The sequence below is a fragment of the Microbacterium sp. NPDC089696 genome (assembly GCF_044749125.1).
Classification (GTDB): Bacteria; Actinomycetota; Actinomycetes; order Actinomycetales; family Microbacteriaceae; genus Microbacterium.
Genome location: NZ_JBIVHF010000002.1, coordinates 782,964 through 839,321, shown reverse-complemented (window position 1 = coordinate 839,321; position 56,358 = coordinate 782,964). Strand labels below are relative to the sequence as shown.

At 63.8% G+C, this 56,358-nt stretch carries 56 protein-coding genes and 2 pseudogenes (2 of these 58 running past the window's edge); 30 read left to right on the top strand and 28 right to left on the bottom strand.

All coding sequences use genetic code 11. From position 1 onward, the window contains the following. The 3 genes from ACIPY8_RS14475 to ACIPY8_RS14465 all read left to right on the top strand — a co-directional run. Positions 1-897, top strand: partial view of a mandelate racemase/muconate lactonizing enzyme family protein gene (locus ACIPY8_RS14475; protein WP_400819480.1) — the 3' portion only. 237 nt of this gene lie to the left of the window's left edge; 897 of the gene's 1,134 nt are visible here — the last part of the coding sequence; the start codon falls outside the window, past its left edge; its stop codon occupies positions 895-897. After that, entirely contained in the window at positions 894-2,234 is a 1,341-nt protein-coding gene (locus ACIPY8_RS14470) for an MFS transporter (protein WP_400819477.1), read from the top strand. The genes ACIPY8_RS14475 and ACIPY8_RS14470 overlap by 4 nt, the downstream gene beginning before the upstream one ends. 1,637 nt (positions 2,235-3,871) lie before the next feature. Beyond that, positions 3,872-4,411, top strand: coding sequence for a hypothetical protein (locus ACIPY8_RS14465; RefSeq protein ID WP_400819475.1), 540 nt, complete (start codon positions 3,872-3,874; stop codon positions 4,409-4,411). A gap of 132 nt (positions 4,412-4,543) precedes the next feature. Here ACIPY8_RS14465 and ACIPY8_RS14460 read toward each other — a convergent pair whose 3' ends face one another. Further along, positions 4,544-4,834 carry a DUF1883 domain-containing protein gene (locus ACIPY8_RS14460; RefSeq protein ID WP_400819472.1) on the bottom strand — a complete coding sequence of 97 codons (291 nt, stop codon included), beginning with the start codon at positions 4,832-4,834 and terminating at the stop codon, positions 4,544-4,546. Positions 4,835-4,984: 150 nt separating this feature from the next. On the opposite strand from ACIPY8_RS14460, the gene ACIPY8_RS14455 reads away from it, so the two are divergent. The 4 genes from ACIPY8_RS14455 (at position 4,985) to ACIPY8_RS14440 (ending at position 7,852) form a co-directional block, all read left to right on the top strand. Beyond that, a complete protein-coding gene (locus tag ACIPY8_RS14455; RefSeq protein ID WP_400819470.1) occupies positions 4,985-5,662 on the top strand; it encodes a hypothetical protein in 678 nt (225 codons plus the stop codon). Further along, positions 5,659-6,519: a hypothetical protein gene (locus ACIPY8_RS14450; RefSeq protein ID WP_400819468.1), complete on the top strand. Its 861-nt coding sequence runs from the start codon at positions 5,659-5,661 to the stop codon at positions 6,517-6,519. Before ACIPY8_RS14455 ends, ACIPY8_RS14450 begins: the two co-directional genes overlap by 4 nt. Continuing rightward, positions 6,516-6,941: a hypothetical protein gene (locus ACIPY8_RS14445; RefSeq protein ID WP_400819466.1), complete on the top strand. Its 426-nt coding sequence runs from the start codon at positions 6,516-6,518 to the stop codon at positions 6,939-6,941. The genes ACIPY8_RS14450 and ACIPY8_RS14445 overlap by 4 nt, the downstream gene beginning before the upstream one ends. A 380-nt stretch (positions 6,942-7,321) precedes the next feature. Continuing rightward, entirely contained in the window at positions 7,322-7,852 is a 531-nt protein-coding gene (locus ACIPY8_RS14440) for a hypothetical protein (RefSeq protein WP_400819464.1), read from the top strand. Positions 7,853-7,980: 128 nt separating this feature from the next. Here the strand turns inward: ACIPY8_RS14440 and ACIPY8_RS14435 are convergent, their stop codons facing one another. The 6 genes and pseudogenes from ACIPY8_RS14435 to ACIPY8_RS14410 all read right to left on the bottom strand — a co-directional run bounded on the left by ACIPY8_RS14435 (position 7,981) and on the right by ACIPY8_RS14410 (position 13,920). Then, positions 7,981-8,982, bottom strand: a complete 1,002-nt coding sequence (locus tag ACIPY8_RS14435) for a hypothetical protein (RefSeq protein WP_400819461.1) — start codon at positions 8,980-8,982, stop codon at positions 7,981-7,983. Between the two features lie 125 nt (positions 8,983-9,107). After that, positions 9,108-9,272 (bottom strand): zinc-ribbon domain-containing protein, encoded by a 165-nt coding sequence (locus ACIPY8_RS14430; RefSeq protein WP_400820363.1) that lies wholly within the window; start codon positions 9,270-9,272, stop codon positions 9,108-9,110. 9 nt (positions 9,273-9,281) lie between these two features. Beyond that, complete coding sequence (locus tag ACIPY8_RS14425; protein WP_400819459.1) at positions 9,282-10,373, bottom strand: zinc-ribbon domain-containing protein; 1,092 nt, start codon at positions 10,371-10,373, stop codon at positions 9,282-9,284. A gap of 253 nt (positions 10,374-10,626) precedes the next feature. After that, positions 10,627-11,043: pseudogene (locus tag ACIPY8_RS14420) on the bottom strand (ATP-binding protein); the annotation flags it as partial. A 275-nt stretch (positions 11,044-11,318) separates the two neighbouring features. Next, the gene (locus ACIPY8_RS14415; protein ID WP_400819456.1) at positions 11,319-13,178 is read right to left on the bottom strand and encodes a Mu transposase C-terminal domain-containing protein; all 1,860 of its coding nucleotides are present in this window, start codon (positions 13,176-13,178) and stop codon (positions 11,319-11,321) included. After that, positions 13,165-13,920 carry a TnsA-like heteromeric transposase endonuclease subunit gene (locus ACIPY8_RS14410; RefSeq protein ID WP_400819455.1) on the bottom strand — a complete coding sequence of 252 codons (756 nt, stop codon included), beginning with the start codon at positions 13,918-13,920 and terminating at the stop codon, positions 13,165-13,167. Before ACIPY8_RS14410 ends, ACIPY8_RS14415 begins: the two co-directional genes overlap by 14 nt. A gap of 1,053 nt (positions 13,921-14,973) precedes the next feature. Here ACIPY8_RS14410 and ACIPY8_RS14405 point away from each other — a divergent pair. Beyond that, the gene (locus ACIPY8_RS14405; RefSeq protein ID WP_400819452.1) at positions 14,974-15,231 is read left to right on the top strand and encodes a helix-turn-helix domain-containing protein; all 258 of its coding nucleotides are present in this window, start codon (positions 14,974-14,976) and stop codon (positions 15,229-15,231) included. A 98-nt stretch (positions 15,232-15,329) separates the two neighbouring features. Here the strand turns inward: ACIPY8_RS14405 and ACIPY8_RS14400 are convergent, their stop codons facing one another. The 6 genes and pseudogenes from ACIPY8_RS14400 to ACIPY8_RS14375 form a co-directional block, all read right to left on the bottom strand. Next, positions 15,330-16,028 carry an ImmA/IrrE family metallo-endopeptidase gene (locus ACIPY8_RS14400; protein ID WP_400820361.1) on the bottom strand — a complete coding sequence of 233 codons (699 nt, stop codon included), beginning with the start codon at positions 16,026-16,028 and terminating at the stop codon, positions 15,330-15,332. Between the two features lie 99 nt (positions 16,029-16,127). Beyond that, positions 16,128-16,316, bottom strand: a pseudogene (locus ACIPY8_RS14395) (helix-turn-helix domain-containing protein); the annotation flags it as partial. Positions 16,317-17,247: 931 nt separating this feature from the next. After that, positions 17,248-18,255: a metallophosphoesterase gene (locus ACIPY8_RS14390; protein ID WP_400819449.1), complete on the bottom strand. Its 1,008-nt coding sequence runs from the start codon at positions 18,253-18,255 to the stop codon at positions 17,248-17,250. Positions 18,256-19,396: 1,141 nt separating this feature from the next. After that, positions 19,397-20,497 carry an MFS transporter gene (locus ACIPY8_RS14385; protein WP_400820359.1) on the bottom strand — a complete coding sequence of 367 codons (1,101 nt, stop codon included), beginning with the start codon at positions 20,495-20,497 and terminating at the stop codon, positions 19,397-19,399. A gap of 98 nt (positions 20,498-20,595) precedes the next feature. Further along, on the bottom strand, positions 20,596-21,636 hold the full coding sequence (locus ACIPY8_RS14380; protein ID WP_400819446.1) for an EamA family transporter: 1,041 nt from the start codon (positions 21,634-21,636) through the stop codon (positions 20,596-20,598). Further along, positions 21,608-22,897, bottom strand: coding sequence for a trans-sulfuration enzyme family protein (locus ACIPY8_RS14375; RefSeq protein WP_400820357.1), 1,290 nt, complete (start codon positions 22,895-22,897; stop codon positions 21,608-21,610). The genes ACIPY8_RS14380 and ACIPY8_RS14375 overlap by 29 nt, the downstream gene beginning before the upstream one ends. A 276-nt stretch (positions 22,898-23,173) precedes the next feature. Here ACIPY8_RS14375 and ACIPY8_RS14370 point away from each other — a divergent pair, with 276 nt between their 5' ends. The 4 genes from ACIPY8_RS14370 (at position 23,174) to ACIPY8_RS14355 (ending at position 26,567) form a co-directional block, all read left to right on the top strand. Next, positions 23,174-24,058, top strand: a complete 885-nt coding sequence (locus ACIPY8_RS14370; protein ID WP_400819444.1) for a transporter substrate-binding domain-containing protein — start codon at positions 23,174-23,176, stop codon at positions 24,056-24,058. 2 nt (positions 24,059-24,060) lie between these two features. Beyond that, positions 24,061-25,071: an amino acid ABC transporter permease gene (locus tag ACIPY8_RS14365; RefSeq protein WP_400819441.1), complete on the top strand. Its 1,011-nt coding sequence runs from the start codon at positions 24,061-24,063 to the stop codon at positions 25,069-25,071. A 62-nt stretch (positions 25,072-25,133) separates the two neighbouring features. After that, positions 25,134-25,886: an amino acid ABC transporter ATP-binding protein gene (locus ACIPY8_RS14360; RefSeq protein ID WP_400820355.1), complete on the top strand. Its 753-nt coding sequence runs from the start codon at positions 25,134-25,136 to the stop codon at positions 25,884-25,886. A 93-nt stretch (positions 25,887-25,979) separates the two neighbouring features. Continuing rightward, positions 25,980-26,567: a helix-turn-helix domain-containing protein gene (locus tag ACIPY8_RS14355; protein ID WP_400819438.1), complete on the top strand. Its 588-nt coding sequence runs from the start codon at positions 25,980-25,982 to the stop codon at positions 26,565-26,567. Positions 26,568-26,686: 119 nt separating this feature from the next. Here ACIPY8_RS14355 and ACIPY8_RS14350 read toward each other — a convergent pair whose 3' ends face one another. Both ACIPY8_RS14350 and ACIPY8_RS14345 read right to left on the bottom strand, forming a co-directional pair. Further along, positions 26,687-27,040 carry a DMT family transporter gene (locus ACIPY8_RS14350; RefSeq protein WP_400819435.1) on the bottom strand — a complete coding sequence of 118 codons (354 nt, stop codon included), beginning with the start codon at positions 27,038-27,040 and terminating at the stop codon, positions 26,687-26,689. Further along, the gene (locus ACIPY8_RS14345) at positions 27,040-27,354 is read right to left on the bottom strand and encodes a DMT family transporter (RefSeq protein ID WP_400819432.1); all 315 of its coding nucleotides are present in this window, start codon (positions 27,352-27,354) and stop codon (positions 27,040-27,042) included. Before ACIPY8_RS14345 ends, ACIPY8_RS14350 begins: the two co-directional genes overlap by 1 nt. 71 nt (positions 27,355-27,425) lie before the next feature. On the opposite strand from ACIPY8_RS14345, the gene ACIPY8_RS14340 reads away from it, so the two are divergent. The 10 genes from ACIPY8_RS14340 (at position 27,426) to ACIPY8_RS14295 (ending at position 36,840) form a co-directional block, all read left to right on the top strand. Next, positions 27,426-28,022, top strand: a complete 597-nt coding sequence (locus ACIPY8_RS14340) for a helix-turn-helix domain-containing protein (RefSeq protein WP_400819430.1) — start codon at positions 27,426-27,428, stop codon at positions 28,020-28,022. Beyond that, positions 28,022-28,747, top strand: a complete 726-nt coding sequence (locus ACIPY8_RS14335; protein ID WP_400819427.1) for a B3/4 domain-containing protein — start codon at positions 28,022-28,024, stop codon at positions 28,745-28,747. Before ACIPY8_RS14340 ends, ACIPY8_RS14335 begins: the two co-directional genes overlap by 1 nt. A 13-nt stretch (positions 28,748-28,760) precedes the next feature. Further along, complete coding sequence (locus tag ACIPY8_RS14330; RefSeq protein ID WP_400819425.1) at positions 28,761-29,993, top strand: trans-sulfuration enzyme family protein; 1,233 nt, start codon at positions 28,761-28,763, stop codon at positions 29,991-29,993. Positions 29,994-29,998: 5 nt separating this feature from the next. Then, a complete protein-coding gene (locus tag ACIPY8_RS14325; protein ID WP_400820353.1) occupies positions 29,999-30,898 on the top strand; it encodes a dihydrodipicolinate synthase family protein in 900 nt (299 codons plus the stop codon). Next, positions 30,898-32,097: an MFS transporter gene (locus tag ACIPY8_RS14320; RefSeq protein ID WP_400819422.1), complete on the top strand. Its 1,200-nt coding sequence runs from the start codon at positions 30,898-30,900 to the stop codon at positions 32,095-32,097. The genes ACIPY8_RS14325 and ACIPY8_RS14320 overlap by 1 nt, the downstream gene beginning before the upstream one ends. Further along, the gene (locus ACIPY8_RS14315) at positions 32,094-33,017 is read left to right on the top strand and encodes a LysR family transcriptional regulator (RefSeq protein ID WP_400819419.1); all 924 of its coding nucleotides are present in this window, start codon (positions 32,094-32,096) and stop codon (positions 33,015-33,017) included. Before ACIPY8_RS14320 ends, ACIPY8_RS14315 begins: the two co-directional genes overlap by 4 nt. Then, positions 33,004-33,447 carry an Lrp/AsnC family transcriptional regulator gene (locus tag ACIPY8_RS14310; RefSeq protein ID WP_400819416.1) on the top strand — a complete coding sequence of 148 codons (444 nt, stop codon included), beginning with the start codon at positions 33,004-33,006 and terminating at the stop codon, positions 33,445-33,447. The genes ACIPY8_RS14315 and ACIPY8_RS14310 overlap by 14 nt, the downstream gene beginning before the upstream one ends. A gap of 109 nt (positions 33,448-33,556) precedes the next feature. Beyond that, positions 33,557-34,435: an arginase family protein gene (locus ACIPY8_RS14305; protein WP_400819413.1), complete on the top strand. Its 879-nt coding sequence runs from the start codon at positions 33,557-33,559 to the stop codon at positions 34,433-34,435. A 43-nt stretch (positions 34,436-34,478) separates the two neighbouring features. After that, positions 34,479-35,903: an MFS transporter gene (locus tag ACIPY8_RS14300; protein ID WP_400819411.1), complete on the top strand. Its 1,425-nt coding sequence runs from the start codon at positions 34,479-34,481 to the stop codon at positions 35,901-35,903. A gap of 133 nt (positions 35,904-36,036) precedes the next feature. Beyond that, the gene (locus tag ACIPY8_RS14295) at positions 36,037-36,840 is read left to right on the top strand and encodes an aquaporin (protein ID WP_400819408.1); all 804 of its coding nucleotides are present in this window, start codon (positions 36,037-36,039) and stop codon (positions 36,838-36,840) included. Here the strand turns inward: ACIPY8_RS14295 and ACIPY8_RS14290 are convergent. From ACIPY8_RS14290 to ACIPY8_RS14260, 7 genes are all read right to left on the bottom strand, one after another. After that, positions 36,813-38,339 (bottom strand): PucR family transcriptional regulator, encoded by a 1,527-nt coding sequence (locus ACIPY8_RS14290; protein ID WP_400819405.1) that lies wholly within the window; start codon positions 38,337-38,339, stop codon positions 36,813-36,815. The genes ACIPY8_RS14295 and ACIPY8_RS14290 overlap by 28 nt on opposite strands. Positions 38,340-38,374: 35 nt before the next feature. After that, a complete protein-coding gene (locus tag ACIPY8_RS14285; protein ID WP_400819402.1) occupies positions 38,375-39,739 on the bottom strand; it encodes an aspartate ammonia-lyase in 1,365 nt (454 codons plus the stop codon). Beyond that, positions 39,736-41,139: an aldehyde dehydrogenase family protein gene (locus tag ACIPY8_RS14280; RefSeq protein ID WP_400819400.1), complete on the bottom strand. Its 1,404-nt coding sequence runs from the start codon at positions 41,137-41,139 to the stop codon at positions 39,736-39,738. The genes ACIPY8_RS14285 and ACIPY8_RS14280 overlap by 4 nt, the downstream gene beginning before the upstream one ends. Beyond that, entirely contained in the window at positions 41,132-42,178 is a 1,047-nt protein-coding gene (locus tag ACIPY8_RS14275; protein ID WP_400819398.1) for a homoserine dehydrogenase, read from the bottom strand. Before ACIPY8_RS14275 ends, ACIPY8_RS14280 begins: the two co-directional genes overlap by 8 nt. Before the next feature lie 212 nt (positions 42,179-42,390). Continuing rightward, positions 42,391-43,284: a universal stress protein gene (locus ACIPY8_RS14270; RefSeq protein ID WP_400819396.1), complete on the bottom strand. Its 894-nt coding sequence runs from the start codon at positions 43,282-43,284 to the stop codon at positions 42,391-42,393. Next, a complete protein-coding gene (locus ACIPY8_RS14265; protein WP_400819394.1) occupies positions 43,281-44,786 on the bottom strand; it encodes an amino acid permease in 1,506 nt (501 codons plus the stop codon). The genes ACIPY8_RS14270 and ACIPY8_RS14265 overlap by 4 nt, the downstream gene beginning before the upstream one ends. Positions 44,787-44,849: 63 nt before the next feature. Next, positions 44,850-45,167 (bottom strand): antibiotic biosynthesis monooxygenase family protein, encoded by a 318-nt coding sequence (locus ACIPY8_RS14260; protein ID WP_400819392.1) that lies wholly within the window; start codon positions 45,165-45,167, stop codon positions 44,850-44,852. Positions 45,168-45,274: 107 nt separating this feature from the next. Here ACIPY8_RS14260 and alr point away from each other — a divergent pair, with 107 nt between their 5' ends. Then, entirely contained in the window at positions 45,275-46,435 is a 1,161-nt protein-coding gene (gene alr / locus ACIPY8_RS14255) for an alanine racemase (protein ID WP_400819389.1), read from the top strand. 15 nt (positions 46,436-46,450) lie between these two features. Here the strand turns inward: alr and nrdF are convergent, their stop codons facing one another. The 3 genes from nrdF to ACIPY8_RS14240 are packed head-to-tail and all read right to left on the bottom strand — an operon-like array spanning position 46,451 to position 48,548. Next, positions 46,451-47,413 carry a class 1b ribonucleoside-diphosphate reductase subunit beta gene (gene nrdF, locus ACIPY8_RS14250; RefSeq protein WP_400819387.1) on the bottom strand — a complete coding sequence of 321 codons (963 nt, stop codon included), beginning with the start codon at positions 47,411-47,413 and terminating at the stop codon, positions 46,451-46,453. After that, a complete protein-coding gene (gene nrdI / locus ACIPY8_RS14245) occupies positions 47,410-47,904 on the bottom strand; it encodes a class Ib ribonucleoside-diphosphate reductase assembly flavoprotein NrdI (RefSeq protein ID WP_400819384.1) in 495 nt (164 codons plus the stop codon). The genes nrdF and nrdI overlap by 4 nt, the downstream gene beginning before the upstream one ends. Positions 47,905-47,912: 8 nt before the next feature. After that, positions 47,913-48,548 (bottom strand): flavin reductase family protein, encoded by a 636-nt coding sequence (locus tag ACIPY8_RS14240; protein WP_400819382.1) that lies wholly within the window; start codon positions 48,546-48,548, stop codon positions 47,913-47,915. A 256-nt stretch (positions 48,549-48,804) separates the two neighbouring features. On the opposite strand from ACIPY8_RS14240, the gene ACIPY8_RS14235 reads away from it, so the two are divergent. Beyond that, positions 48,805-49,029 (top strand): hypothetical protein, encoded by a 225-nt coding sequence (locus tag ACIPY8_RS14235; RefSeq protein WP_400819379.1) that lies wholly within the window; start codon positions 48,805-48,807, stop codon positions 49,027-49,029. 147 nt (positions 49,030-49,176) lie between these two features. Here the strand turns inward: ACIPY8_RS14235 and ACIPY8_RS14230 are convergent, their stop codons facing one another. Next, a complete protein-coding gene (locus ACIPY8_RS14230; protein ID WP_400819377.1) occupies positions 49,177-49,539 on the bottom strand; it encodes an antibiotic biosynthesis monooxygenase family protein in 363 nt (120 codons plus the stop codon). Positions 49,540-49,681: 142 nt separating this feature from the next. Here ACIPY8_RS14230 and ACIPY8_RS14225 point away from each other — a divergent pair, with 142 nt between their 5' ends. Continuing rightward, the gene (locus tag ACIPY8_RS14225; protein ID WP_400820350.1) at positions 49,682-49,942 is read left to right on the top strand and encodes a P1 family peptidase; all 261 of its coding nucleotides are present in this window, start codon (positions 49,682-49,684) and stop codon (positions 49,940-49,942) included. Positions 49,943-49,950: 8 nt separating this feature from the next. Here the strand turns inward: ACIPY8_RS14225 and ACIPY8_RS14220 are convergent, their stop codons facing one another. Both ACIPY8_RS14220 and ACIPY8_RS14215 read right to left on the bottom strand, forming a co-directional pair. Beyond that, positions 49,951-50,631 carry a TetR/AcrR family transcriptional regulator gene (locus ACIPY8_RS14220; protein ID WP_400819375.1) on the bottom strand — a complete coding sequence of 227 codons (681 nt, stop codon included), beginning with the start codon at positions 50,629-50,631 and terminating at the stop codon, positions 49,951-49,953. Positions 50,632-50,796: 165 nt separating this feature from the next. Continuing rightward, on the bottom strand, positions 50,797-51,309 hold the full coding sequence (locus ACIPY8_RS14215; protein WP_400819372.1) for a RidA family protein: 513 nt from the start codon (positions 51,307-51,309) through the stop codon (positions 50,797-50,799). 338 nt (positions 51,310-51,647) lie between these two features. Between ACIPY8_RS14215 and ACIPY8_RS14210 the strand changes: the two genes are divergently transcribed. The 5 genes from ACIPY8_RS14210 to ACIPY8_RS14190 form a co-directional block, all read left to right on the top strand. After that, entirely contained in the window at positions 51,648-52,580 is a 933-nt protein-coding gene (locus ACIPY8_RS14210) for a 3-keto-5-aminohexanoate cleavage protein (protein ID WP_400819369.1), read from the top strand. Between the two features lie 81 nt (positions 52,581-52,661). Next, positions 52,662-53,819 (top strand): M24 family metallopeptidase, encoded by a 1,158-nt coding sequence (locus ACIPY8_RS14205; protein WP_400819366.1) that lies wholly within the window; start codon positions 52,662-52,664, stop codon positions 53,817-53,819. An 88-nt stretch (positions 53,820-53,907) separates the two neighbouring features. Beyond that, positions 53,908-55,242, top strand: coding sequence for an MFS transporter (locus tag ACIPY8_RS14200; protein ID WP_400819364.1), 1,335 nt, complete (start codon positions 53,908-53,910; stop codon positions 55,240-55,242). Positions 55,243-55,312: 70 nt separating this feature from the next. Beyond that, positions 55,313-56,158 carry an IclR family transcriptional regulator gene (locus tag ACIPY8_RS14195; RefSeq protein ID WP_400819362.1) on the top strand — a complete coding sequence of 282 codons (846 nt, stop codon included), beginning with the start codon at positions 55,313-55,315 and terminating at the stop codon, positions 56,156-56,158. A gap of 90 nt (positions 56,159-56,248) precedes the next feature. Beyond that, positions 56,249-56,358, top strand: partial view of an Ldh family oxidoreductase gene (locus ACIPY8_RS14190; protein WP_400819360.1) — the 5' portion only. Its footprint extends 934 nt past the window's final position; only the first 110 of its 1,044 coding nucleotides appear in the window; it begins with the start codon at positions 56,249-56,251; the stop codon falls past the right edge of the window.

The window sequence follows — 56,358 nt, the reverse complement described above, 5'->3', positions numbered from 1 at the left end:
CGCATCTGGAAGACGCTCAACCGGCAGTCCCGGCGGCTCGGCCTCGGCATGAACTCCATGTGCGTCGCCGCCGTGGACATCGCCGTCTGGGACCTCATCGGCAAGATCCACGGACTCCCGCTCTACCGACTCCTTGGTGGCAGCCGTGACAGCATCTCCACCTACGTCAGCGAGATCAACCTCGCCGCCGATGACACCGTCGACGCCCTGGAGGCTCGGATCGAGGACTACGTCGCCCGCGGCTACGGCGCAGTGAAGATCAAGATCGGTCACGACGACCTGGAACTGGACGAGGAGCGGGTGTGCGCCGCCTACCGTCACCTCGCGCCCCGCAAGCTCCTGGTCGACCTCAACCAGAAATGGACGTCGGCGGAGGCCCGGAGGAACGCTGCGCGAATCGACGCGATGGGCCTCGGGTGGATCGAGGAGCCGCTGTCCGCGCATGACGTCGCCGGCCACGTCTCACTGCGACAGCGACTGGACACTCCTCTCGCCATCGGCGAGAGCCTGCACAGCCGCCAGCAGTTCGTGCCGTACCTGTCGGCGAACGCCGTCGACTACGTCCAGGCCGACGTCGCCTTCGTCGGCGGCATCACCGAGTGGTGGAAGATCGCGCACCTCGCCAACGGATTCGGCAAGCTCGTCGCACCGCACTTCATGATGGAACTGTCGCTGCAACTGCTGTGCGGCGTCGACAACGCGTTCCTCCTCGAGGATGTCGTCGGTGGCAGCCTGACGAGCATGGGTCTGCTGGCCGAGCCCATCGAGGTCCGCAACGGGATCGCCACGCCGCCGAGCCGACCCGGTCACGGGCTGGTCTTCGACGAGTCCGAGCTCGCGAAGCACGTCCTCGACCGCGCGAAGGTACGGGCGAGCTTCTCGGGAGGCAGCAAGTGAGCCATGCCGACCTCGGGACGGACATCGAGAAGAGCACGATCCGTCGCGTCACGCGGCGAATCATGCCCTTCCTCATCGCCGCCTACCTGATCAACTTCCTCGACCGCACGAACGTCGGCTTCGCCGCCGCCGGCATGGAAGAGGACCTCGGGATCGGGCCCGCGGCCTACGGTCTCGGCGCGGGCATCTTCTTCATCGCTTACTTCATCTTCGAGGTGCCCAGTAACGTCGCGCTCTACCGATTCGGCGCCCGCATCTGGATTGCCCGCATCATGATCACCTGGGGCATCATCGCGGGACTGCTCGCCTTCATCCAGACCGTCGAGCACTTCTACATCCTCCGATTCCTCCTCGGAGCCGCGGAAGCCGGGTTCTACCCCGGAGTCATTTTCTACCTGTCGCTCTGGTACCCCGTGCGATACCGCGCACGGATGACGAGCATCTTCTTCCTCGGCATCCCCATTGCGCAGGTCATCGGAGCGCCCCTGTCCGGTGGACTCATCATACTGGGCGACTCGATGGGCTTCGACGGCTGGCGCGTCATGTACCTCGTCGAAGCGATGCCCGCGTTGATCCTCGGTGTTGTGACGATCTTCTACCTGACGGATCGGCCTGAGAAGGCGAAGTGGCTGAGCGCTGCGCAACAGGAATGGTTGATCACCGAAATGGCACGTGACCAGGAGGCCGCGCGAAAGGTCACCGGAATCGACGAGCCCAGCAAGTGGTCGCAGGTGAAGGCCGTGATCCGGATGCCGATGGTGTGGGCGCTCGCCGGGATCCTGTTCTGTATGACCGCGGGCTCGAACGCGCTGAACTTCTTCTTCCCCAGCGTGGTGGAGACCTTCAAGACCTCGTTCGGCGTCGAGACCAACGTCCTCACCAACGGCTTCATCGTCGCGATCCCCTACGCGTTCGCGGCCGCCGCGATGATCCTCTGGGGGCGACGCTCCGACCGCACCATGGAGAGACGGTTCCACGGAGGAGGAGCAGCGATCCTCTCCGGGCTCGCCATCGTCTCGGCACTCCTCCTCGACAACCCCATCGCTATCGTCGTCGGGTTCATTGTCCTCGCGTCCGGCATCTACTCGGCGCAGGTCGTCTTCTGGAGCATCCCCGCGCGGCTGCTCACCGGCGTTGCGGCAGCGACGGGAATCGGCCTCATCAACTCGGTCGGCAACCTCAGTGGTTTCGTCGGCCCGTACCTGACGGGGTGGTTGTACGAGACGAGTGGGTCGTACCTGCTCGCCTTCGGCGTCATCGCGACGCTCGTCGTCATCGGCGGCATCGGGTTCATCGCCTTGCTCTCCCGTCGCCGTATCCGCGACGCAATCGGCTAGGGAGGGGAAGAGAAGCGCGAGTCGTGCTCCGCGGGGTGGGGAGCGGAGCATGACTCGCGGTGATGGGAAAGCCGCGAATAGTCCGGTTCGCAGCGGACTTCGGCAGACGAAGCGCGCGAGGGTCGAACGGAGGGAACGACGCCAGTGCACCACCTTGAGGACAACCAGCTCCACGGCACACCAGCGGGATACGACCGCGGTTGCCGTACACGGGCATCGTGCCCTTTCGATTCGAGCACTCCCACCCTCAGCTGCGTCGAGGCGACCATCGCTCGTGCCGGTGACCGACAGCTCCATAGGCTTGCCATGAATCTGCTGTTGCCGCGTGATCCCTGCGCACTCGAGGGCCTCCTGGTCAGCGTTGCTGCAATGGAACGCGCGAAACATGGAACGGTCTGGGGGTATCGGCGGGGATGCCGCAACGCCATCTCGTGCCCGCGTGCGGCGGCGGGGCAACCAACATGCACGGACGCTCGCAGAGAGTACTACCGCAACTACGGCCGACGACGCCGGGAGGGGCTGGGTAGACGGTTCGACCACGGCACGAACCGGGGTTACCTTCTCGGATGCACGGACGGTGACGCATGTCCACGAAACGAGCTCAGCACCTCCTGCGCGCAGGCTCGGCGGTCTCATGTTCTCGCCCTCGCTCGAGCAAGAGGTGTCCAACCTCGTGTGCTCGTGGAGGATCTCGACGAGGCGCGATCAATCGTTCGTCGACTTCAAGATCAGGGGCTTTCCCTCCGAGGAGTTGCCAGCGTGACCGGCATTGGACGCACGACGGTGGCCTCAATCGCCGCGCGACAGGAGCGAACCATCACGGAGCAAACGCTGAGGAAACTCCGAGCGGCCGCTTACAGCCCCGGGGCGCCTTTCGCCGTGTGAGTCCTGCGCCAAGCTCCTGTCGGCGGTGACTCGCGCACGCGGAAGCCGTCAAACCGCAGTGCATCTCCACAACCTGGGATCCCCGCTAGCGGCGGGCGAAATGACATCGTCCGCGCGGACTGAGCTCTTCTTTGGGTTCCTCGAGTAGAGCGCCGCCGGGCGCGACGTCATCGCCTCGTCAGAGGCTCCGCCACGTCGTTGACGACTCTGACTGCGATATAGGTGGGTGACGCGCCGCGGCCTGTGAGGAGTGCAACCAACTGCAAGTTCGGAACGCATCGACGGCTCTGCAGTCCTGTCAGCAGTCAGAGGAGTCGGCAAACGTCGGTGTTGGCAGGGCGCACGATCCTGAGGTTCGTGTCACTTCCAAAGCTAGTCCGGACGAATGACGTGCGCTGGCCCTACTTTCCGGACTGAAGTTTTCGCCTGTCATTGCAACGCAGTAAATCGCGCATTCCACAGCTACTCCAGACAAACGCTTTCAATAAAGACCAGATCAACATCATTTTCAGCAGACTTCCGGCGCGCCGGGTGCGTCAGAGATCCTTGCCCACCCAACTTGCACGACGGGGTTGTTGGTCGGCCGATGGACTAATGCTCATCGTCAGCAGAGGCGAGCGACCGCACCTCCAGTGAGGCAAGACAGACAACTAGGCGAAGGCTCACCGCTCGAGGCTGATGTTTCTGGGCGTGTGGGAAGGCGGCGGGCCGTTATAGTGAACCTCCTGATCCGGGATCGCTAGAGTGCGGTCATGACTCAGGACCTTGACGAGATCTCGTACTGGCTCGAGCAGATTGCGCAACCGGATGTGTGGAGGGACTACCTAATTCCCATTCTGGGCATTCTTGCCACGATGTTCCTGGGGTTGGCTGCGGTTCTCACTGCGCGCGCTTCCAATCGGATCGCCGGGCAAAACACTGAGCTGGCACTGCGCGCCGAACGGCGTCGATACGGTGATGCTGTTATCGCCTACTACGAGTCCCGTCACCCCGACGTACGCTCGGGGAAAAACCACAACATGCCGCACTGGACTGAAACTCCGCTGGCAATCGCAACCGAGCTCGGAGAGCCAAACGCAGCTCAACTGATGTCCTGGGTTACGGCGACGATTGACCATGCGACTAGTACCGGGCCGGAAGAAGACCGAGCCATCAACGCCGCCCACATCAAGGCCATCGTTCCAGTTGTCGTCGCGAAGTGGGTCAGCCACCCAACGATGTTCAATGAGCCAGCGTTCAAGCTCTGGCATGAGCGGAATGCAGCCGCGAGGCCGAGTCGCGAGGAGTCTTGACGTCCGCGGCTGATGGGGTGTCAATCCGCTCGGCGTTTCCAGCCAATACATCGTCGAACTCAGCTGAAGGTTCTAAAGCCAACCCTGGAGAGGGGGCGTCCGGTCGACGCGGAACCGGAAGCGCCAATCGGTCTAAGTGCTCAGCCCCGCGCGGCGGACCGTCACCTTGGTTGTGACGGAGCTCGCAGCAAGGCCCGCGAGATCCACTGCGAGGATCCATTCACCGGACCTCGGAACTGTGATGCGCGCGGGGGTTGTTCTGGCAAGCCCTCCGAAATATCGGTATGCGCGGCCGGTCTTATAGTTCGAGAAGTCGGCAGGAGTCATCAGTCGAACGTTCGCTCCAGTCGAGAGCTCGACGACGACGGAACACCCAGCAGGCAAGTTGCCAAGGGTGTATCGCTGGAATGCACGGCCGGCCATGTCTCCTCCGTTCCTGCCCGCAGTCTATGGTGTGCCCGTAGTCACAGACAGCGGCACGCGGGTCGGTGAGCGGTAGGGTGAACTTCGGAGGTTGCGATGTCGCTGGGGGCATGGGTTCAGGGAGGCCTGGAGTTCGCGGATGGGGTTCCGGTGAACTGGCAGAAGACTCTTCACTTGCGTTTGACCGCGCAGTATGACCGTTTGGCGAGACGGAAGAAGACGAAACAGACTGAGGACACTCTGGGCTGGAGTCACCACGCGTACTTCTTCGTGGGACGTCCACACCCTGATTACGGCACGTCCGTAACCCTCTTCGATCATCCCCTTGACGGAGCAGCACCTTGGGCTGTCGCCCCGTTTGATACTGGCGGGCTAGTGCACGGAAAGATCGCGACTCGGACCAATCTGAGTGAGGAGGAACGACGCGACCTCATCGAGCACTGGTCCCGTTCCGACACCACCTACACCATCGAGTTCGAAGGATGGGTGGAAGACGCGTTCGATGACGCGGATGGGTACGTAATCGGCATGGAACCATCCACGCACCTGGTTCCCCAGATCGACCCCACCGCGAATGACGATTACTCCTGGACATGGGAGGGGCGGCTCAGCGCGCTGGGATACGAGTCCCGTCCTATGGAGCCCACCGCCGTGATCCTCAGTGATGGGCGACAGAAGCAGTTCTACGAATGGCTTCGTGCTGAGCGCGTCATCCCGCTTGAAGAGTTGGCCGAGTACATGTCATGGGTAGGGGGCCTGATCACAGAAGAGGCCAACCCCGTCGCAGCTGCACAAGATATCCTTTGCGTAGGGAGGGCGAGCGAATGACCCTGATTCTCGTCGGCTTCGTAGCCGATCTTCATGGTTCGGCGGACCATCTGTTCGAGGCCGCTCCTGTCGTCATGCGCGACCGGGAGTTCTTCGTGGCACCCGGGCTTGACTGGGACGAAACCGCACTCATCCCCCTTGTCAGTGGTACTGGAGTTCCCGTCCACCTCATCAAGGCGGCGCACCAGATCGTCCCCGGTGACACGGTCTGGGTGGGCGGGCCCAGCTTCGTCGATGGGATCAAGACCTGCTCCTTTGCTGAAGAAGACTCCTACACAATCGGTGGATGGGAATCGAGCGCATTGGGATTTCGAGTCTCGCAAGGACACCGCCGAGACTTCGGGGACTTGGTTAGACGTCTTCGCTATCGGCTCGAGCATGGATTGCATGCTGCACTCTTCGACCAGCTGGAGCTGTTCAAGGGTGATGCCCCCGGACTCTACGCGTTGTATACCGGTCTGCCGGTCGATCCCGACCTCGACTACCAACTGACTCGGGCGCTGTACTTCCACGGGATGCGCGATGAGTACTCTAGGCAATTTATTCGCAGCGAATCAGTTTATGCACTGCGCCTTGCTGCGAGCATGGAGGAGTTCGACGACGCGTTCGACGCGAAAAGTTCACAACTCACCCAAATGCGACTCGGTGAGCAGACGGGAGTTCTCGCTCCACCGACCACTCTCTCCCCAAGGGATGTGTCGCTGACTCTGCGCGAACTGCGACGAGTGAGTTCCCAGCGTTGGGTTTACTCATTGAACACGTCGTCGGAGCTGTCGAGCACTACTGACCGGTGGCTCCGGATACTGAAGAGCGCGCACGATTCGCCGAGTAAACACGAAAGTGAGTTGCCTGCATGAGCGACGACATGGTCGATCAGTCTGAGGAGAATCAGCCGAAGACGCTGGTCGCGCCCAGTGCGCCGGACTTCTTGACGATCTTCCGCCAGGAAGAAGAAGCCGAACTCGCGAAATACAAGAGCTACGCAAACTCTGCGGTCTATGCAGACCACTTGCAACGGGCTTTGGCGTCGTTGCAGGATCCGTCCGAGTTCCAGGCTGGTGACCTAGTTCAGTGGAAGACATTCCTGCGAGGGGCTGCCTATCCTGCTTATGGTTCGCCTGCCATCGTCGTTGAGTTCATAGACCGCGCGGAGGGCGTCGATGCTGATGATGAGCGTGACGACGTCGTAATCGGGTATCTGAACGGTGACCAAGATCTTCGAATGATCACGACCGACTCTCGTCGCCTGACGCCCTGGGACGCCTCCGCGAGGAAGTAGCTCGGCGAGGTCTGCCCCCGGGCTTCTGGTTCGAAGGGCGCTTGGTCTGTTTGCTCGTCCGGAGGCGAGCTAGCGCTGTCGGGCGAGACGGTATCTGCGGTTTCTCGGGTCGCTCATGCCATGGGCGCCCTACGCAGCGGCCGCACAAGCGGCGGTTCGGGACGCCCTGGTGGGTGTCATGTATGTTCCGGCACCGAAAGTGAACTTGTCGTTCGACTCGCGCGTCGCACATGCTCATTCACCAGCAGCCGCTGTGGTCAGGCGTGAACCTGGGTGTTATGTCCGTATGTCGGACACTCGGTGCGCGCATATTCCGCCGGGCGACCACCTTGAGCGCCGATGCGCATGGGATCATGAAGTATTGACGTCCGGAGGATCAAGTGGCGAGTGGATTCAAGATCAACAAGCAGGCGATTCGGAAGATGACTCGTGAGATCGAGCGTGAGTTCGCGAAGAATCCCGTTCGAGTTCCTCTTCAGGCAGATGCTTCGGATGTTCGTCTTCCGGCCGCTACGACCATCAACAACTATCACGGCCCCGTCGTCACCGTTACGGGTGATGGGGCACAGCTTGCGTGGGACAACCACGACGTGGCACAGGGGCAGGCCCGCTTCCAGCAAGTCGCGACCGGCTATGAGGAACTCGCAGACCTCGTGACTCGTCTTCTCGCCGGCGTGGGGACGTTTAAGTTGGATCCGGCGGACCAGGCCGAACTGGTCGCAGCGGGCGAAGAGATCCTCCACGAAGCAGTGAAAGACGATCCCGACCGAGGACTGGTTCGCCGCGGAATCACGATGCTGAAGGGAGTCCTTGCCCCTATCGCCTCTGGAGTCGCCAAAGCAGTCTCGGATGAAACCGCAGAGATGGCTCGAGATCTGATCTCCTCGCTGGGTGAAGCGCTCCCTTCATAGCGCTCGAGGGGCGTGCAGTTCACGAATCTCGGTGGAGGGACGTCCCACTTCAATGCGGCAGAGCCCAAGGCGCGGCTAGCTCAACGTTGCCAAGTCGTGGCGACAGCGGATCCGCACTATCCGATGCTTTAATCCGGCCGTTCTCCGGCGGACTCGGCGTCGGGGAAAAAGATCTGGTCGGGGCGATAGCGCTCGCCGACTCCGAATACGCGCCAGCCTTGCTCGCCTCGATGGACGAGTGTGATGAAGTAACCATCAACGGCAACTGCTGTCCCCGCCTTAGATACCTGCCCGAGCGATGCGTCTGAGAAGATTCGGGCATACGCGACGCGCGGTGCGCCGTACCAAGCCAGGGCAGCGAGATTGCTGAAGTTGCTGAGTAGATCGCGTAGTTGCTGCACCCGGTTGGTGTCCCAAGTGCCTTGCCAACCACTGGCGAGTGGATCTAGGAGCGATACGAACACAGTCTGATCAAACTGGTCCTCTTCTGCCCAAAGCAGATCGGCGAACGCGTGCGCGACAATCATAGGATTGCGTGCCGGATCAACGGCTCCTATCTGGGCTGCGGCTGCGGCTGGGTCCTTCTGGGCGTAGTGGAACACGTCTGCGTCCGTGGTCTCTTGGAGCGTGCTGTCCTCGCGTCGCCACCTCTTCCCGTGGCTATCTGTGAATCCGAGCGCGACGCGCGGCTCGTTGGTGTCGTCGTAGGCGGCGATTCCGGTTGAGATGTCCCAAGTGAATTCGCGGCGAGCAGGAACAACCGGGATCGGAGACGGTGTTGCGAGCGGCCCGATGAGGCGCTGTCGATCTCCGAGGAAGACGTTGACGGTGGCGTTGGTGACAGGTTCGTTGGACTCGTTCGCCAGATGTAGAGTCACGGTCCTTTCGTAACTGGAAGCTGCGGGGCTATAGGTGTAGTCGTCCGTGATCCAGGACGTGACCAAACTCGCGACCGCCACCCGCTCGGCAGCTGCCTTGGCATGAGCGTCGGTCTCGGCCTGACGCCGGAGCGAGACTAGTTCCCGGCGGTCGCGGCGGGCTCGGACGCCTTCGACGATCCCGAACGTTACCGAGACTGCCACGGCGAACAGAGTCCCGATTGCGGCCAAAGCTTCCCAGAAGACTGACACCACTCATCCTCCAAACCTGACCACAGGGCTCGGCGCCCTTGACGACAGTCACTTCAGTATGTCCGCTGCGATGCAGTCCTGGTGAAGGGAGGAGCGCGGGCGAACGTGGGACGTATCGCGCACCGCTACTTCTGGCGGTTCCCCGGCCGCTCGTGCCACGGGCACTCCACGCATCCGCCCGACAGGCGGCGGTTCGGGATGCTCTGCTCCGTGTCGTGGCCGTCCCGGCACCGCCAGTGGAACTTGTCGTTCGACCCGTGCATCACCTCGTTCGGGTACTTGCGGTTCAGGTACGGGTGTCAATCGCCGACGAGTTCCGGGTCGGTGGTAGCGAAATCGTTGAAGCCCTCCAGGCGCAACCGACCGGCGCAGAACGGGCGGTCAGAGCCGCGGGTCCGTGCCTCCAGACGCATCGGGAAGGTGTGCGTGTGCCCGCTCTTGGTGCACAGCCAGATGACCTCGAGCTTCGACCCCTTCGTGTAGTCCGCGGGCTCGCGTCCTTCGTTGAGCTCGGGCAGCCAGCTCGACACGAGATGCGGGTGGGTGTCGACGATGCTGCGCCCGGAGGTGCGGGTGCGCTGCTTCTTGCACTCGTCGCAAGACTTGCCGCGGACGCGCGCGCGGACGGAAGCGCGGTATGGGTGGTCCTTCGGGCAGAGCCAGTCGCGCGTCTTCGGGTCAGCTGCGTTCAACTGCGTGGCGGACTTGGCGTAGCCGGTCTTCGGGTGGAGCTCGCGTGCGATGCGCGGGTGCGTGGTGGCGAGGTCGTTGATGCCCTGAATGGTGACGCGGTTGAGGCACACGGCGCATCCGGCGTCGTTGAGGGTGCGGTTGAAGGGCATGGCCCGGAACGGGTGCCCCTTCTCGGGGCATTCCCACCACACCCGGGTGTGGCTCCGTGCCGTGATGTCCGATGCGGTCAGCTCGCCGTTCAGGACGGGGTGGAGTTGGGCGGCGATGGACGGCGACACGGTCGCGAGGTCGTTCACGCCGGCGACGACATGCGCGCCGGTGCACGTGGGGCACGGAGTCGGTTCATCGTCAGTATCGGAGGTGCGGACTTCGATATACAGGTGGCCTCGCGTGCAGTGGATGGTGCGCAGTGACGGCGACGCTATGGTCGGGGCGTCGTCAGTCTCGCCGGCCAGGCGGGCGAGGGCGGACAGGTTGTCGTCGCCCGTGCACGCGAGGTACTCGCGGGTGCTCTGCTCCGCGGCGGGACGCGGGTACCAGGTGGTGATGTCGGCCGGGAGGGTGAAGTCGTGGTCGTTGCCGGCACGGTACCCGGTGTAGCCGCGGAACGCGGTCTTCAGCGCGAGGTGGGCCGGCCAGAGGTGCAGCCAGACCGCGCGGGCGGCCGCGGGGGTCGGGCGGGCAACGATGTTGGCCATCGCTTCCTGCAGCCAGGCGAACGTGGTGGCGTACGGGACGGCCGGGTCGAACAGCCGCCGCGTGGTCTCGGTCCGCTGGAGCCAGTCGACGATGCGGGTCGAGCGTCTTCACGGGGTGGTGGCGGAGCTGGAGCTCGGCCTCGAATCCTCGGATGAGGACTTTCCATTCCTTCCGGTGGTCGGCGTTGGCCCACTTGTACGACTCGAGCTCGACGACCGCGAACCGGCTCATCAGCTGCTGGCCTCGAGCACCATGCATGAGGGTCGTGTTGTTGACCACGTCGAGGCCACAGTAGAGGAACGTGGCGGAGACGTCGTTGTGGAGACCCTTGAGGAGGTCAACAGCCTCCCCGAGCCCGGCGGCGCGGCCGGAGAGGTTGTGGAGTTCGTCGACGACGATGAGCTGGGTGCGTGCACGGCGGATGGCGCCGACGACCTTGGTCCGCAGGTCGGCGGTCGTGTCGCGGGACAGGACGGAGAGGCCGTAGAAGTCGCAGAACTCGCGGAGCAGGTCCTTCGCGTTGCTACCCGAAGGCACCTCGACGTACATCACCGGGATGTGCTCGTCCCGCTCCCAGTGGGGGACCTGCTTGGTGTACTCCTCGAGCACCCAGCGCATCAGGCGCTTGGCGGTCGTGGTCTTGCCGAGCGCGGAATCCCCGGAGAGCATGACGCCGCTGTGGCCCGAGTTCCGCGACCGGTTCTCCTGGAACGCGCGGGTCAACAGGAGCTTCCCCTGCGCGACGGTCGAGGTCCGGAGCACGATGCCGCCGGAGAGGTAGTCCATCCGCTGCTGGTCGTGCTCGTAACGGTTGGCGGTCGACGTCGCGTCGAGCGGCGCCGGCGCGGTGAGGGGGTGCTGCAGGTAGCGGAGCAGGGACTCGCGGCGGTTGAGGGCGGTGTTGTCGGAGTTGTGGCTGGTGAAGGAGAGCATGGTGTTCCGTTTCAGAAGGTGGGGAGGATGTCGTCGTCGTCGAGGTCTTCGTCGTCGACCGTGTAGTCGGGGAGGGAGGCAGGCTGCTTGGCCTGAGGGAAGGGGGTTCCGACGAGTTCGGCATCGGCCTGGGCGGTGAGAACGCGGTAGTCGTCCTCAACAAGGGCGAAGTCGGGCTCGTAGCGGCGGAAGGTGGCGCCGCGCTCGAGGCACTGGATGAGTTCCCCGTTCTCGCCGATGACCCACACGGCTTCGGGGTTGTACGGGTCGACCTTGACCTCCCACTTGTTCTTGTGGCGGACGATGCTCGACAGCTTGCCTCGGAGCATGTTGAGTTCCGGGGAGTCGTACTCCCGGTTGTCGTACTTGACCCCCGTGGCGCCGATGACCCGGAACTTACTCGGGAGCATGAGGATGAAGTTGTCCTCGTTGAAGGGCAGGTGCAGCTGCGCGACCGTCAACGCCGCCTGACTGGCCTTCGCGTTCGGGGAGATGTGGCGTGTCTGGTGCAGACGGTCGCGGAGGCTGCTGTGCGGTTCGTTCTGCCACACGCTGATGACCCAGTCCTCGAACAACTCGCGGAGCGCCTCGAGGGTCAACAGCTTCTCGGTCGGGACCTCCTTGCCCCTGTGCTCGGAGCTACGTCCGACGTAGCCGTCAAGATGCTGGACGAACATCGTATTGATGGTGTGGAACTGACGCTCGATATGAGGCTTGCTCGTCGGCGTGTAGGGCGCGGACAAAAGGACGCTGCCGCCTCGCTGCTCCACCGCGTTCCGGAAGGTCGGGGTGATGTAGTCGGTGCCGCGGTCCACCGTGATGTTGGACGGGTAGATGTACGGGTGCTCCGCCGCGTGACGCTCATACTCCTCGTCTGAGAGGAAGGTGAGGTGCGGGTGCTTCCGTCGAAGGAGTTCGCGATACTCGGTCCGCGACGGGCGGTTCGCCCTCGGGGTCATGGCCTGGGCGAGCAGCAGCGTGTGGTCGACACCCTTCGTGCCCTCCAGGCGGAAGGTGAACGCCATGATGGTGCGCGAGTGCACATCCAGCATGAGCGACAGGCGAGCGCGCTTGCGCTTACCGTTCGGTGTTCGGACCTCCACGTCCATCGTGTTCGTGTCGACCTCGACCTGAGAACCCGGCAGGAGCGGTTCGCTCTTCGCCATCACGCGGTCCTTCGGCCGGTTGGCGTTCGACCGACGCGTCTTCGCGCTGCCGGTCACATGCTTGCCGTGACCGAGACGGTCGATGAGCTGGTACCACGCGGACCGGCTCGGCAGCGTGACGTTCGGGTACACGGCCTGCACGGCGGTCGTGGTCTGCTCGATGATGCGCTTCTTGGTGCCCGTGGACCATTTGACCTGCGCTTCGATGGTCGCGATGAGGTGGTTGATGACCGCGACCTCGACCTTCTCGTTCGGGATGTAGTTGCGGATGGCGTGTCCGTCGATGAGGCCGACGAGTCCGTCGCGCTGGTACTTCGAGAGCTTGTCGAAGAAGGTCGAGCGGGCCATGCCGCGGCCGGCCCGTTCCAGGTCGACGAGCTTGCGGGCGATGCGCTGTTCCTGGCTGGTCGTCTCCACGTCGTACTCCGGGTAGCACTTGCCTTTGCGGCCGACGCCGGTGAGGACCTCTTCGATGTCGGTGGCCAGGACCGTTGCGGCGTGCAGGACGTGGGACGGGACGTGGTCGAGCAGGCGGGGTGAGCGCTGTTCTTCGCTGGGGACGAGGTTGGCGAGCTCGGCATGGGTCACGGTGCGGCTGTCACCCGTGATGCGGTGGATGAGTGTCACGCCCTTGGTGGTGGCACCGTCGAGCTCGTAGGGCTCTCCGTCGATGACGACGGAAACGGGGATGTTAGGCGTGGGCATGCGGGAACTCCTGACGGTGGGAGGCGGGCGTGATGAGGGGCGTGCTGTTGGAGAGGAGCGCGTTCATGTCGATGGACAGCGCCCCCGTCCAGATGAGGTGGAACACGTGGCTGCGGGCGAGCGGTGTGCTCTTCGCGGTGATGAGGGTGATGGCGTCGCCCACGGTCGAGTCCGGCTGCAGATCAGCAAGCAAGCTCTCCTCGGCATCTGCGCCGGGGTGGTGACCGGGGCGGCGGAACTGGGCGAGCCAGGTGAGGTTGACGTGGTGCTGGTGCGGGAGCTCGGTGAGGATGCGGTAGTTCCAGCCGACGGTCTTGCAGACCTCCCGCGTCCACTCGAACTGCGCCAGTGCCTTCGCAGTGAGGCGACCGTACGGCTTCACGTCGTAGACGGTCTGGATGCCGTGGGCGTCGAGGGCGATGAAGTCCGGGTAGTGCCAGACGTCGTTGCCGTTGACCAGCAGCATGGGCTGGGAGGCGATGGCGACGATGTCGGAGGTGTGGTCGAGCCACATCAGCGAGCTGCGCTCGAGGAGCGACTCATGCCAGACGTGCTTGGCCACCGCGCTCATCCAGTAGTAGCCGTGGTAGTTCCGCTGGTGCGGGTAGGCGTTGCCGACTCGAATCGGGTCAGCGTTGTAGAGCTCATGGGTGATGAGCCCGGAGTCGAGCGGGGCGGACTGGTTGATGCCGTCGCGAACCCAGGTCGCGGTGCCCGGTGCGGGCTTGGTGTTTTCTGTCATATTCCAGCAGTGGGCGGTAGCAAGCGCCGCTTTGGCCCATTTTTTAGAAAGACCTGATCCAAACATGTATTTTCGTGAAGCGCGTTGAACAGCTCGTCCCATATAAGATCGTTTCTACGATGAATATTGGGGAACGAGAGCTCACCGCTGCGGAGGCGGCCGACATTCTCGCGGTCAGCGAGCGGCATGCGGAGGCGCTGCTCAAGGCGAGACTGGTCGCCGGTCGCCAGCTGCGCTCCGGCGCTTGGTTCACCAACATTGCGGCCGTGAGGCGGTATCAAGCGACCTCCCAGCGTGGGAGAGGCAGCGCGCTCCGCCCAGCGACGGCGTGGGGAATGCTCTGGGAGCTCTCAGGCCGGCGACCCTCGTGGCTAGCGACCAGTACGTTGGCGAGGGTGCGGCATCAGCTCGCGACGTCGTCGGCGGAGGAGATCGTGCGAGCAACCTCAGGTCGCACTCGCGCTCGTTACTATTCACTGCCCCGTTCGACCGAAGGGATCTCATGGGATGGACTTATCCGGACGGGGCGACCAGCGGCTCGCCATCTCGGGATGCGGAACAATCGCAAGTTCATCTACTTGTCGGGCTACCCCGAGATCGGGACAGTCGAGCATCTTGCTCGGCAGAATCGCTTGGTCGAAGACTACGAGGGCGATCAAGTGCTGTTCGAGAACACGCTCCCGATCCTCTACACAAGATCTGTCATGCCGGCCGCGGTCGTAGCGGTGGACCTGACGTTGACTGGCGGAGCGTTCGAGCGTGAACGAGGCATCTGGGGGATCGAACAACTCCAGAAGGCCTGGAGAGAGACACGACCAAGTGCCTGACCGCTCGGGTCCTGTTCGACACGCCTGCGGACGATCTGAGGTCATGACGTAGCACAATAATCCCGGTTTAGTGGGAATTCAAGGGAGTGTCGAGGAGATCCCGGTCTAACTGGATTTCAAGTGGCGCGCCAAGGCCTTCGATGCGCCGCTTGTAAGTTGGACATGTCCAACTTTTGGGGCGTCTCCGCACCTGCAGCCCTCGCCCCCCCGTAGATCGTGGTGGCCGATGTGGGGTCCTGAAGCAGCCGAGAGGTTCGGCGGCGTCGTCCGTGCGCTGCGGAAAGAGTCTGGGCTGACGCAGGAGATGCTCGCCGCTCGAGTCGGGATCACGAAGAACCAGCTTCAACTCATCGAGGCAGGCCGGTCGGCCAGCTCGAAGAACACCGAGGCAGGACCCTCGAACCCGCGAATGACGACGGTCGTGGGCATCGCCTCCGCGTTCGATCTATCCGTTGAACAGCTGATGGCGGAGTCGCGCCTGTAACGCGAGCGCTGGTCGTCGTCGCCGCGGGCAGCTCGCCAGAAGGGCATACTAGAGGCACGAGCCCTTCGCAAGCTTCGAGTCCTTCGGGTGGGGCAGCTTCAGGACTGCGACCGGGCGAGGTATCGCTGCCGCAGCTCATCCGCCGTGAGAAACGCCGGAAGTGCAGCTCGTCGGGATCCGCCGGCGTCCCGTACTCGGTCGGCGAGGGCCGAGGGCCGGCCGAGCAGCGCTGGGTTCGGCTGCTCATCTCCGATCCCCGCCGCTTCATGGATGACCTGGCGGAACTGCACGTGCGTGATCATCTTCAGGTCACGCAGGCGTTGGGCGAGCTGGCGCGGGCGGACCCCGCAACGCGAAGCCTCGCCGCCGAGGTTGATGCTCGAACCGGGCGAGTCATCGGCACGGAGATCTGACGCCGGCAGGAGGAACGCGGAGGCGAAGGCCTCGGCGCGAGCCTCTTGCTCTTTGGATGGCTCGCCGGCCAAGACAAGGTGACCAAGCTCGTGCGCGAGAGACCACACGAGATCGAGGCGCGTGGCCGCGGTGTCGATGAACATCAGCATGCGCCCGCTCGCGGCCGTTGAGGCGAGGGTCGCAGCGCCGAGGTCGGAGAGGTCCCGGTAGATGCAGACGATGCCGTGCTCTTCGAGTGTCGAGATCATCCCGGAGATCGGTCCGGAAGGTACCGCCCACCGATCTCGGAGCCCCTGGGCGAGATCGTCAGGGTTGTCGTCGGACCTGGGATCGAGGTCGGGCTGGGCCGGGTCCAGGAGGAGGTCCACGTGGGCGTGGGCCATGGTCACCTCGGCTAACGCCTTGTTCAGAGGCTTTCGAGGAAGTGATGGCCGCAGTCGATGACCGATGTGCGGCGCCGGGGACCGGCGGCGAAGGAGACCTTCGGGCATGTCCAGGGCGGAGGCGATCTTCGTGACGAGGGCGGCAGAGGCTCGCTGCGTTCCCGACTCGAGGTGCGAGACCTCCGACTGGGTGATGCCGAGGGCCGCAGCGAGGTCTGACTGGGTGAGGCCGCGGAGGATCCGAGTCGCTTCCAGGAGGGTGCGTGGAGGTTGCTGCACAGGCTCCATCCTCTCGCGTACACGGGATATCGAGAAATATTTCTCGATATCTCGTGTATGTGGCAAGTCTGGCAAGCGCTGGCAACCAAGTGCTTGGCTGGAGCGAGCCCTACTCTCCGCTGGGATCGGATAGCCCTGGCAAGGTTGGCAAGTAGTAGTAGTTGTATGTATGAAATCTCAAGAGAGAGATAGAGATATTGGGGGGAACTTCTCTCTCTACCTCTCTATAGGGGCACTGTATGCGCTTGCCATACTTGCCATATCGCTAGTTTTTGCCTTCTGAACTGGGAAAAGCGCGATTTCTGGACTTGCCAGAGTGCTTGCCCAAGCTTGCCGGGCTTGCCAATCCAGTACGAAACCGTCGAACAGCGGGTCCGGCGTGGGTGGCTCCCTAAGCCGGGTCTGCGCTGCTATCCATGCCCGAAGGTCGGCAGTGAAGCCGATGTTCGGGGAGATGCGGATCGATCTCAAGCGAGTTTGAGAAACTTTCTGAGATCCGCCGAGAACGGCCCTGATCTGCCGCAGGGTAATACGCGAGAGAGAGTCGCGGAGAACACATCCCCGGCCATGCAGTCTGTGAGCTGCTGGGCGGCCGCGACGAACGCAAGAGGGAAACCTCGCGCCGGGGCCCGTGTTCCCCCCTGACAACTCCACAGAGACTACAGCTGCTCCACGACCACGTGGTGCGCTGCGCCCACGTCCATCTGCTCGTGGTCCCAGTCGCGAGGACGCGGAGGACGTCTTGAAGCCCGTCGACGATCTTCCCTTCCTGTAGTTGAAACGTCGGGAGTGCGTCCACGCCTTCGCCGGTGGTCGGCACGAGGAGGCGTAGATCGCTCCCCGCCGCCTGGGCCTCCAACTACCCGAGAACGCCGGCGATGCTCGCCATCGTGTATCAGGGGCCGACGAGCTCAGCCCAGTGGGCACGGCTCCTCCTCCGTCATGACTTCTCCTCAGGGTTCCGGGTGTGACGACGGCGGACGTCCTCGATGAGCTCGTCGAGGGTACGGACGCCATCGACGTAGTCCTGCGCGTCCCGGAGCGCCCCAGGCGTGGGCTTCAGGCCGTCCAGGACTCCCGAGTGCAGCGCCTCGGCGACGCTGTTCGCTCGCTGCTCCCGGGTCCGACGAGAACCGTCGTCGTCGTTGGCGTATCCCCGGAGGATTGCCAGGCTCGGGGTCGCCATCCTCAGGTTGCTCATGTCGAGGATCGCGATGTTCCACTCGTGCCCCTCTCGTCCGAGGCTCGCCACGCGGCGGCCGTCCTCGGTCTTCCCGCCGGCACCGACGTGCATGTGGCCATGCGCCAACAGCTCGGGGCGCACCGCATCCCACACTTGACTGATCCGTGCGCGGGATGCCGCGGACGCCTCCAACGCCGCCTTCGTGAACCAGTGCGGGTTCGAGCGGAGGATCTCACGGACGGGGCGGACAGGGGTGCCTGCCGGGGACTCGTGGGTGAGCATCAGATCTACGGGACCGCCGGTGATGGCCTCGTCGACCATCGCGTCGGTGATCGCCTCATCCGGCCACCAGGTCAGCCCTTCCACCCGCGACTCGCGGTCCACGGATGAGGCGCCGCCGAGCGCGAGCACGGAGCGTCCGCCGATGGTCAGGCGTGCCGGCCGCGGAAGAATCCAGGTGAGCTCGGAGACCTGCACGGCTTCGCCCGGGTACTTGTCGAGGAGTGGGGTGATCTCATCCCACTGCTCATGGTTTCCTGCGACCAAGTAGAAGCGGGTGATGGCGGTCTCGGCGAAGATCTCGTCGACCGCGTCCGGCGGCATCCACCAGTCGCCAAGGTGCAACATCGTCGTCACGTCCGGCGCGAGATACGGCAGCGCCCGGGAGAGCATCCGAGCCCACCCCTGATTCCCATGCCAGTCTCCGCAGATCGCCACTCGCTGATCGGGCAGGACGATGTTCTTGGCGTGGCCGCGTACCTTCATGTTGCCTCCCTAGCAACATATACCGGGTTTTTTCTCCGAGTGACAGGGCCTTCAGTCATCGTCGGCTGCCGACACTGCATTACCCCACACCCAGCACCGGAACGTTTGCTCGCCGGCTCGGAACTCGATCCCCGCGGCGAGCGGCGTCGACCTGGCGAGCTTCGCGTCGACGCGGATCGCCTTCGCCCCGAAGTGCACCCAGGCGCGAACTGCCCGATACGGCTGCGGGTAGGTAGTCAGTGGTTGCACCCGGAGAGCCACTTCCCGCTCCGACAGTGACTGAAGGGGGCCTGACCGAGCTGCTCGAAGAATCGCCTGGTGGTGCGCGCGCATGTCGTAGTGAGCGGCCAGTCGCTTACTCGAACCCATGCCGGCGCCCCTCCTCCGACCTCAGGACAGGCTAGTAAAGGTCGAACCTATGTTCCATCCTCGAATAATGAGATCCGCGGCCGCCCATCTTCCTGCCACCATATGGATGGTCGATGACATCCCCGCCAGAATGATGTTCGCCGGACGCCGCTGGCGGGTCACGGACACGCCCGCGCGACTGTGCGACGCAGTGAGGGCCGTGCCGCTGGAGGCGAGTCAACTGACCCGTGGCCTCTACGGATGGCGATTCCAGGGCACCGATGACGACGGACGGTCAGTCCCTGATGTTCGACCTCTTCCAGGGCGAGGATGGCTGGCGCGTTCACCGGAGCTATGAGTGAAAGCTGATTCGCTTCCTGACAGGCTAAGGGCTGTCAATGGTCCAGCGGGGGCGTTGCGGGCGCCGCTCCGAGATTGCTGAGGGCGCTGCTCCTGGTCAGCGTGGGTGCGCGAGCCGTCGGCGCCCACGCTGTGGCGACCCACCTTGTGTCTTCGGCCAGCGCGTGAGCCTGACATCGCTCTGCTGCATCAGCGCGGCGAAGCGCTCAGCGACGTCACCTCGTGACCACGACGGCGGGCTTCGGCGACGACAGCAGAACCGGCGTAGCCGCTTCCGCCGAGGACAGTGATCTGGCCATGGGAGCTCCTTGTGTGCGTATCGAGCGTGAAGGTGACTCGGTGCCTTCGCACCAGATGGTGTAGTGCATTTCACTGCTCTTCGAGCGTACTGTGCTGCACGGAGGTGGGATCCGAAACTGCGTTGTTCGTGACCTTAGAGCCGTTGGGACCGTTGAAAGAAGACGATGACGGCCAGGGTGGCGACGACGATGAAAGACATGGCGGCGACGGATGCGACGTCCAGGCCCCCAATGGCGAGAACGCCGCTGACGCCGACGATACCTAACGCGTTGGAGGTTTTCATCAACGCAAACACCTCAGCGCGTCTCTCGGGTGGGGAGAGCTGGTCTAAGACGAGGGAGTAGTACGTACCGAGTGCGGGCAAGCAGAACCCGACGAGTACGGCCCCCGCGAGCAGGAGGGCGATGTTGACGCGCAACCCAACCAATACTGCACCGGCAGACGTCAACACAAGGAAGGTGACGACCTGGCGTCGCGTGAGAATGCGGTTGCGAATGCTCACCCACACCCCTCCCGCGACCGAACCAATGCATAAGGTCAGCGCGAAGATGAAGCCCCACTCCGGTGCAAGACCGAAGAGAACAGCGAACGGCACCGCGCCGACTTCCACAGCGGCCACAACACCGGATCCAGCTGCCGCGCAGACCAACCAGATGTAGATCGCCTTCGGTAGCGGTGTTCGCCGTGTCGTCTTTACGCGCACGGGAGCCTGCGCTTGCGGAACGGAGGGCATGAGGACGAGCGGACCGATGCCAAGAACGGTGAGCGCGAACATCGCGAACACAGGAGACACTGCTCCGAGTGCAGCGGCCAGCACGGGCGACACCGCGAACGTGACTTCGTTCAGTGTGGCGGCTATTCCCAGTGCACGGGGTAAACGCTCTGGTTCGACGAGGTAGTTCAAGAGTGACCGCTGGTAGCCGTAGGCGGCACCGTTGGTAAGACCTGCGGCGGCTGCTGCAGTGATGAGGACGGGCATGGGTGCTGCGGCGTAAGCCGCATAGGTCACGCCGAGGAGAGCCACGGTGCGCACGATGAGAAGGGCGCGTAGGTATGACACTGGATTGAACCGCGTGCCGAATCTCGACAACGGCGTCGCCGCGATCACTTGGGTGACGGTCATGGCGAACACCATGCCCGAGCCTGCTTCTGCAGAGCCGGTGAGGGGCAGCGCCAGGAGCGAGAAGGCAATCGGTGCTGCGGCTTGGGGGACACCGAATGTCCCGTACCCCACCTGCCACCGCACGAGCTTCCATCGACTTGTCGCCACAGATCGAGAGTATCGGCAGTGCAGTGGAATGCGCTCAGTCGTGTCTTCCGTTGCGCATGCTCCTACGAGTCAGGACGGGTGTGCAGCGATGACTGTTCTGCGGGGAGAGGCTCTGAGGACGTCAGCGCTTCGAGCTGAACAACAGCGGGTGTCGCCGACGGGTCAAGTCGAACGAGGATGATCCCGGCCAGGATCAACCCTGCGCCAATGAAAGCGGGAACGCTGATGCTCTCCCCGAGGAGCAACCACCCGGCCGCCGCGGCGAACACGACCTCCGTCAGCCCGAGGAACGACGACACCCGTGCACCGAGAAGCGTGATCGCCCAGATGCCCGCGGCGTACGCGTATGCCGTGGAGAACAGGCCGATGAAGAGCACGGGTGCCCACCACGGAGCACGCCCGCCGAAGAAGTCAACCGATTCGAAGGTCATGTGGATGGGCAGGATACCCACGCATCCACTAAGTGCGATGACCGATCCGCCGACCAGTAGCCCTAGCCACACGAACGCTATTGGCGAGATCCCGTCGTCCGGTCGCTCGCCGATGGCGTAGTAGACAGCGAGCCCGACCATGGCGACGATGGCAAAAACGATGCCAAGAGGGTCCAGGGAAGTTGAGCTTGTAGGACCGATGACAACGACGAGCCCACCGAGCGCGAGGACAGCGCCGATGAGGACTGTGCGGTGCGGGGTTCGTCGCGAGCGGACCCACACGAACAAAAGCAGTGCGACGGGCGCGAGGTACTGGACCAAGAGCGCCGTGCTGACGGGGATGCGTTCCAGCGCAGAGTAGAAGCCGACTTGGGTGCCGACGACAGCCAGCACGCCGTAGGCAAGCAGGGTCCACCGCCCCTTCCACACAATCGACCATCGACCGCTCAGGCTCCGCAACGCGAACGGTGCGAGGACAACGACCGCCAAGGCGATGCGCGCCAGCACGGCAGCAGGTGGCGTCCACCCTTCGTCGAACAAGGGCTTGGCGATGACGCCGCCCGTGCTGAAACCCACACCTGCGGTCAGAGCGACCACCACCCCGATAGCGCCGCGCATCTGCGGGTGCTGGCGCAGCATCCCCTCACGCATCGGTGAGCGGCCCCACTGCATGGTCCAGCGCCTGCTGAACATCGCGAATGAGATCGTCGATGTTCTCCAGGCCGACCGAGAGTCGGAGGTGACCCCACTCGTGAAACTCCGGAGGATAGGACTCGAAGCCGCGCCGAGATTCCCGCGCCGAGTTCACGATCAGGGACTCATCATGCCCGAGCGAGACTGCGGAGGTGATCAGTTTCAGGGCGCCGACGAAGGCTTCCTGGGCCGCAGCATCTCCACGCACGGCGAAGGCCATCATCGCCCCGTACCCGCGACCTTCGAACTGGCGGGTGGCGAGCGTGTGCTGACGATGCGACACGAGCCCGGGATAGGACACGAAAGCGACTCGGGGGTCGTTCTCGAGCGCCTCAGCGAGCTCCTGTGCATTGGTGAGGTGGCGCTCATAGCGAAGCTGCAGTGTGACCGACCCCCGCGTGATCAGCCATGCGTTGAACGGGGAGATCGCCCCGCCGACGTCCACGAGCGCATCGGCCTTGATCGTGTGGATGAGAGCCCGGGAACCGGCCACGCTTCCGCCGAGCGCATCGCCGTGCCCGTTGATGTACTTCGTCAGCGAGTGCACGACGAGATCCGCTCCATGTTCGAGTGGGCGGAAGAACACGGGTGGCGTGAATGTGGAATCGATGGACAGCAGTGCACCGTGCTCGTGGGCGATGGCAGCTAGTCCTGCCACGTCGACAACCTGAGTGGTGGGGTTCGCAATGGTTTCTGAGTGGACGAGCTTGGTGTTCGATTGCATCGCGGCACGAACCTCATCGAGATCGGCACTGTTCACGAACGTCACTTCTACGCCGTACTTCTTAGGGAGCAGATCCTCCAAGAGCCGCCAGACAGCGTCGTAGACGATGCTGGATACGACGACGTGATCGCCGGAGTTCAGGGTCGTGAAAAGAACCGCGTGAAGGGCTGCGACGCCCGTGCTGAAGACTGCTGCTTCCTCTGCGTTCTCGAGCGCTGCGAGCTTGCTCTGCAGGCCAAGCTGGTTCACACCCGCGTTGCGGGTGTAGACCAGCAGATCGGGGTCCGAGAGATCGACGCCCTCGGTGTCCTCGGGGAGGTAGTAGGAGTTGCCCATGACGATGGGCAGTCGCACCGCGCGGGACTCTTCACGGATCTCATTCCCACCGTGGACGAGCAGGCTTTCCACAGTCAGCGAATCGGGGGTTTTCCTCGAAGGGTGGTCTGTCTGAGGCACGGGATTCAACACCTTTGTGATCGACGTGAGCGCGGAACGCTTCGATGCGTTCGTCACCATGCTCACAGCGACGCCAGCTCGTTGAGCACCACCAAACTGCTCGCACGTCATGCCGAAATGACCATCTTCGCGACACGGTAGTTGCGATGTGCTCGAAGACATAGCGATCTCTTGACACCCCGATTGGCCTCGGAGGACTTTTGCCTCGAACATCGTCGGCACTTGCACCGCCGGCGACGTTCGTACCTCCCATCACACACAGCTCGCTACACCCGAAAGTTGCGCTTCAGCCGTTCAGGGAGCCAAGGGAAGCGACGTTCTCAAAGGAGAGAATCGATGAAGATTCGATACGCCGTGCCGGCCATCGCCGCCGCCACCGTCCTCGTTCTGGCTGGCTGCACCAACACCGAAGGCGAGGGAGCGAGCGCCGCCCCCGACCAGGACATCACCGTCGACGATGCGGCCGCAGCCCTGCTCCCCGACGACATCCGCGACGCAGGGGTGCTGCGAATCGGCAGTGACCTCACGGTCCCGCCGAACGAGTACAAGGACTCCAACGGCGATCCGGCCGGATGGGGGGTCCAGCTCGCGGAAGCGGTCGCTGCCAAGCTCGGTCTCGAGCCGGAGTGGGAAGTGCTCGGGTTCGACAGCATCCTCCCGCGCATCGAAGAGGGCGCGGTGAATGTGGGCGATGCGTCGTTCACTGACACGGTCGAGCGTCAGAAGACCGTGGACTTCGTGAACTACTACGTCGCGGGCAGCCAGTGGGCCGCCGCCATCGGGAACGACATCGACCCCGACGACGCATGTGGGCTGACGGTCGCGGTCGCCCAGGGCACGATCCAGCACACCGATGAGCTACCAGCCCGCAGCGACGAGTGCGTCGCCGCGGGCAACGATCCCATCGAGATCCTCGTTCTCGATGACCAGCCGGACCTCGTGGATGCTGTCGTCCAAGGGCGAGCGGACGCCTTCAGTGCAGACTCCCCGATGAGCGGTGACGCCGCCCTCAAGCGCGGCGAAGAGATCCATCTCGTCGGGGGCCTGTTCGCCACGGCACCATACGGCTTCGCGACCCAGAAGGACAGCGACGTGACCGCCGCTGTCCAGGCAGCCCTCCAGTCACTCATCGATGACGGCACCTACCTCGAGATCCTCACGGCAGCTGGCGTCGAAGCAGGCGCGGTGGAGAAGGCCGCTATCAACGCCGGCACGGAGTGACCATGGACACCGCAACCTCCCCGCGAACCAGCGCTGATCCTCCGGTGAGTGACCCGGAAGCCATCCAGGCGATCAAGCTGCGCCACCCATGGCGCACATTGGCCTCTGCGATTCTGCTCGTCATCGCAGCGCTCTTCGTGGTCGACGCCGCGTTCAACCGCCCCGTGTACTCATGGGCTGTGGTCGGCCAGTATGTCTTCGACGTGCGGGTGCTCCAAGCCCTCGGATACACGCTGCAGCTCACCATCTACTCGATGATCATCGCGGTTGTCCTCGGCATCGTCCTGGCCGTCATGAGGCAGTCGCCGAACCCGGTGATGCGCACTGTCTCGTGGGTCTACCTCTGGATCTTCCGGGGCACCCCGGTGTACGTGCAGCTGGTGTTCTGGGGCCTCATCACGGTCATCTACAAGAGCATCGACGTCGGTCTCCCGTTCGCTCAACCGTGGGTGTCGATCAGCACCAAGGAACTCTTCTCCTACTTCGTTCTCGCCATCATCGGCCTGGCGCTTAACGAAGCCGCGTACATGGCGGAGATCGTTCGCGCGGGACTCCTCGCTGTCGACAAGGGGCAGCGCGAGGCAGCGACTGCGCTCGGTCTGGGGTGGGGCCATACGATGAGCCGCATCATTCTGCCGCAGGCCATGCGGGTCATCATTCCGCCGACCGGCAATGAAGTCATCTCGATGTTGAAGACCACGTCGCTGGTGACGGCCGTGCCGTTCACCCTCGAGCTCTACACGCGCACACGGGACATCGCTCAGGTCAGCTACAAACCCGTGCCGATGCTCATCGTCGCGTCGATCTGGTATCTCGTGCTCACGTCGATTCTGATGATCGGGCAGTACTACGTCGAACGCCACTTCGCGAAGGGAGTCGGCGATAGACCCCAAGTGATGCGACCAACCCTGGAGACCGGAGTGATCCGCACCGCGGTCGGCGCACGGCAGCAGCGGCGGATGGAGCGCCGGGCGGCAAGACCTGCCACAACAGCTTTGGAGGGACAGCAATGAATGCGGAAGCGGCCGTTGACGTCGCGGAACGAGCGGCGACCACACCTGCGCCGGCCACTCCGATGGTGCGCGCGGAATCCGTGTCGAAGGCCTATGGCTCGAATCTCGTACTCCGGTCCATTTCCCTGCAAGTCGCTCGTGGAGAGGTGTTGTGCCTGGTCGGCCCGAGCGGATCGGGGAAGTCGACATTCCTTCGCTGCATCAACCACCTCGAGACCGTCACCGCCGGCCGACTGTGGGTCGAGGATGAGCTCGTCGGCTACCGTCAGCACGGGGGCAAGATCTACGAGCTGCATCCGAAAGAGGCTGCACGGCAACGTCGTGACATCGGGATGGTCTTCCAGAAGTTCAATCTGTTCCCCCACCTCACGGCGCTCGAGAACGTGATGATCGCCCCTACTCTGCTGCACAAGGGTGGCAGGGCACACCTCAAAGCCCGTGCCATGGAATTGCTCGCACGTGTCGGGCTCGCCGACCGATACGACTACTATCCCGCTCACCTCTCCGGTGGCCAGCAGCAGCGCGTCGCGATTGCACGCGCTCTTGCCATGGAGCCCAAACTGATGCTGTTCGATGAGCCGACGTCTGCATTGGATCCGGAGCTGGTGGGCGAGGTGCTCGATGTGATGAAGGGACTCGCGGAAAGCGGAATGACCATGATCGTCGTCACCCACGAGATGGGGTTCGCGCGGGAGGTCGCGGACACGATGGTGTTCATGGACGGGGGTGTGGTGGTTGAGTCCGGTCGCCCCACGGAGGTCCTGAGCAATCCCCAGAGGGAGCGCACGAAAGCCTTCCTGTCGAAGGTCCTCTGACCCCCTCACGTGCACGGTGGCCTTGACGAGGGGCACCGTGCACGTGTCTGCGTGGGCTGAGCTGCGGCTGCTCGTCGCGTCTATGATGCGTAAGTGACCGAATCGACGAGCGACCTCTCCGCCGTGATCGGCGCGCGCGTGAAAGAACGGCGCCAGGAACTGCGGTGGACCTTGGACCGTCTCGCTGAGCAGGCAGGCGTCAGCCGCCGAGTCCTGGTGAACATCGAGCAGGGTGCGACGAACCCGAGTATCGGCACCTTGCTGCGAGTCAGTGACGCCCTGGGCGTGGGTCTTCCCGAGCTGGTCGAACCGCCGGACATCGATCTCGCACGAGTGACCCGACACGGTGAGGGAGCGGTCCTGTGGGAAGGTGAGCGCGGGGGCCAGGGTGTGCTCGTCGCGGGCACGAAGTCCCCGAACGTCGTGGAGCTGTGGGATTGGACGCTTGCTCTCGGTGAGCGGCATGACAGCGAGGCGCACATCGATGGCACTCGGGAGTTGCTCCAGGTACTGCAGGGCTCTGTCGAAGTCAGGGTGGGATCGGAGACGTTCACGTTGGCTGAACGGGATGCCATCACGTTCCGTGGCGATGAGGCTCACGCCTACGTGAACGTGGGCGATGGCGAGGCGCGTTTTGCTCTCACGGTGTTTGAGCCGATCCCCGGTGGCGCGCACCGGTAGAGCGGCCAGTACACCAGAGCGCTGCCATCCGCGTGACCGGATGGCAGCGCTCTCCGCATGCACGTGTGCTGCGGTATGTCCCGCGCGCTCAATCCCCCGATATGTTGCGCGCGAGACGCCTATGCGCTCTCTGAGGGAGAGCCAGGTTTCGGGTGACCAGTGGGTGCGAGCTTCAATCCGATGACTGCCCCGACGATTCCTCCGATGAAGATGAGCTTCCACAGGGACGCCGGCTCCGTTCCCGTGAGGATGGCGTAGACCACCGTCAGAGCAGCCCCCAGCCCGACCCAGACGGCGTAGCCGGTGCCGATGGGTATCGTCTTCACCGCCCAACCGAGGCCGAGCATGCTGAGGGTCGCCGCGGCGAGGAAGATCACCGTCGGGACGAGCTCAGTCAGACCGTTCGACAGCCCGAGGGCGGTTGCCCACACAGCTTCGAGGACGGCGCTTCCGAGGAGGACAATCCACGGCATCAGCTCACCACCTTCAAGCCGATCACGGAACCGATCAGAAGGAGAAGGAGAGCGACCCTGACGAGTGTTGGTCGCTCCTGCTTCGTCACGAACCCCCAGATCAGGGTCAACGTTGCGCCGATTCCCACCCACACGGCGTACGCGGTCCCGGTCGGTATCTCGTTCATCGCCCAGGCCAGTCCCGCGAGGCTTGCCCCGATGGAGACGAAGAAGAGGACGGTGGGTCCCTTCTTTTTGAACCCCTTGGACGCCGACAGCGCGGCCGCCCACACGGCCTCCAGCGTGCCGGAGAGGAGGAGGACAACCCACGCCATGGAGTTCCTTTCGATTGAGTGCTCATCGATACGTCGTTGACTACACTGTCTAGTGCAGTATTATGCACTACATGAACGATGTCGCCAACTCCCTCTCTCGCGCAATCGGGGCGCGAGTGAAGAACGAGAGGACCGCTCGTCAGTGGACGCTGGATCGGCTGGCTGAAGCGGCGGGGGTCAGCCGACGCATGGTCATCAACGTTGAGCAGGGGGTGGCGAACCCGAGCGTCGCGACTCTCGTCCGCATCAGTGACGCGCTGTCCATCGGACTGCCGAGCCTGGTGGAACCGCCCACCACAGACAGTACCCGCCTTACTCGAGACGGTGAAGGATCCGTGCTGTGGAGGGGGGAACACGGCGGGGAGGGGGTCCTTCTCGTTGGGACCCAGCAGGCGGACTCGGTTGAGCTCTGGGAGTGGACCCTCGCCGTTGACGACGTTCACCGCAGTGATGCCCACGCCCCAGGAACGAGGGAGCTGCTGCAGGTCCGCTCCGGACGAGTGAGCGTCTCTTCAGGGAGTCAAGTGCACATCCTCGCTCCCGGTGATGCCATTGCGTTCGCCGGCGACAACTCGCACACGTACATGAACGCTGGCAAAGAAGAGGCTCGATTCCTCCTCGCCGTGTTCAAGCCCGATCTTCGCAAGCACCAACGGAAGGAGCCTTGATGGCTACGACAACGGACCTCGAGACTTTCCTCAGTGAGGCCACCATCGACGAAGAGGTCTTCGCTCTGCGTCCCGACTATCGCGCACTGTTGATCGCCGTCGACGGCATCGAGCCGGGACCCAGCGACGCGCTCAGCGAGGCGCTTCTCGTGCGCGCCGAGGGGGTCGCCGCGGCGGCGCTCGCGCAAGGACCGGTGGAGGAGCTCCCTCACATCGCTTCCTGGCGTGAGGCGTACCGTGCATTCGGGGCGAAGCCTCAGCGCACGCGCAACAGCGTCGAGGCACTCACTCGCCGAGCCGCGGAAGGACTGCCGCGCGTCAACCGACTGACCGACATCTACAACGCGATCTCCGTCAGCCACCAGATCCCGCTCGGAGGTGAAGACCTCGACGGCTACGAAAGCGCACCGCGGCTCACACGAGCCAGCGGATCCGAGGACTTCGACACGGTCGTCGGCGGCGAGATCTCCATCGAACACCCGGACCGCGGCGAAGTGATCTGGGGGGACGTCCGCGGAGTCACCTGCCGACGGTGGAACTGGAGACAGGGGCGCCGCACTGCCCTGACCGACAACACGCGATCTGCCCTCTTCATCCTTGACGCGCTCGCGCCGCTGAGTGACGAAGACCTGACACGAGCAGGACAGGAACTCGTCGATGAACTGAGCCGACTCGGCGACCAGATCACGGTCGCGCAGCGACTTCTCGCTGCAGGAACGAAATAGGAGGAAGACCAACATGACCGTTCGACCCGACAAGCACAACGCTGACACCGTGGACTTCCTGACCTGGGCAGTGCACGGCGGTAACACCATCGATGAAGGCACCGGTGCTGTCCGCACCCCGCTCATCATGGCCAACTCATATCGGCTTCCGGACGACCCCGCGTCCATGGACTGGTCTGCAACTGACCGCCTCACGTACACGCGCAACGGAGGTGCGAACCAGCAGGCGCTGGAGACGAAGCTCGCCGCCATGGACGGGGGCGAGGCCGCTGCCACTTTCGCCACCGGAGTCGCCGCCCTCCACGGTGTCTTCTTCACCCTGCTCAAAACCGGGGACCACGTCGTCGTCTCGAACGTCACGTACGAGGCGGTCTGGAAGCTGTTCTCTGAACTCCTTCCCGAGCGCTACAACATCGAGGCCACTTTCGTGGATGTCGGAGACCTCGACGCTGTCCGTGCGGCAATCCGCCCCAACACCAAGCTCGTCCACGTCGAGACCATCGCGAACCCGACGACGAAGGTCGCCGACATCCGGGCCATCGCAGACATCGCACACCAGGCGGGAGCGCTGCTCACCGTCGACGGCACCTTCACGCCGCCGCCGTTCTACCGTCCGCTGGCGGATGGGGCAGACCTGGTCGTCCACTCTCTGACGAAGTACATCAACGGCCACGGTGATGCCATGGGCGGCGCGGTCATCGGCAGCTCCGAACTGGTGGAGCACATCCGTCATGTCGCTGTCGTCGATGTCGGAGGTGTCATCTCCCCGTTCAACGCGTGGATGATCATGCGCGGATCGGTCACCCTCCCGCTCCGACTCGCTCAGCACCTCGCCTCTGCGCAGCGCGTCGCAGAGTTCCTCGAATCCGATCCCCGCATCGCCTATGTGGAGTACCCGGGTCTTGCGTCTCACGCGCAGCATGAACTCGCCAAGCGGCAGTTCGGTGGACGAGGGTTTGGTGGGATGCTCGCGTTCGCCGTTGATGGTGACAGTGACACACAGAACCGTTTTGTCGACAACCTCGGTGTGATCACCTCGGCGGTGTCTCTCGGCCACGACGAAACGCTCATCGTCCACGTCGGACCGGATGCGCGCGGAGGAAGCGAAAGCTACCCTGCCGGGTTCCTCACTTACGGGCACCTTCGCCTGTCTGTGGGGCTGGAATCCGCCGACGACATCATCGCTGACATTCGCTCCGCCCTGGACCGGACGGAGATCACCGGCGCGCGAAAGAGCGGACAATGAGCGCCTTGTTCAGCGGGCTCAGCGCCTTCCCGCTCACACCGCTCCGCGATGACGGCCTGGACGAGATCTCATTCGCTCGGATCATCGCCCTTCTCGCCGCATCAGGCGTCGATTCGATCACCGCGCTCGGGTCCACCGGATCGTACGCGTACCTGGACCGTCGTGAGCGCGCGAACGCCATCCAGATCGCTGTCGAGCTTTCAGGCACGGTGCCGGTGTTCGCCGGCATCGGCGCACTGCGCACGCGAGATGTCTTGGCGTACGCAGAGGATGCTCAGAGGGCTGGGGTGGCGGGTGTGCTCCTGCCGGCGATGAGCTACCAGCGACTGACGGAGGATGACGTCTTCGGGCTCTTCAAGACCGTCACCGCGAACCTCGACGTGCCTCTCATCGTGTACGACAACCCCGGAACAACCCATTTCGAGTTCACGGACGATCTGTATGCGCGAGTGGCGGCCCTGCCGCACGTTGCGTCCATCAAGATTCCTGGTGTGCCTGAGACTCCCGTCGAGGCCACTCGACGCGTTACGGAGATCCGTGCACGAGTGCCGGAGGACGTGACCATCGGGGTGTCCGGTGACGCGCTCGCAGCAACCGGCCTGAGTGCCGGGTGCGAAGCGTGGTACTCAGTGATCGCCGGGACCTTGCCTGCGCCTGCGCTGGCGATCACGCGGGCAGCACAACGCGGAGACGATGAGGAAGCGGAGCGGCTGTCCCAGCAGCTCGAGCCGATCTGGGCGGCGAACCGTCGATACGGGAGCCTCCGAGTTGTCGCCGCACTTGCCGAACACATGGGTTTGACGCAGAAGAATGCCCTCCCGCTTCCGATTGTCGGGCTTAGCGACGCGGAGCGTGATGCCGTTGTCGCCGCAGCCGTGGAATCGAAAGTGCTGAGCACGCCGTGATGCAGTCGTCCGACGAGCGCCAGGGAGGACTCGCGCGATACGTCGTCGCGGCGACTCTCGCGCGCACGTCGGACGGCGGTGCGGTGGTGGGCGTCGTGCTCCTCGTCACCACGGTCGGCGGACCTCCCTGGGCCGCCGGTCTTCTGGGGGCGTGCATCACCTTCCCCCACCTGATCGGTCCGTTCATCGCGCGCGTACTGGATACGGCGCGCGATGGACGGAACGTCCTCGCACTGGCCTGCATCCTTCATGCCGCCACACTGGCTGCGGCCGTCGTCCTTTACGACGTCGTCTGGATAGGCATACCCGCCATCCTTCTCATCGCATCGGGTGCGCTCGGCCCCCTCCTCACCGGCGGCATTAGTTCTCGACTGCCCGCCATCGCCGGACCCGAGAGAGAGATGCAACGCCGAGCCCAAGGATGGGATGTGGCCACTTACGGCATCGGAGGTACTGTCGGCCCGACTGTCGTCGCAGTGATCGCTGCAGCATGGAATCCCACTACTGCGGTGCTCGTGCTGGCCAGCTCCGCGGCATTCGCTGCATTCCTCGTCAAGATGCTGCCGCCCTCGACACAGGACGTGGCCGCTTCCGACGTCCCGCGTCCGCTGCGAACCCTGTCGTTGATGATCAGCTCAGGCCCTCTCCGACGCACCCTGTACAGCACGATTGCAATTGCCCTGTCAGTCGCTGTGCTCCCGGTCGTCGCGGTCGCCGGAACCACCCGGTTCGATGTGGCGCCCGCCGCTGCAGGTTTCCTGACCGCCGCGTACGGCCTAGGGAGCTTCGCCGGTTCCGTGGGCGTGATGGTCCGGCCTCTCCGTGGTGATGCGGATAAGGCAATGCCGGTTCTCGCGGCATGTGTGGGGGTAAGCCTGTTCGGTGTGTTTGTCTCCGGGCACATAGGTTGGGTCATCGCCGCGTACGCACTCACGGGGATCCTGAACTCGTACTTCTTTGCCGCAACGCTCGCGGCACGAAGTGAGTACGCGCCAGTGGCTGCACGCAGTCAGGTGTTCGTCTGGGTGGGTGCTCTGAAAATCACCGCCGGGTCGCTAGGGACGGCGGCCGCGGGCACTCTCATCGCGTTGGACGCTTGGCTGCCCGTCATCCTTGCATCGGCGGTCGCAGTGACCTCAGCTGGCGTTGCCACCATCGACAGGCTTTCATCGCGATCCGGGAAAGGCAGCGAGTCATGATCTCTCTTCCGGGCGATCTCGCCCGCACCCTCGCTGCTGTTGCTGATGCCGGAACCCTCGACGGTGCGGCGCGTGACCTTCACATCACCCCTTCCGCTGTGAGCCAGCGGCTCAAGGCTTTGGAGACTCTCCTCGGTCAGGTCATGTTGGTGCGCTCGAAGCCGGTCCGTTTGACGAGCACGGGTGCCTCGGTCGTTCGCTTCGCCCGTCAAGCCGAGATGCTCGAGAGGGAAACACTGCGCACTCTGGGTCTGCTGGCAGACGGTGCTTCTCGTGCCCGTGCGACCGTCGCCGTTGAGGTGGATCTGAGTTCGGTGTGGCTTTCCGCGGTCGCGCGGGCTGCGGCTGTCACACCGGTGGACCTGAACATTATCGATGAGCCGGCCAAGGGACAGGTGCTTGCGAGCGATGACATCACGGTCCGGATCACGACCTCGTCTGAGGAGATGTCAGGGTCGCATACGGTCGATCTCGGCCTGGGGATGTTCGATGCGGTGGCGACCCCGGACTTCATCGACCACTGGATCTCGCGAGGCGTCCCGCAGGCAGATTTCGCCTACGCTCCGACCGTGGTCGTCCGTGGACGCGAAGCTCGTCATCACGCGTTCGTGGAAGAGGCATCGCTCGCGCCGAGCCGCGCACTTTCTACAGCGGCGTCTACCTCGGCAGCGAAAGCACTACTGCTGGAAGGCGCGGCGTGGGGCCTACTTCCGCGGTATGAAGCGAGAAGAGAGATCCAGATGGGTCGCCTCCATCGTGTGTCGACGGCCACAACGACGGAACGTTACTACCTGAGGTATGCAGCTCTCGAATCCCAAGCGCTGCACGCCTTGGCGGAGCATGTGCAGGTTGCCGCCCGCACGGCCCTCGAGGCGGGCCCAACGGTTCAACAAGGAGGGTTCACGCATGCGTCAGCTTGACTCCATAGACCAGAGGATCCTCGTCGAGCTTCGACAGAACGCGCGTATCAGTCACGCACAGCTCGGCGAGATCGTGCGACTGTCACGGAACGCCATCCGTCAACGGATCGAGCGTCTGGAGCGGGACGGGCACATCCTCGGCTACACGATTCAGGAAAGACCTCCCGGTGCGCCTCCGGTGAGTGCCACCATGCTTGTCTATCGCCAGGACCGGATGCGCGGCGCCGATGTCCTTGCAGCACTGCAACAGATCCCTGAAGTTGTGCAGTGTGACGTGGTGGCCGGTGAGCTCGACTTGGTTGTGCGAGTGGAAGCCCCCTCACCCGAACGCATCCAGGACGTGTGGACCACAGTCGCGGCTCTACCGGGTGTTCGCGACATCACCACAGCGATGTCGCTGCGCACCGTCATCGCCCGGGGTGGCCGGTAGACAATCTCGTGCATCTCTGTGCCCATCGGAGTGCATTCTGATGATTGTTGGAAGCTGAATGCGCCCCGAGACTTGAGCCAGTTGTTCACCACAGCAAGGCGGCTTTCTCATGACCAATCCCCGCACGTTCGAGCTCATCGGCGCTCCCTTCGATGGCGCAGCCACGCTCGGCTGGCCGGGGTCACGGTATGCACCTGCCAAGATCCGGGAGGCTCTCGGGTGGGTGACTCAGCGCGCCGTTGACGGTGAGGTCTACTCCATCGAGACCGGAGAGACTCTTCCTGCTCCCCAGATCATCGACGGTGGAGACGCAGACGTCGTCGCCCATGACCTCAACGAAACTCTCACGAACGTCTCGGATCGCGTCGCTGCGAGTGTCCGTGCGGGAAATGTTCCCATCCTCCTCGGAGGAGACGACAGCATGCTGTTCGCGGGGACCAAGGGACTGCATGACGCCGTCGAGGGTGAGGTGGCGATCATCCATTTCGACGCGCATCTCGATGCTGTACACGAGAACCGCCAGCAGGGACGGTACAGCCAGTCCAGTGGGATGCGCCGCAGCCTGGAGCTTGAGCGTGTGAATCGCGAGAACACGATCCAGATCGGTCTGCGTCACTTCAGCTTCCCTGAGCTTCACGGTTTTGCAGAAGCTGAGGGACCCGCGCAGATCACTGCGCGTCGGTTCGCGCGAATCGGCACCGAAGAGGCGGTCGCCGAGATCCTCACGCACATTGCAGGAGCGCAGCACGTCCACCTGAGCTTCGACATCGACGCTGTCGACCCCGCTCATGCGCCCGGAGCGGGCGCGCACGAGCCGGGCGGGATGACGTCTCGGGAGGCGCTGGAGATCGTCGGAGCCCTGGCCCCGCACTGTGACTCGCTCACCATCGCTGAGGTCAACCCGCTCAAAGACGTCCAGGACCTCACTGTGAACCTGGCGGCCTACCTGTCCTACTACTTCGCACTTTTCGGCGCCATTCGCGCCTGAAGCCTCCTCTACGCAACACACCCGAATGAACGAAGGAGTTCTCATGACCACGCCCGCAGCCGGTGAGCCCGCAGCGCTCACAACCGGCACCATCAACGTCATCCGTCGGAAGACACTCAACCGCGCCGTCCGGGGGACCATCGTCGGCAACGTGATGGAGTGGTACGACGTCGGAGTGTTCGGCTACCTGATCGTCACACTCGGTGCCGTGTTCCTCCCGGACGCTGACCCCGCAGCTCAGGTTGTGTTCCTTCTCGGGACGTTTGCAAGCACCTACCTGCTCCGACCAGTCGGCGGGCTGTTCTTCGGATGGCTCGGAGACAAGATCGGTCGCCGACGGGTCCTCCTGCTCACGCTGATCCTTGTGGCCGTGTCGACGTTCTGCATCGGAATCCTGCCGACATACGACGCCATCGGCTTCTCGGCTGCTCTCCTGCTCATGTTCCTCAAGGTGGTGCAGGGGTTCTCGGCCGGCGGCGAGCTCACGGGAGCCCTGACATTCATCGGTGAGTCCGCCCCTGACAAGAAGCGGGGTTTCTACTGCGCGCTTCTCGACTCCGGCAGCTACATGGGGTTCGCGCTCGGGGCAGCCTTCGTGACGCTGCTTCAGGTGACTCTGGGGCAGGACACGATGGTCGAGTGGGCGTGGCGCATCCCGTTCCTGGTCGCCGGGCCCTTGGGTATCATCGCCATCGTCCTTCGCCTGCGGGTCGAGGAGTCGCCTCACTTCGCTGCACTGCAGGCGGAGCAGCTCGCCAAGGTCGGCCAGACGGCTCTCAAGGTCAGCATCTTCCGGGTGTTCGCTCAGAACTGGCGTCCCATGCTCATCGTCGCTCTGCTGGTGGCAGCGGCCAACACCGCAGGGTATGCCTTCACGTCGTACATGCCGACCTACCTCGCGACCGTGGAGAACTACGACGCTGTGCAGAGCAACCTGCTGACTCTTCCGCTCCTGGTCCTGATGGCGCTCGCCATGCCATTCGTCGGTGCGCTGTCGGACAAGGTCGGCCGCAAGCCTGTCCTGTTCGCAGCATCTGTCATCACCATCGTGCTGAGCGTGCCCGCGTTCCTGCTGATTGACGCCGGCACCCCCGCCCTTGTAATTGCAGGGCTTGCTCTGATGGGGTTCCCGGTCGCGTTGTACATGGGGTCGCTGGCGGCGACGTACCCTGCGCTGTTCCCGACGAAGAGTCGCTACACAAGCCTCGGAGCCTCGTACAACATCTCCGTGGCGATCTTCGGGGGTACCGCGCCTCTCGTGATCGACTCCCTGATCCACTCGACCGGCACGTTCCTTGCCGCACCGCTCTTCCTCATCGGGGCATCCGTTGTCGGATTGGTCACGGTCTTCTTCCTGAAGGAGAGCGCGCGGCGTCCCCTCGACGGGGCGGAACCCAACGTCGAGACGGACGAAGAGGCCCACGAAATCCATACCGCTCGCATCGCCGCTCTCGCCGCGCGCGACTGATCCCCACGAGGAAAGACCAGATGTTCGGATCGAGCATGCAGTCAGCGGCAGCGTTCACGCGACCCTTCTCGCTGTGTGTGCAGGACACGCCATTGATGGCTGGTTCATCCGCGAGTCAGCCGGAGGACGAGCGATGACTGCTACCGATCCGCACCCGTCGGTCCTGGCGCCCCATGTGTCCCCAACCGCGCGAACGAACCTGACGTTCGCGCGGTTGGGGGCGGAAGCCGTCGGCACTGCGGTTCTCGTCGTCGCCGGTGTCGGCACCGGCGTTCTTTCCTTTTCAATGCCCGGCGGCGAGGGCCTTGACTCCGGGGTCGGGATCCTCGGCGTCGCCTTGGCCGTCGGCTTCAGCATCGTTGCTGGAGTCCTGGTTTTCGGCCCCATCTCCGGAGCGCACTTCAACCCCGCAGTCACTGTGGGTATCGCCGCGGCGGGTGAGACGTCCTGGCGAACCGTGCCGGCCTACGTGGCTGCGCAACTCCTCGGTGGCGTAGCGGGCGCATCGCTGATCGCTTTCGTCCTTGGCCAGGCGCCAGGACGATTCGATGTTGCGGTCGCGTCGGGTTTCTCTGCCAACGGCTATGGGGACCAGTCGTCGTTGAGTGTGGGCGTTCTCGGCGTTTTCGTCGTTGAGGTTCTCTTCACGGCTCTGCTGGTGATGGTTGTGCTGATTGCCCGAAGACGGGGGACGATGTTCGCAGCGTTCGCCATCGGGCTCACGGTGGTGCTGTGCTGCATCGTGACTATTCCTGTCGACAACACGTCCCTCAACCCGGCGAGATCTTTCGCAGCAGCGCTCTTCGCGCCATCGACCGCCATGGAACAGCTGTGGCTCTTCTGCATCGCGCCCGTGTTCGGCGCTGCGCTTGCGGGGCTCGGCTACCGGCTGATGCGCCCTTCGCGGACTCAAATGGAGCGTGTATCTCGCTCCTGAAGAGCGAACCACAGCGACATTCGAACATCTGCGGAGTCGAACGACGCGCCGAGGCGCCCTTCGATGGACGCAATTCGTTTGACCAAGGTCTGCCGGTGGATACCGAGAGCCCTCGCAGCCGGCTCCCATCGCCCGTTCGCCTCAAGGAAGGCGCGCGCGGTGCGCAGCATCTCCTCCCTGTCGGAATGGAAGGAGTCGAATGGTGCGAGTAGCGTGCGGCTCACAGCGGTGGCGTCCTCGGGACGAGCGACGCCCAGCACCACGTCGACGGACGACAGCTCGGAGAACGCGACGATTGGCGCGGAATTGCTCGCATGTTCCAACGCCACAGCGGCCTGCCGGCGCGCCTTTTCCAAGCCCACGACGAGCGTCGCATCGCTGACACCGATTCGTGTGTCTTCCCCCAGTCGGGTTCGCAGGGTGACCACGTCGTCACTCGCTGCGCCAGGTGTTTGCAGGATGACGATGTGACGGTTCGTCTGCGTGCGATCCCGGATGCTGATGGTCGGAACCTCGTGCGGGGAGAACACATCGTGCACGACCTGCGCGACGTCTTCGACTGCGGTCATCGCCGCGATGACCTGCACGGACGTTCGCGGTCCGATACCGAGACCCGCCGCGGCACCTGCTCGTTGTGCTGCAGTCGCGGTGGTGCTCAACAAGGTCGCCCCGAGGACGTCGGCGGCCGCAGCCTGCTGGCCCGTCAGACGAAGCCGCTGTTCCGAGGCGAAAGACAGCAGGGACACGGCACTCGCGATGACGATGCGGTCGAAGGCGTCGAAGGCCTCCGTCTTTCCCACGATGAGCACCTGGCGAACGGAGAGCGGACCTCCCAGCGGGTGCAGGCTTGTCATGCCCTGCGGCCCAGATACGGAGGCCACCGACCCGGACTCGCGCACGCGTGCGAGATCCTGGTCCAGCTCACCGAGCAGGTCCGACGACGCGGCATTCGAGGCGGCAATCGTTCGCCCCATGGGGGTGGTGAGTGCGGCCCAACCGTTGATCAACGACGCCAACGTTGTCACGACGCGTGCGTGGCCCTGGGCGTCGAGAGCGACCCGGGTGAGGTCGCGTTGGGCATCGAAGGCACGCTGAGCGAGCTGGTTCTGCTCGTCTGCGATGCGGCGGGAAACGTACTCGGAGATGAGCACCCAGGGGGTGTCGATGGGAACTTCGAGCAGCGGGATTCCTCGCTCCGCGGCACCGATGAGGAGCGCCTGTGGGATGACCTCATGCATTCCGAGATAGTTGCCGGTGCTGAACCCGATGCCTGCCACCCCGTGCGCGGCGAGACGATCCAGGTACGGCGGAACGAGGGCATCGTCGGTGAGTCGGAACCCTGTCGTCAGGACAAACTCACCGCCCTGCATCCACGGGGTCGGATCGAGCATCTCGCTGACATGCACCCACCGCACAACGTTCTCGACGTTCTCAACGCCGGTGCGCAGCGTGAGGTTCGCGTCCTCAAGCTCGAGGAGGGAGCGGACGGTGACTGACATGACTCAAGGGTAGGCGCGGGGTGAGGAGGGCGACCTCACCCCGCGAGCTGCTGTGCCTGTTCGACGTCGATGAGACCGTGACGGATGGCAAGGCTGATGACGTCCTCGCCGGACACGCGTGCCTCCGCCGCGAGCGTGGACGCACGGCTGTATCCGAGTAGCGGTACCAGAGCGGTTGCCTGGGCGGAGTTGGATGTCCGGCGCGCGACGAGCGCGGGCCCCACCTCGATGCCTTCTACGCACAGAGCCGCCAGGGTGGATGCTCCGTTCCCGACCCACGTCATCGACTGAAGAATCGCGTGTGCAATTGCCGGCTCGAACGCGTTGAGCTGCAGCTGCCCGTGCTCAGCAGCGAACGTGACGGTGAGGTCCGCACCGAACGCGAAGAAGGCGATCTGGTTCATCACTTCAGGAATAACCGGGTTGACCTTGCCGGGCATGATCGAGGATCCAGCTTGCCTCGCTGGCAGCGTGATCTCCGCGAAGCCTGTTTCCGGCCCGCTCGCCAGCAGCCTGAGATCGCTGCTGATCTTGGACAGCTTCGTCGCCACGCGCTTGAGTACACCGGAGAACTGCACGAAGGCGCCGGTGTCCCAGGTCGCCTCAATCAGGTCTCCTGCGGGCGTCAGATCGAGGTTGGCGACCGAGATCAGCCGACCAAGGATCTGCTCTCGGTACTCGGGCGTTGCGGTCACCCCCGTACCGATGGCTGTCGCGCCGATGCTGCACTCGAGGAGCAGCCGGGCCGCGTCGATGAGTCGTTCTTGGTCTTCACGGATCGTCACGGCAAACGCAGTGAACTCCTGCCCGAGGGTCATCGGCACGGCATCCTGCAGCTGCGTGCGCCCGAGCTTCGGTACGTCCGCGAACGCTGCGCCCCGTTCCGCGAACGCCGATTCCAGGTGCCGGAGGGCATCGAGCAGCGGGTGAAGGGCGAAGACCACAGCGATCCGGATGGCGGTGGGGTAGACATCATTCGTCGACTGGCACAGGTTCACGTGCTCAATCGGGTGGATGATGTCGTAACGACCGAGATCGTGGCCGAGAAGCGTGAGAGCGCGGTTTGCGATCACCTCGTTCGCGTTGAGGTTGACGGACGTTCCTGCCCCGCCTTGGATCACGTCGACGACGAACTGATCGTCGAGCTCTCCGTTGATGACGTCCCGGCTGGCGGCGACGATGGCGTCTCCTACCTCTCGGGGAATCAGGCCGAGGTCACGGTTGGTGAGCGCGGCTGCCGCTTTGACGGTGCCGAGCGCTTTGACCAAAGCTCGGTGGGTTCCGACCGGGGTCCCGCTGATGCGGAAGTTGTTGATGGCGCGCTGCGTGTGGATGCCCCACAGGGCTCCGTCGGGGATGTCGACGGAGCCCAGTGAGTCACTTTCGGTGCGGGTGATCATCGTGAGATCGCCACGACCTTCGGCTGAGTCATCTCCTCGTAGGCGAAGCGCACGCCCTCACGACCCATCGACCCGTACTTGCTGCCGCCGAAAGGCATCGCGTCGAGGCGGTAGTCGGAGGAGTCGTTGATCATCACGCCACCAGCCTCGATGGCTCCGGCCACGCGGAGAGCACGGTTGAGGTCGCTCGTGAAGACACCGGCCTGGAGGGCGTACTCGCTGTCGTTCGCCGAGATGATGGCGGACTGCTCATCGTCGAAAGGCTCGACGATGACGATGGGGGCGAAGACTTCTTCCTCCCACAGGCGGCAGGTGCGAGGCACACCGGTCAGCACGGCCGGGGTCAGCAGCGAGCCGTTCAGCTCACCGCCGGTGAGCAGCGCGGCACCGTCGGCAACAGCTTCGTGGATCTTGGCGCTGGCCGCCTCGGCGGACTGGGCGCTGATCATCGGCCCCACATCAGTGGCGTCCAATCGCGGGTTGCCGGTCACGAGCTTCTCGGTGGCGGCGACGAACGACTTCAGGAACGCCGGGAACACTGACCGCTCCACGAGGATGCGCTGTGCGCCGATGCAGTTCTGCCCTGCTGCCCAGAACGCTCCAGACACAGAGGCTTCCACCGCAAGGTCAAGGTCAGCGTCGGCGAAAACGAGAACCGGGGCGTTGCCGCCAAGTTCCATCGCCAGCTTCTTGATGCCTGCGGTTGCCGCGATGGCCTGGCCCGTCGCGAAGCCCCCGGTGAAGGAGACCATACGCACGTTCCGCGCCTGGACGAGTGCCTGTGCCACGTAACGGTTACCGCGGACGATGGTGATGACGTTGTCCGGAAGGCCCGCTTCGACGAGAAGGTCGACCAGGAGCTGTGCGGTGAGAGGCGTCTGCTGAGCAGGCTTCAGGAGCACCGCATTGCCGCCGGCGATGGCCGGCCCGATCTTGTGAGCGACGAGGTTCAGCGCATCGTTGTACGGCGTGATCGCCACGATGAGACCGAGCGGTTCCCTGCTGAACCATCCCTGACGGTTCTCCCCACCGGGGAACGAGTCGAAGGGGATGACCTCGCCGGCGTTACGCAGCGCCTCTGCGGCGGAGAGCCGGAGCGTGTTCACGGCTCGCGACACCTCCTTGCGGGCCTGGCGGATCGTCTTGCCGGCTTCGGAGACGATGAGCTCAGCGACGCTCTCCGAACGCTCATGGAGCAGGGCCGCTGCCCCCTCGAGGATCGCGGCGCGCTCATGACGCGGGAGCGCCGCGGCAGTGGCCGTGGCGATCTCTGCATCGTCGATGGCGTCGAGCGCCTGCTCCACGGTGAACTGGGAGACTGCAGCGATCTGCTCGCCGGTGAACTTGTCGAGGACGACCAGGTCGTCAGCCTGCTGCGGGGTCGTGAGGGTGTCAGACATTGACCTTCTCCTTCTCGTGAGCGTGGATGGCGATGATGTCGGTGATGAGTGCGTAGGCGGTCTCGATACGTCCGGCACCGGGACCGGTGATCGTGACGGTGCCCAGCAGGTCCGTCTCGAAGGAGACGGCGTTCGTCGCGCCCGGGATGTTGGCGAGCGGGTGATCGGCGGCGACCGCTTCGGGGGCAACGGTCGCCGTGAGCTTGCCGTTCTCGTCGCGGCGTGCGGTGCCGATGAGCTTGTAGCGCTTGCCTTCACGTGCTGCGTTGATGATGTGGTCGGCGGTGATGTCGGTGATGCCGGTCGTGTCGACGTCCTCGGGTGCGATGTCGGCACCAAGCAGTTCGTTGGCGAGGATGGCGACCTTCAGCTGGACGTCGGAGCCTCCGATGTCGGCCGTCGGGTCAGCCTCCGCGTACCCCTCGGCCTGTGCCTCTGCGACGGCGTCGTTCAGAGACAGGCCTGCTTCCATGCGGCCGAGCACGTAGTTCGAGGTGCCGTTCAGGATGCCCTGAACGCCAAGGATCGTGAGACCGGCGAACTGGTCACGGGCAAGGCCGAGTACCGGGGTGCCGCTGAGGACGGATCCTTCGTACGCGAAGTGTGCGCCGGTCTCCTCGGCGAGGTGCTTCAGAACCTTGCCATGCAGCGCGATGGGGCCCTTGTTCGTGGTGGTCACGTGCTTGCCGGCCTCGAGTGCCCAACGCACGTGAGATGCGGCGGGCTCCCCGTCGACGGGATTCGTGAATGTGGCTTCGGCCACGATGTCGACAGCGTCGTGACGGATCACGGACTCGTTGTCTGCCGTGGCTGAGCCGCCAGGGAATGCCTCGAACGTTGCTCCTCGGGGGAGGGCGAGAACCTCGCTGATGGCGATGCCGTCAGGCTGAACGAGCGAACCCATCAGTAGATCCGTGATCGCGACGACCTTGAGGTCGAAGCCGAGGTGCGAGAAACGGGTGGGGTCCTCGTCGATGAGCTGGGCAAGCGCGCGGTTGACGCCGCCGAAGCCGATGAGAGCCAGATTGTACGTGGTCATACCGGCGTACTCCTTCGTGTGCGGGATTGAGGATTCCACTCTCCGCCCGGAGCTGCACTGCCGAATATGGGCGAAATGACACTGCGCACTGTCGTTGTGACAGTTGTTCTCGGTCCTTCTGCGGAAACGCTCAATGCGGGTGTTGTGACAGGAAAAGACGGTGCACGCCCGTGAAGGCGTGCACCGTCTTGGGTGAAACGGCGTCGCGTCAATCAGGTGGTGGACCTGCTGTGACGCTGGGGAAGGATGACCACCGGAACTTGCGTACTCCGCGTGATCTTCGCAGCACGGGACCCGAGGAACACCTGCGAGATCGGACCCCGTTCGCTGGACCCGAGGACGAGCAGCTCATCCTCTCGCCAGCCGATGTTCGCGACAGCTGATTCCCACGTTGGCCCCCTCCCCACCACGGGCTTGTCCACCTGCGCGGCATCGCTCACGTGGGCGAGCAGTTCTGAGAGTCGCGAGATGCTGCCCTTTGACCACTCGTCCGCGATGCGCTCGCCGACATCGTGTCCTGCCCCGGAGGTGCCTGAGTCCCGGGGAATGACAGCGAAGGATGCGAGGCGGAACTCGACATTCCATCGAACGGCGAGACTCGCCATCTCGCGTACGAGTCCTTCTTCGGCAGCGGCCCCTTGAACGGCTCCGGTGATGCGTCCGACAGCGGCTCCAGGGCCCGCTCTGAATCCTCGCGGCGCCACAACGACGGGAACGGTTGACGCATGCAGGATCGCGTCGCCGTCCGCGCCAATGGTCACCCGCCCAGGAGCTCCATCAGATCCGGAACCCAGAACGATGAAGTCAGCCTTGTACTGTTCTGCGACTTCCAGCAGGCCGCCTCGAGCGGACTGAGCCTCGTGCACAAGGTACTGGGCTGCAACGGTGTCGCCGAGGACCGCGGCGGCGTAGTCCAGCGCGAGGTTTGCTGCTTCGTGCGTGTAGCGCCGCCACTCTGCATCGACGCTTCCCGCAACCGGCCCCCACGTGGCGGGCAAGACGGCAGCAACCACCAGTTCCCCCTGCACGGAGCGCGCCAACAGTCGTGCGAGGTTCACAGCGGAAGCGGAGCGGCGTGTGGGGTCTATCCCGACGACGACGATCACTTCCGTGTCGACTTCCGGCGGGCAGCGGCGGCTCGGCGGATGGCGGCTGTGCTGGGGCGTGCGACATTCGTCGTGAACGGGACATCCGGCTCAGCGCCGGTTGTGACCTCCTCCTGTACGAGCAGCGAGCGCTTCCGGCCGTAGAACCAGTAGAAGACGAGGAATGCCGCGGTCCATATGGCGAAGACCACGATGGTGATCGGGCGCAGCTGTGTGATGATCGCGATGCATCCGATGATTGACAGGATGGGGATCGTCCATCCGAGGGGCAGCCGGAATCCACGCTCGAGCTCTGGTTCCCGAACACGCAGGATGATGACACCGACTGAGACGACGAGGAATGCCACGAGGGTGCCGATGCTCGTCATCTCGGCGAGGAAGTCGATAGGAATCACTGCGGCGAGAATGCTCGTGGCGATCATCACGATCACGGTGTTCGGGATCGGGGTCATCGTGCGGGGGTTGACCTTCGCGAACACCGGGGAGATCATCCCGTCGCGGGACATGGCGAACAGGATGCGAGTCTGGCCGTAGAGGACGACAAGGGTCACGGACAGGATCGAGATGATCGCTCCGGCGGCGACGACCGTCCCCGGCCAGCTTGATCCGATGACGTTCTGCAGGATCGCGGCAAGCCCTGCGTCCTGGTCGGTGAAATCCTCAGGAGCCTGTGCGCCGAGGGCTGCGATGCACGTGATCACGTAGAGAGCGATGATGATCCCCAGCGCGAACATGATGGCGAGCGGGAGGTTGCGTTTCGGGTTCTTCGCTTCATCACCGGCTGTTGAGACGGCGTCCAACCCGATGAACGAGAAGAAGATGATTCCGGCACCTCCGACGATGCCGGCGAAGCCCGCGGGGGCGAAGTTGTCGAAGTGGTCTGCGTTCCAGCCGGTGATGGCCACAGCGCAGAAGAAGAGCAGGACGCCGATCTTCACGATGACCATGATGTTGTTGACCAGGGTCGACTCGCGTGCCCCGCGGATAAGCAGGAGCGAGCACAGCACGATCACGATGATCGCGGGTACGTTGACGACGCCCCCCTGCTCGGGAGCTTGAGACAGCGCCAGTGGAAGGTGCCAGCCGAAAAGGTTCTGCAGCAGCTGGTTGACGTACTGGGACCAACCGACGGCGATTGCTGCCGTCGAGACCCCGTACTCCAGCAGGAGGCACGCGCCGACGGCCATGGCCGCCCCCTCACCGAGGGTGGCGTAGGCATACGAGTAGGTTGACCCGGAAACGGGCACTGCGCCTGCCATCTCGGCGTAGCAGAGGGCGGTGAGACCGGCGACAACTCCACCGATGACGAACGACCAGATCACTGCGGGACCGGCAACAGGCACCGCCTGAGATAGAACGAAGAAGATCCCCGTGCCGAGCGTGCCGCCGACGCCGATCATGGTGAGAGAGAAGAGGCCGATGCTCCGCTTGAGCGGGGCGTCCCCGGTCACCGGGGAGGTCGTTGGCTTCCGGCGCAACAGTTGTTGAGCGATGGTGGGCATTTCCAGTCTCCTTTGAGTGGTGCGGGTAGGGGGCGGGCGGCGGGCGAATCCCGCTGCCGCAGATCAGGGCGCGTGTGTAATGCCGAGTCCGGGGGTGCCGTACGTGGTGAGCACTTCGCTGAGGACCACTCGGTAGTCGTCGATCCACCGCTTGCTCTGGCCTTTCGCCGTGCGGTGAATGGGCATCCCGATTAGCTGCTGCATCGACTCCCGGGTCGCCCAGTAGTACACCTCGGCATGGAGCTCGCCGCTCTCGTTCGTCCACTCCTCCTCGCCGAGGAAGCCGGGGATCTCGCGTGCGCGGGCAGCGATCTCGTTATTGAGTTCGTGGAACTCGGCGTCGAACGGCTTGGCATGGAAGATGAACGTGGACGTGAACACGGATGCCTCCTTGCATCGAGTGATCCCGACGGGACTGTCGATCAGCATAGAGCACTGTACTGCACTTTGCTAGCAGTTTGGTGCACTATGGGTGTATGGATTTCACTATGTCGCCCGACATCGATAGCCCATCCACGCCGTGTGCTCGTGTCGATCTGTCGGCGCTGCGGGCCAACGTGGAGACCGTGAGGAAGCTCCTGCCGTCGAAACGGCTCATGGCCATCGTGAAAGGCGACGCGTACGGTCACGGCCTGATTGAATCCGCCAGGACTCTGGTAGGTGCGGGAGTCGACGCGCTCGGTGTCGCGTCACTGGAGGAGGCCCTCGAACTACGAAGTTGGGGGGTGTCCGAGTCGGTTCGCATCCTCGCGTGGTTGTATGCGCCGGTGCACAACGATGCACGCATCGCTGAGGCGATACGTGCACGAGTCGACCTCTCTGTGGGCTCGATGGAGCACCTTGAAGCGGTGCATCGCGCCGCGATGAGTGCTGGCGGGCCGGTTCGGGTTCATCTGGAAATGGATGCCGGTCTCGGACGTGGCGGGGCGCCCCTGAACGAGTGGGACAACCTTGTGCGTGCAGCAGCGCTGTATGAAGCGACCGGCGCGATCCAGGTTGCGGGGCTGTGGACTCAGCTCAGTTACGCGGATGCGCCGGAGGATCCCGTTAACGAACGCCAGTTGGCCGTGTTCCGTCGCGGCGAAGCAGCAGCGCAGAGTTACGGACTCCGATTCGATACTGTTCACACCTCAACATCCGCGCGTGCGCTTACCAGACCGACGTCCGAGCTCTACGGGGCCACGATACGGATCGGTCTCGCACTGTTCGGTGTGTCGCCGGTGAGTGGCATCCCTGCCGAGTCCTGGGGCTTGGTGCCCGTCCTCACCGTGACCGCACCTATCGTTCAGGTGAAGTTCCTCGAGGCCGGGACTCGCATCGGATATGACGAAGGTCACCGTCTGTCCCGCGACAGCTACATCGGTCTGGTGCCGATGGGGTACGCAGATGGCATCCCGAAGTATCTTCCGCGAGGGGCGCACGTGAGCGTGCTCGGGCGGCGCCGTCCTGTCGCCGGCGCGGTCAATATGGACCAGTTCCTGATTGACCTCGGCGCGGAACCCGTTCCTGTTGGGGCAGTCGCCACGATCCTGGGCACGGACGGGCCAGTGACTATCGACGCCAATGACTGGGGCGCGGCGATAGGTAGCTACGGCGATGAGATCGTCGTTCGGCTCGGCGGTGGTCTCGCACGCAACTACCTGGCCTAAGAGCGGGCTACCGATTCAGAGCGCCCAGTTCCAATCCTCGTCAGCAGTCACCTCTGTTCTTCCGATGACATAGGACGAGCCCGAACCCGAGAAGAAGTCGTGGTTCTCTGAGCTCGGCGAGAGGGCGGACAGGATCGCGGGGTTCACGTTCGTGACGGTCGAGGGGAACATCGCCTCGTAGCCCAGGTTCATGAGGGCCTTGTTGGCGTTGTAGTGCAGGAACTTCTTGACGTCCTCGGTGAGGCCGACGCCGTCGTAGAGGTCCTGCGTGTACTGCACCTCGTTGTCGTAGAGCTCGAACAGCAGGTTGAACGTGTAGTCCTTGAGCTCCTGGCGGCGCTCCTCGGTCTCGTTCTCGAGCCCCTTCTGGAACTTGTAGCCGATGTAGTACCCGTGCACGGCCTCATCGCGGATGATGAGGCGGATGAGGTCGGCGGTGTTCGTGAGCTTCGCCTTCGACGACCAGTAGATCGGCAGGTAGAAGCCCGAGTAGAACAGGAACGACTCGAGCAGGGTCGAGGCGATCTTGCGCTTCAGGGGGTCGTCGCCCTGGTAGTAGTCCATGATGATCTGCGCCTTCTTCTGAAGGTTCGGATTCTCCGTGGACCAGCGGAACGCCTCGTCGATCTCCTTCGATGAGCAGAGAGTGGAGAACACCTGGGAGTAGCTCTTCGCGTGCACCGACTCCATGAACGCGATGTTCGTGTACACCGCCTCCTCGTGGGGCGTCAGGGACTCGGGGATGAGCGAGATCGCGCCGACGGTGCCCTGGATCGTGTCGAGCAGCGTCAGCCCCGTGAATACGCGCATCGTCAACAGCTGCTCCTCGGCGCTCAGCGTGTTCCACGACTGGATGTCGTTCGACAGCGGCACCTTCTCCGGCAGCCAGAAGCTGCTGGTCAGTCGATTCCAGACCTCGAGATCCTTCGCGTCGTCGACCCTATTCCAGTTCACGCCTTGGAATGGTGCATAGGTCATGATCTTCCCTCCGGTTGCGCTGTGTCGATGAATGGTCGTGACAGCTCGGCCCAGCTGGCCCCAATCCCGCGGGCCACGCGGGCGACGTCGTCGGACGTACCGAAGAGCTCGAACCGGTCAAGAAACGGCACGTTGCACTTCCGGCTGATGATCTCTCCGGCCAGGCAGTATGCGGAACCGAAGTTGGTGTTGCCGGCCGCGATGACGCCACGGATTCCGCGGCGGTTCGCCTCATGATTGAGGAACTTGACGACCTGCTTCGGCACTGCGCCCTTCTCGGAGCCGCGCCCTTGCCCTCCGCCGTAGGTTGGGGTGAGAAGCACGTAAGGCTCCTCGACCACGACGAAAGGGTCGGCGGGCATCGTCGGTAGCTGCTGTGTGCGGAGTTCGGGAAGGTGGGCGGCGAGCTTCGCGACGAAGCGCGCTGTGTTCCCTGAGACGCTCGAGAAGTAGACGAGGAGGGGTGTCGTCGGCGCTGTGTGTTCAGCCAAGGCGCCTCCTACTGTTTCGTCGGCGCGGTGGATGCTGTGTCGCCGCTCCTGTTGAGCGGAGACGAGGGCCGTCGCCCGTGGTCCTGCCCCAGACCGAAGTAGTGCCTATAGCTGTAAATCGTCGGCTTCCAGCTGCGAGGGTCGATGTGGTTCGTCCCGTCGATGATGAGGCTGTCACGGGCGTGTACGGTGACGACCTCTACTTCGGCGATGACGTAACCGCCAATGCCAGGGGTCGCCCGACGCAGTACGGCCTCGAGCTGCAGGTCGCACTCGTCAACGCGGGGCGGGCTGACGTGTGTCGAGGGTGCAGGTGTCAGCGCGGCGAACGAGAACTTGTCCTTCACGTGCACGTAGGTGTCGGCCTTCGCCGCAGGAACGGGCAGCATCCCCGTGACGTCACCGAGTGCCTCGATGGCGGGCACAAGGTCGGGGGATGGAAAGTTGATGGTGATCTCGCCGTGGCGGAGAAGGTTGGCTGCGGTCATGCTCGAGTCCTCCAAGCCGAGGACCACCATGTCTCCGAGAGCCCAGTACGACGACGCGGGGGCGAGGTTTGCGGTGCCGTCCTCGTTCGACGTGGAGAACAGCATCACGGGCGTTCCGACGTAGTGAATGGGAGGCTTCACCTGCCGGTGGGCCACACGAAGATGAGTCTCGGACAACGAATGCCTCCCCGCAGAGTTGGGCCGACGCCGAAGGGCGCGAGCGCGAGCTTCCAACCTAGTGCATTGCGATGCCCCGTCGAGTGCACCATGGTGGTCCGCGGGTGAGTACGAGTCGCCGACAAAACGGTCGAGCATGAGACGTCGCGGACGCCTCTTCGAAAAACTGCAGAGGGCCCCGATCCAGCTTCTATGGATCGAGGCCCTCTGCAGTCCGAGGTGCGGGCGAGCGGAGGTGACTCAGGCCCAGTCGGCGAGGTCCGGGACCGCGTCCGCGCTGGTGGCGGCAGCAGGCGGGCAGCCGTGGCTCGTCATCGCCTTCGCCGGCGCGGCGCTCCTCGTCACGATCTTCTCCTTGGCCATCGCCAAGCCGGTCGGCATCGGAGACGACATCCTCGAGGAGGCGGGAAGCGACGCATCGGTCGATGATGTCGACCCCCGTCGGGTAACCACTCACTGAAATCGGTAGTGAGTCCCGCGCCCCCTCCCGGGTGCGGGACTCGCTTCGTTCTGCCGACGACGCAACACGCATGGGCGCGGGTGCCGGCGGCGCCGACGCCGTGATGACCCACCTTGTCTCATCGGCCAGTGGATGAGACAAGGCGGGTCATCCTGCCTGGGCGCTCGGGTCTGCGTCGGTGATCGCCGCGCCCGCGGGGGCGTGCTCGAGCCCCAGTCCTTCCTGACCGTAGGTGCTCAGCACTTCGGCGATCACGACTCTGTACGAGTCGATCCATCGTTCTCGACGCCCTTTCGCCTCGCGATGTGCGTCCATGCCGATGAGTTGATGGAGCGATTCGAGGCTGTCCCAGTAGTAGACCTCGGAGTGCAGTCCGGTCTTCTCATTCGTCCATTCCTCTTCGCCGAGGAAACCCGGGATCACGCGCGCTCGCTCCGCGATCTCGTTGTTCCGAGCATGGAACTCGTCGTCGTACTCGAGCGAGTGGAAGATAAAAGTCGACGTGTACACGGGACCTCCAGGCGTCTGTCTTCGAGCATTGTCATCCAACCCGACAGATGCGACAAGCTGCGCAGGATATCCAGGGCCTATCGCGCGCGCTCGGCTTCATCGGAAGCCCGTGCCGCTCGTGACAACCAAGGCATGTATCCAGATGCACACGAGCGGTGACCCAATTCTTGTCTGCAGCACCGCCGCGACCGGACTCCGTTCCGTTGGCCTGGTGCTGCTCGAGATCGATGAAGTGGCCGTGAGTGGGGCATCGGACAGTCTCGTCGACGACCTCTTCGCCGCCGTTATCGACGCGACAGAAGAGGCCATCGTCAATGCGCTGGTCGCCGCGCGCACGATGGTCGGACGGTTCGGCCTCACCGCCCGGGCCGTTCCCCATGATCTTCTCCGCGCCGCTCTCTAGGCGAGTCCTCACAGGAAGGCGATGAGCGGCGTTTTCGCCCTCTCCAGAATGGATCGGGCATCACTCTCGACACTGGTGAAGGAGCCAGCCCAACCGCAAATTCTGAGCCCAGATCGAGCGATCAGCGCGGGTGTCTCTGGGGTTGCTTGTCCGTCAGACCGTTGGTTGATGATCGAGACCACGAGGCGAAGCACTTGGTCGCCCACATCTTCGGAACCGGTAATGTCGACGACGTCACGCGACCAGGTCACGTATCGCTCGCGGAGACGCAGACGCGCCTGCTGATAGTCGGACATCTCCTCACTCCGAGCCTCGGGAGATAACAGGATCGCGCCGACGTTCCAACGCCAACTTGCCAGCAACGTGGCATCGGCGAGTGCGAGGCTGAAGAGCCGGCCAGGCGAATCCTCCTTCGCGGGGCTCGTCACGCGCTCGATGGCGTCGGCGATCTCCAGTGAAGGGCGAATCCCCTCCATGAGCAAGGTCTTGAGAATCGCTGCCTTGGAGCCGAAATGATGGTAGATCGACTGTTGGCCCACGCCTACTGCCGTCGCAATCTGCGCGATGCTGGTCCCCGAATATCCCTGCTGGCTGAACAGCTCGGCAGAGGCGTCCAGGATCTGCTCGGCGGTGTCCTCTCCACGCCTTAACCGTGGGCTCTTTCGGGGGCGGCCAGGAGCAGGGGACACCCTCAGAGCATCTCACAGTCGCGCGTCATCAACCGGAACGTGATGCGCCCCACATCGAAGGTCTTGCGTTCTGGGTGATTTTGAGTGGATACTCAAAACCACTCAGAACGCACAAGTGAGCAAAAGACCCAAAGACAAGGTGGGCGACCAATGACGTATCTGCGCTCAGACCGTCTCGTCGGCGCTTGCTTCGTCGACAACGCTGAGGATGAGCTCGACCTCGACCGGCGCGTTCAACGGCAACGCCGTGACGCCGACGGCAGACCGTGCATGGTGACCGCGAGAGCCGAAGACGTCTACGAGGAGGTCGCTCGCCCCGTTGATGACGGCCGGCTGGTCAGAGAAGTTCGCCGTAGACGCGACGTAACCCATCACGCGAACCACTCGCGCCGCGTCAAGGTCACAGACCGCCGCCGCTGCCGCCAACGCGTTGAGAACGCTGACAGCGGCCAGTTCCTGCCCGAGGTTGGTATCGACTTCGGCGCCGAGCTTGCCAGCCTGGATCAATACGCCAGACTTCAGCGGCAGTTGCCCCGAGGTGTATACGAGTTCGCCGATGCGAACTGCCGGCACGAAGTTCGCAATCGGTGTGGGTGCGGTGCCGAGCTCGAAACCGAGCTCGTTGAGCCGCGCACGCGTTCGACGGTGTCGCTGGTCGATGGCCGACGAAGTGTTCATGGGTCTCCTTACCGGATGTCTTTCTGCGTCGCGGTCGAGGGCGAGTTTCGCAGGCGGGCGACTCCGATTGTGGCTAGGGGATCCCGCCCGAGGCGCCCGGCGTCCCGCTCAGTAGGACGCACGGCCGGCATGGTCGCCATCCAGCAAAGCGACCCGCCTCGCCCTCCCGACCCCGTGTTCGTTCATCCCGTCCCAGGGGGTGGGACGGGATCTTTTCGCTCGGTCCAAACGCCCGTATCCATGATCCTGAGCGTTAGCTCGACCTGAGTACCTACCGCCGAAGACCTGGGCATCGTTCCCAAGGACCGGCCCGCGACTATCACCCGGAAAGAGGAATCGTGACCACTATCAGGAAGGTCATCATCACCTGCGCCATCACTGGCTCGATCCACACGCCGTCGATGTCGCCGCACTTGCCCATAACGCAGAACGAGATCGCAGACCAGGCCATCGCAGCGTGGGAGGCCGGCGCTGCGATCATCCACCTGCATGCCCGGAGCCCGCAGGACGGTCGTCCGTCGCAGGACCCCGACGACTACATCCCGGTGTTGGAGCAGATCAAGAAGCACACCGACGCGGTCGTAAGCATCACGACCGGCGGTAACCCTGCGATGACGGTGGACGAGCGGATGCGCCCCATCAAAGCCTTCAAGCCTGAGCTCGCGTCTCTCAACATGGGCTCGATGAACTTCGCCAACCACCTGATGCTCGACCGCTTCAGCGACTTCAAGTACGACTGGGAAGAGCCGCAGCTGAAGCGCTCGAAGGACGTCGTCTTCAAGAACACGTTCGCCGACATCGAGAACATTCTCGAGATCGGCGCCGCGAACGGCACGAAGTTCGAGTTCGAGTGCTACGACACGTCGCACATCTACAACTTGCACCACATGCACCAGCGAGGCCTCACCCGCGGCCCGCTGTTCGTGCAATCCGTCTTCGGCCTGCTCGGAGGAACGGGTACGCACCCTGAGGACCTCATGCATATCCGACGCACAGCGGATCGGCTTCTGGGCGATGACTATCGCTGGTCGATTCTCGGAGTCGGCAAGAGCCAGCTGCCGCTGGGCATGATGGGCGTCACCATGGGGTCACACATCCGCGTCGGCCTCGAAGACTCGCTGTGGATCGAGCCGAACGAGCAGGCGCACAGTAACGCGCATCAGGTGACCAAGGCACGGGCCGCGCTCGAGAACCTTTCATTCGACATCGCGACCTCGGCTGACGCTCGCGACATCCTCCAGCTCAAAGGCAAGGCCAACGTCGGGTACTGACCCTGCCTATTGCACTGCACCGCCGCACGCAGACACGGCGTCCCCCCTACCGTCCGAACCCCATCAAGGAAGAACCAGCCAATGAGCATCTTCACCGAATCTGAGATCCTCCGGCGCCAGAGCCTTGTCGCCGCCGACCTCGCAGCGAAGGACGTCGACCTCGCGATCTTCACGTCCTCTGACAACGTCTACTACACGTCCGGCGTGCCGCTCCTGTCGGAGTGGGGACGGCCGATGTGGTCGGTGTTGTTCCCCGACTCGCGCTCGGTGGTCATTGGCGCGGAGATCGAAGCCGAGACGATGGAGCGCAACGCACCCGCGTCCAAGGTGTTGCCCTTCGGCGACGAAGGCAACGTGATCGACCTGGCGCTGGAGAGGCTCTTCAGCGAGATTCCCGCCGAGGTCCGCGTCGGACGTGTCGGGATCGAGATGGGCTGTCTCTCGGTGAGCGTGTTCGAGAAGATCCGTGCCCGGTTCTCGGAGGCGGAGTTCGTCGACGTTGGACCTGTGGCCGCGGCAGCGCGGATCATCAAGTCTGAGGAAGAGTCGGTCATCCTGAACGTCGCCGCCGAGATCGCGAAAATTGGCGCGAACGCTTATCTCGAAGCTCTCACCCCAGGCAACACTGAGCTGGCGGTCGCCGGCCACGCGCGAGCTGCGATGGATAAGGCGCTTGGAGCGCTGTACCCAGAAGGCGCGACGAGCTCTTACGTCTACGCGCAGTTCGGAGACCACTCGTTGAGCCCGCACCTGCACGCCACGGGGCGGCGGCTGCAGCGAGGCGACGTCGTCGCGCTCAACGTCTTCCCTGTCGTCTGGGGCTACTGCATCGAGCTCGAGAGGACGTACGTGTACGGGCCCCGCACCGACCGGCAGGACTCGATGCTGGACATCCTGGAGAGATCGTTCACGCTCGGCAAGGAGCTGTACCTCCCGGGCAAGCGCTTCGACGAACTGCACGCCGACTGCACAGCCGTACTCGCGGAAGACGGGCTCGACAAGTACGTGCGCCATGGCACCGGCCACGCCCACGGCATCATGGTCGGTTCGGCATCGCGTGAAGAGCTCGGTGAGATCCGCAAGTACAACCACGGAACCGTTCAGACCGGGATGTTCAACTCCATCGAACCGGGTTTCTACATTCCTGGCGAAGGTGGGTTCCGCCACTCCGATGTGATGCAGGCGACATCGGAGAGCGCCACCTGCATCACAGAGTTCCCGGTGCGCCTCGATCTCTGATCGCGGCGTACCGGACACGCCGCAAGGCGTCTCCCTGCACGACCAGAACCCGCGGCGCGAAGCCGCACTTACCCTTGGGAGTTCAATGATGAGCAGCACCACTCCAACCACTGAGACCTCGCGAGCCGAGTTGAAGAAAAGACGGAGAACGCTCTTCGCGTCCTCGGTCGGCACGTTCATTGAGTACTTCGACTATGCGTCGTACTCGTACCTCGCGCTCACCCTTGCGCAGGTATTCTTCGCCGACTCCGACCCGGGAGTTGCAGTTGTGCAGACCTTCGGTCTGTTCGCCCTCTCGTTCGTTATGCGCCCCCTCGGCGCCTTGTTCTGGGGGCACGTCGGAGACCGCATCGGTCGGAAGCGCACGCTCGCCTTCACGATCATCGGAATGGGGATCGCCACGACCGCCATCGGCCTGCTGCCGGGCTACGCCGTGCTGGGTCTCATCGCGCCGCTACTCCTGCTGCTGCTGCGGATGACCCAGAGCTTCTGTGCCTCCGGGGAGTATGCAGGTGCTGCGGTGCTCGTCGGCGAAAGCGCCCCGATCCGGCAGCGCGCCCGCTGGATCAGCGCCGTTCCCATCGGGAGCGCGACGGGCTTTCTGCTGGCATCATTCACGTCGACGGGTCTGCATGCCGCGTTGCCTGAAGACGCGATGCTCGAATGGGGCTGGCGCGTTCCCTTCCTGCTCAGCGCTCCGCTGACTCTCATCGCCTGGTACATCCGTACCCGCATGGAAGAGAGCCCGGTCTTCCGGGCGATGGAGAAGGCAGTCGAAGACAAGGCGGTTGTCGCGCCAGTCAATCCGCTGCGCTCCCTGTTCCGCGACCACTGGCGCACTGTCATCCGGATGCTTCTGATCATGGCGATCAACGCGTGCGGTTACTACCTGGTGCTGACGTACATGGCCACGTATCTCGAACAGGAGGTCGGGCTGAGCGGCCTGGACTCGAACGTCATCGTCACCGTGGCGCTGGTGGTGTACCTCCCTCTGCTTTACCTGTTCGCAACGATGGCGGATCGTTACGGGCGCAAGCGGATCCTGATGATCAGCAGCATCCTGTTCGTCCTGGTAACGCTCCCCGCGTTCCTCGTACTCGGGTCCACAGGCTTCGTCGGTGCGCTGATCGTTCAGCTCCTTCTCGTCGCAATCTTTGCCATGAACGACGGCGTATTCGCGACCCTCTTCGTTGAATCGTTCCCTACCTCCGTTCGGTTTAGTGGCTTCGCACTGCCCTTCAACGTCGGCAACGCATTGTTCGGAGGGCTCGCGCCACTGACTGCGGCGTGGCTCATCGAGGTGACGGGGGCGCCGACGGCGCCGGCGTTCATCGTGATCGCACTGGCTGTCGTAGCGATCATCGCGTTGCTCCGTACGCCGGAGACCAAGCCAACGGCGGACGCAGATCGCGTCGACGCCTGACCATCATCGCGTTCGCCTCGGTCGACCTCTCGTCGACCGAGGCGTACGCGTCGTGACGCCGGAGAGTTTCATGATCGAGAGCCGCAATCGTAGAGATGAAGAGGGCGCGCCGCGGCCCTCCATTGAGGAGAGCCTGCCCGTCATGTCCTTGCAGGTGGATGCCGAGCCGGAGACGAGCACTTCTTCTCTGTCTCGTGCGCTGTCGCTGCTCGATGCGTTCTCCGTCGAGTCGCCGGAGTTCAGCATCAGGGAACTGTCGCGTCGAAGCGGCGTCCCCAGATCGACCACCCACAGGCTTGTCGACGAGCTCATCAAATGGGGTGCCCTCGAACGAGGTGCCGACGGAGTCCGGCTGGGAGTAAAGCTATTCGAGCTAGGGTCACGCGCGCCCACTCAGACCACATTGAGAGAAGCGACGACCGCCTCCCTGCATGCGCTGAGCGAGGTGTGCAAGCTCACCGCGAACCTCGCCGTCCGCGACGGTGATCGCATCGTTTACCTCGACAAGATCACGTCGCCCGCGCTAAGGGTGCCGCACTCACGTTTCGGCGGACGTGGTTACCTCCACGCAACTGCGCTCGGTAAGGCGATCCTCGCGTACTCGTCGACCGAGATCGTGGATGACCTACTGCGAGACCCTCTTCCACGCATCGCCGCACGGACAATCGTCGACCCGGACCGACTCCGCGCGGAGTTCGCGACTATCCGACGTACGGGAGTGGCGTACGACGTCGAAGAGTCTCGAACCGGACTGTTCTGCGTCTCTGCGCCTATCCTCGACCGTCGCGGTCAACCGTTGGCAGCACTATCGGTGACCGGGGCAACGGCGTTCGCGCAGGCGGAAAAGTATGCCCCCGCCGTACTGGCAACAGCGCGAGCGGTCTCGCGGCGACTCGCGGCTAACGCAGCACGCTGACAGGTCCATCCGCTTGACGTTCGGTTGGGCATGTCCCGCAGAGCGGGACCATACCTCGCAGCAACGCTTCGCTGTTGACACAGTGGCGGAGTGATAGAGCAACAGGCAACCCGTGAGGTCGTCGTATCGGCCGCCGAGATGGAGGGCGTGATCGCCGCCGTGCTTCGGGCGCACGGCGCAACCTCCCACGACGCCACCAG

Coding starts and splice junctions, on each gene's coding strand:
- ACIPY8_RS14465 (WP_400819475.1), top strand. CDS start 3,872: ATGACTCAGGACCTTGACGAGATCTCGTACTGGCTCGAGCAGATTGCG.
- ACIPY8_RS14460 (WP_400819472.1), bottom strand. CDS start 4,834: ATGGCCGGCCGTGCATTCCAGCGATACACCCTTGGCAACTTGCCTGCT.
- ACIPY8_RS14450 (WP_400819468.1), top strand. CDS start 5,659: ATGACCCTGATTCTCGTCGGCTTCGTAGCCGATCTTCATGGTTCGGCG.
- ACIPY8_RS14445 (WP_400819466.1), top strand. CDS start 6,516: ATGAGCGACGACATGGTCGATCAGTCTGAGGAGAATCAGCCGAAGACG.
- ACIPY8_RS14425 (WP_400819459.1), bottom strand. CDS start 10,373: ATGGCCAACATCGTTGCCCGCCCGACCCCCGCGGCCGCCCGCGCGGTC.
- ACIPY8_RS14415 (WP_400819456.1), bottom strand. CDS start 13,178: ATGCCCACGCCTAACATCCCCGTTTCCGTCGTCATCGACGGAGAGCCC.
- ACIPY8_RS14410 (WP_400819455.1), bottom strand. CDS start 13,920: ATGACAGAAAACACCAAGCCCGCACCGGGCACCGCGACCTGGGTTCGC.
- ACIPY8_RS14405 (WP_400819452.1), top strand. CDS start 14,974: ATGTGGGGTCCTGAAGCAGCCGAGAGGTTCGGCGGCGTCGTCCGTGCG.
- ACIPY8_RS14400 (WP_400820361.1), bottom strand. CDS start 16,028: ATGGCCCACGCCCACGTGGACCTCCTCCTGGACCCGGCCCAGCCCGAC.
- ACIPY8_RS14390 (WP_400819449.1), bottom strand. CDS start 18,255: ATGAAGGTACGCGGCCACGCCAAGAACATCGTCCTGCCCGATCAGCGA.
- ACIPY8_RS14380 (WP_400819446.1), bottom strand. CDS start 21,636: ATGCAGTGGGGCCGCTCACCGATGCGTGAGGGGATGCTGCGCCAGCAC.
- ACIPY8_RS14375 (WP_400820357.1), bottom strand. CDS start 22,897: ATGGTGACGAACGCATCGAAGCGTTCCGCGCTCACGTCGATCACAAAG.
- ACIPY8_RS14370 (WP_400819444.1), top strand. CDS start 23,174: ATGAAGATTCGATACGCCGTGCCGGCCATCGCCGCCGCCACCGTCCTC.
- ACIPY8_RS14365 (WP_400819441.1), top strand. CDS start 24,061: ATGGACACCGCAACCTCCCCGCGAACCAGCGCTGATCCTCCGGTGAGT.
- ACIPY8_RS14360 (WP_400820355.1), top strand. CDS start 25,134: ATGGTGCGCGCGGAATCCGTGTCGAAGGCCTATGGCTCGAATCTCGTA.
- ACIPY8_RS14350 (WP_400819435.1), bottom strand. CDS start 27,040: ATGCCGTGGATTGTCCTCCTCGGAAGCGCCGTCCTCGAAGCTGTGTGG.
- ACIPY8_RS14345 (WP_400819432.1), bottom strand. CDS start 27,354: ATGGCGTGGGTTGTCCTCCTCCTCTCCGGCACGCTGGAGGCCGTGTGG.
- ACIPY8_RS14340 (WP_400819430.1), top strand. CDS start 27,426: ATGAACGATGTCGCCAACTCCCTCTCTCGCGCAATCGGGGCGCGAGTG.
- ACIPY8_RS14335 (WP_400819427.1), top strand. CDS start 28,022: ATGGCTACGACAACGGACCTCGAGACTTTCCTCAGTGAGGCCACCATC.
- ACIPY8_RS14330 (WP_400819425.1), top strand. CDS start 28,761: ATGACCGTTCGACCCGACAAGCACAACGCTGACACCGTGGACTTCCTG.
- ACIPY8_RS14320 (WP_400819422.1), top strand. CDS start 30,898: ATGCAGTCGTCCGACGAGCGCCAGGGAGGACTCGCGCGATACGTCGTC.
- ACIPY8_RS14315 (WP_400819419.1), top strand. CDS start 32,094: ATGATCTCTCTTCCGGGCGATCTCGCCCGCACCCTCGCTGCTGTTGCT.
- ACIPY8_RS14310 (WP_400819416.1), top strand. CDS start 33,004: ATGCGTCAGCTTGACTCCATAGACCAGAGGATCCTCGTCGAGCTTCGA.
- ACIPY8_RS14305 (WP_400819413.1), top strand. CDS start 33,557: ATGACCAATCCCCGCACGTTCGAGCTCATCGGCGCTCCCTTCGATGGC.
- ACIPY8_RS14300 (WP_400819411.1), top strand. CDS start 34,479: ATGACCACGCCCGCAGCCGGTGAGCCCGCAGCGCTCACAACCGGCACC.
- ACIPY8_RS14295 (WP_400819408.1), top strand. CDS start 36,037: ATGACTGCTACCGATCCGCACCCGTCGGTCCTGGCGCCCCATGTGTCC.
- ACIPY8_RS14290 (WP_400819405.1), bottom strand. CDS start 38,339: ATGTCAGTCACCGTCCGCTCCCTCCTCGAGCTTGAGGACGCGAACCTC.
- ACIPY8_RS14285 (WP_400819402.1), bottom strand. CDS start 39,739: ATGATCACCCGCACCGAAAGTGACTCACTGGGCTCCGTCGACATCCCC.
- ACIPY8_RS14280 (WP_400819400.1), bottom strand. CDS start 41,139: ATGTCTGACACCCTCACGACCCCGCAGCAGGCTGACGACCTGGTCGTC.
- ACIPY8_RS14275 (WP_400819398.1), bottom strand. CDS start 42,178: ATGACCACGTACAATCTGGCTCTCATCGGCTTCGGCGGCGTCAACCGC.
- ACIPY8_RS14265 (WP_400819394.1), bottom strand. CDS start 44,786: ATGCCCACCATCGCTCAACAACTGTTGCGCCGGAAGCCAACGACCTCC.
- alr (WP_400819389.1), top strand. CDS start 45,275: ATGTCGCCCGACATCGATAGCCCATCCACGCCGTGTGCTCGTGTCGAT.
- nrdF (WP_400819387.1), bottom strand. CDS start 47,413: ATGACCTATGCACCATTCCAAGGCGTGAACTGGAATAGGGTCGACGAC.
- ACIPY8_RS14225 (WP_400820350.1), top strand. CDS start 49,682: ATGCACACGAGCGGTGACCCAATTCTTGTCTGCAGCACCGCCGCGACC.
- ACIPY8_RS14215 (WP_400819372.1), bottom strand. CDS start 51,309: ATGAACACTTCGTCGGCCATCGACCAGCGACACCGTCGAACGCGTGCG.
- ACIPY8_RS14205 (WP_400819366.1), top strand. CDS start 52,662: ATGAGCATCTTCACCGAATCTGAGATCCTCCGGCGCCAGAGCCTTGTC.
- ACIPY8_RS14200 (WP_400819364.1), top strand. CDS start 53,908: ATGAGCAGCACCACTCCAACCACTGAGACCTCGCGAGCCGAGTTGAAG.
- ACIPY8_RS14195 (WP_400819362.1), top strand. CDS start 55,313: ATGATCGAGAGCCGCAATCGTAGAGATGAAGAGGGCGCGCCGCGGCCC.